General features: G+C 67.1%; 46 protein-coding genes (1 of these 46 cut by a window edge). 25 read left to right on the forward strand and 21 right to left on the reverse strand.

The features are described from left to right. The 7 genes from ACIP1U_RS21145 to ACIP1U_RS21175 form a co-directional block, all read left to right on the forward strand. Positions 1-1,406 (forward strand): biotin/lipoyl-containing protein (locus ACIP1U_RS21145; protein ID WP_400318882.1); only part of this gene is annotated, 1,406 nt, incomplete at its 5' end. A 20-nt stretch (positions 1,407-1,426) separates the two neighbouring features. Further along, the gene (locus ACIP1U_RS21150) at positions 1,427-2,296 is read left to right on the forward strand and encodes a hydroxymethylglutaryl-CoA lyase (RefSeq protein ID WP_400318885.1); all 870 of its coding nucleotides are present in this window, start codon (positions 1,427-1,429) and stop codon (positions 2,294-2,296) included. Positions 2,297-2,564: 268 nt separating this feature from the next. Next, on the forward strand, positions 2,565-4,451 hold the full coding sequence (locus tag ACIP1U_RS21155) for a sigma-54-dependent Fis family transcriptional regulator (RefSeq protein WP_400318887.1): 1,887 nt from the start codon (positions 2,565-2,567) through the stop codon (positions 4,449-4,451). 264 nt (positions 4,452-4,715) lie between these two features. Next, entirely contained in the window at positions 4,716-6,134 is a 1,419-nt protein-coding gene (locus ACIP1U_RS21160) for an aldehyde dehydrogenase family protein (RefSeq protein WP_400318890.1), read from the forward strand. Positions 6,135-6,189: 55 nt separating this feature from the next. Continuing rightward, positions 6,190-7,110, forward strand: coding sequence for a transporter (locus ACIP1U_RS21165; RefSeq protein WP_400318892.1), 921 nt, complete (start codon positions 6,190-6,192; stop codon positions 7,108-7,110). 36 nt (positions 7,111-7,146) lie between these two features. Continuing rightward, positions 7,147-9,294 (forward strand): PQQ-dependent dehydrogenase, methanol/ethanol family, encoded by a 2,148-nt coding sequence (locus ACIP1U_RS21170; RefSeq protein WP_400318895.1) that lies wholly within the window; start codon positions 7,147-7,149, stop codon positions 9,292-9,294. 135 nt (positions 9,295-9,429) lie between these two features. Further along, positions 9,430-9,870, forward strand: a complete 441-nt coding sequence (locus tag ACIP1U_RS21175; protein WP_400318898.1) for a PaaI family thioesterase — start codon at positions 9,430-9,432, stop codon at positions 9,868-9,870. Positions 9,871-10,100: 230 nt separating this feature from the next. Here the strand turns inward: ACIP1U_RS21175 and ACIP1U_RS21180 are convergent, their stop codons facing one another. Continuing rightward, the gene (locus tag ACIP1U_RS21180; protein WP_209808200.1) at positions 10,101-10,289 is read right to left on the reverse strand and encodes a hypothetical protein; all 189 of its coding nucleotides are present in this window, start codon (positions 10,287-10,289) and stop codon (positions 10,101-10,103) included. A gap of 394 nt (positions 10,290-10,683) precedes the next feature. Here ACIP1U_RS21180 and ACIP1U_RS21185 point away from each other — a divergent pair, with 394 nt between their 5' ends. From ACIP1U_RS21185 to ACIP1U_RS21200, 4 genes are all read left to right on the forward strand, one after another. Beyond that, on the forward strand, positions 10,684-12,282 hold the full coding sequence (locus ACIP1U_RS21185; RefSeq protein WP_400318901.1) for a SagB/ThcOx family dehydrogenase: 1,599 nt from the start codon (positions 10,684-10,686) through the stop codon (positions 12,280-12,282). A 359-nt stretch (positions 12,283-12,641) separates the two neighbouring features. Continuing rightward, a complete protein-coding gene (imuA, locus tag ACIP1U_RS21190) occupies positions 12,642-13,556 on the forward strand; it encodes a translesion DNA synthesis-associated protein ImuA (RefSeq protein WP_400318904.1) in 915 nt (304 codons plus the stop codon). Further along, a complete protein-coding gene (locus ACIP1U_RS21195; protein WP_400318907.1) occupies positions 13,489-15,057 on the forward strand; it encodes a Y-family DNA polymerase in 1,569 nt (522 codons plus the stop codon). The genes imuA and ACIP1U_RS21195 overlap by 68 nt, the downstream gene beginning before the upstream one ends. Continuing rightward, positions 15,054-18,428 (forward strand): error-prone DNA polymerase, encoded by a 3,375-nt coding sequence (locus tag ACIP1U_RS21200; protein ID WP_400318910.1) that lies wholly within the window; start codon positions 15,054-15,056, stop codon positions 18,426-18,428. Before ACIP1U_RS21195 ends, ACIP1U_RS21200 begins: the two co-directional genes overlap by 4 nt. A 451-nt stretch (positions 18,429-18,879) precedes the next feature. Here the strand turns inward: ACIP1U_RS21200 and ACIP1U_RS21205 are convergent, their stop codons facing one another. From ACIP1U_RS21205 to hppD, 7 genes are all read right to left on the reverse strand, one after another. After that, a complete protein-coding gene (locus ACIP1U_RS21205) occupies positions 18,880-19,209 on the reverse strand; it encodes a DUF1484 family protein (protein WP_400318913.1) in 330 nt (109 codons plus the stop codon). A 928-nt stretch (positions 19,210-20,137) separates the two neighbouring features. After that, complete coding sequence (locus tag ACIP1U_RS21210; protein WP_400318916.1) at positions 20,138-22,351, reverse strand: xanthine dehydrogenase family protein molybdopterin-binding subunit; 2,214 nt, start codon at positions 22,349-22,351, stop codon at positions 20,138-20,140. A 12-nt stretch (positions 22,352-22,363) separates the two neighbouring features. Then, positions 22,364-23,356 carry an FAD binding domain-containing protein gene (locus ACIP1U_RS21215; RefSeq protein WP_400318919.1) on the reverse strand — a complete coding sequence of 331 codons (993 nt, stop codon included), beginning with the start codon at positions 23,354-23,356 and terminating at the stop codon, positions 22,364-22,366. A gap of 9 nt (positions 23,357-23,365) precedes the next feature. Continuing rightward, on the reverse strand, positions 23,366-23,938 hold the full coding sequence (locus ACIP1U_RS21220; RefSeq protein ID WP_400318922.1) for a (2Fe-2S)-binding protein: 573 nt from the start codon (positions 23,936-23,938) through the stop codon (positions 23,366-23,368). Positions 23,939-24,193: 255 nt separating this feature from the next. Beyond that, positions 24,194-25,390 (reverse strand): amino acid aminotransferase, encoded by a 1,197-nt coding sequence (locus tag ACIP1U_RS21225; RefSeq protein ID WP_400318925.1) that lies wholly within the window; start codon positions 25,388-25,390, stop codon positions 24,194-24,196. A gap of 118 nt (positions 25,391-25,508) precedes the next feature. Continuing rightward, positions 25,509-26,903 carry an amino acid permease gene (locus tag ACIP1U_RS21230; protein WP_400318928.1) on the reverse strand — a complete coding sequence of 465 codons (1,395 nt, stop codon included), beginning with the start codon at positions 26,901-26,903 and terminating at the stop codon, positions 25,509-25,511. A gap of 181 nt (positions 26,904-27,084) precedes the next feature. Then, positions 27,085-28,164, reverse strand: a complete 1,080-nt coding sequence (gene hppD / locus ACIP1U_RS21235; protein WP_316154029.1) for a 4-hydroxyphenylpyruvate dioxygenase — start codon at positions 28,162-28,164, stop codon at positions 27,085-27,087. A 400-nt stretch (positions 28,165-28,564) separates the two neighbouring features. On the opposite strand from hppD, the gene ACIP1U_RS21240 reads away from it, so the two are divergent. After that, positions 28,565-29,038, forward strand: a complete 474-nt coding sequence (locus tag ACIP1U_RS21240) for an Lrp/AsnC family transcriptional regulator (protein WP_063240375.1) — start codon at positions 28,565-28,567, stop codon at positions 29,036-29,038. A gap of 21 nt (positions 29,039-29,059) precedes the next feature. On the opposite strand, the gene ACIP1U_RS21245 is transcribed toward ACIP1U_RS21240, so the two are convergent. Then, a complete protein-coding gene (locus ACIP1U_RS21245; protein ID WP_400318932.1) occupies positions 29,060-30,937 on the reverse strand; it encodes an ATP-binding protein in 1,878 nt (625 codons plus the stop codon). 589 nt (positions 30,938-31,526) lie between these two features. Here ACIP1U_RS21245 and ACIP1U_RS21250 point away from each other — a divergent pair. From ACIP1U_RS21250 to ACIP1U_RS21260, 3 genes are all read left to right on the forward strand, one after another. After that, on the forward strand, positions 31,527-32,150 hold the full coding sequence (locus ACIP1U_RS21250) for a response regulator (protein ID WP_400318935.1): 624 nt from the start codon (positions 31,527-31,529) through the stop codon (positions 32,148-32,150). A 45-nt stretch (positions 32,151-32,195) separates the two neighbouring features. Continuing rightward, the gene (locus tag ACIP1U_RS21255) at positions 32,196-32,879 is read left to right on the forward strand and encodes an Hpt domain-containing protein (RefSeq protein WP_400318937.1); all 684 of its coding nucleotides are present in this window, start codon (positions 32,196-32,198) and stop codon (positions 32,877-32,879) included. A gap of 214 nt (positions 32,880-33,093) precedes the next feature. Further along, on the forward strand, positions 33,094-33,636 hold the full coding sequence (locus ACIP1U_RS21260) for a hypothetical protein (RefSeq protein ID WP_400318940.1): 543 nt from the start codon (positions 33,094-33,096) through the stop codon (positions 33,634-33,636). A gap of 87 nt (positions 33,637-33,723) precedes the next feature. Here ACIP1U_RS21260 and ACIP1U_RS21265 read toward each other — a convergent pair whose 3' ends face one another. Further along, the gene (locus tag ACIP1U_RS21265; protein WP_400318942.1) at positions 33,724-34,626 is read right to left on the reverse strand and encodes a patatin-like phospholipase family protein; all 903 of its coding nucleotides are present in this window, start codon (positions 34,624-34,626) and stop codon (positions 33,724-33,726) included. 298 nt (positions 34,627-34,924) lie between these two features. Continuing rightward, positions 34,925-35,668, reverse strand: a complete 744-nt coding sequence (locus ACIP1U_RS21270; RefSeq protein WP_400318945.1) for a YceH family protein — start codon at positions 35,666-35,668, stop codon at positions 34,925-34,927. Positions 35,669-35,879: 211 nt separating this feature from the next. On the opposite strand from ACIP1U_RS21270, the gene ACIP1U_RS21275 reads away from it, so the two are divergent. Further along, a complete protein-coding gene (locus ACIP1U_RS21275; protein WP_400318948.1) occupies positions 35,880-37,637 on the forward strand; it encodes an FAD-dependent oxidoreductase in 1,758 nt (585 codons plus the stop codon). A gap of 8 nt (positions 37,638-37,645) precedes the next feature. Here ACIP1U_RS21275 and ada read toward each other — a convergent pair whose 3' ends face one another. Beyond that, the gene (gene ada / locus ACIP1U_RS21280; protein ID WP_400318951.1) at positions 37,646-38,740 is read right to left on the reverse strand and encodes a bifunctional DNA-binding transcriptional regulator/O6-methylguanine-DNA methyltransferase Ada; all 1,095 of its coding nucleotides are present in this window, start codon (positions 38,738-38,740) and stop codon (positions 37,646-37,648) included. 10 nt (positions 38,741-38,750) lie between these two features. Then, on the reverse strand, positions 38,751-39,566 hold the full coding sequence (locus tag ACIP1U_RS21285) for a 2OG-Fe(II) oxygenase (protein ID WP_400318953.1): 816 nt from the start codon (positions 39,564-39,566) through the stop codon (positions 38,751-38,753). Between the two features lie 216 nt (positions 39,567-39,782). On the opposite strand from ACIP1U_RS21285, the gene ACIP1U_RS21290 reads away from it, so the two are divergent. Further along, positions 39,783-40,262 carry a DUF1348 family protein gene (locus tag ACIP1U_RS21290; protein ID WP_400318956.1) on the forward strand — a complete coding sequence of 160 codons (480 nt, stop codon included), beginning with the start codon at positions 39,783-39,785 and terminating at the stop codon, positions 40,260-40,262. 88 nt (positions 40,263-40,350) lie between these two features. Here the strand turns inward: ACIP1U_RS21290 and ACIP1U_RS21295 are convergent, their stop codons facing one another. Further along, positions 40,351-42,123: a dipeptidase gene (locus tag ACIP1U_RS21295; protein ID WP_400318959.1), complete on the reverse strand. Its 1,773-nt coding sequence runs from the start codon at positions 42,121-42,123 to the stop codon at positions 40,351-40,353. A gap of 255 nt (positions 42,124-42,378) precedes the next feature. Between ACIP1U_RS21295 and ACIP1U_RS21300 the strand changes: the two genes are divergently transcribed. From ACIP1U_RS21300 to ACIP1U_RS21310, 3 genes are all read left to right on the forward strand, one after another. Next, a complete protein-coding gene (locus ACIP1U_RS21300; RefSeq protein ID WP_400318961.1) occupies positions 42,379-43,110 on the forward strand; it encodes a glutathione peroxidase in 732 nt (243 codons plus the stop codon). Positions 43,111-43,303: 193 nt separating this feature from the next. Next, the gene (locus tag ACIP1U_RS21305) at positions 43,304-44,695 is read left to right on the forward strand and encodes a dihydrolipoyl dehydrogenase (RefSeq protein WP_400319267.1); all 1,392 of its coding nucleotides are present in this window, start codon (positions 43,304-43,306) and stop codon (positions 44,693-44,695) included. A 125-nt stretch (positions 44,696-44,820) separates the two neighbouring features. Continuing rightward, complete coding sequence (locus ACIP1U_RS21310; RefSeq protein ID WP_400318963.1) at positions 44,821-45,381, forward strand: TetR/AcrR family transcriptional regulator; 561 nt, start codon at positions 44,821-44,823, stop codon at positions 45,379-45,381. Here the strand turns inward: ACIP1U_RS21310 and ACIP1U_RS21315 are convergent. Beyond that, positions 45,378-45,728, reverse strand: a complete 351-nt coding sequence (locus ACIP1U_RS21315) for a BrnA antitoxin family protein (RefSeq protein ID WP_400318965.1) — start codon at positions 45,726-45,728, stop codon at positions 45,378-45,380. The two genes, ACIP1U_RS21310 and ACIP1U_RS21315, sit on opposite strands and share 4 nt — an antisense overlap. After that, positions 45,712-45,981, reverse strand: a complete 270-nt coding sequence (locus ACIP1U_RS21320; protein WP_400318968.1) for a BrnT family toxin — start codon at positions 45,979-45,981, stop codon at positions 45,712-45,714. Before ACIP1U_RS21320 ends, ACIP1U_RS21315 begins: the two co-directional genes overlap by 17 nt. 251 nt (positions 45,982-46,232) lie before the next feature. Here ACIP1U_RS21320 and ACIP1U_RS21325 point away from each other — a divergent pair, with 251 nt between their 5' ends. Beyond that, entirely contained in the window at positions 46,233-48,443 is a 2,211-nt protein-coding gene (locus tag ACIP1U_RS21325) for a TonB-dependent siderophore receptor (RefSeq protein WP_400318971.1), read from the forward strand. A gap of 15 nt (positions 48,444-48,458) precedes the next feature. Here the strand turns inward: ACIP1U_RS21325 and ACIP1U_RS21330 are convergent, their stop codons facing one another. From ACIP1U_RS21330 to ACIP1U_RS21345, 4 genes are all read right to left on the reverse strand, one after another. Continuing rightward, positions 48,459-48,980, reverse strand: a complete 522-nt coding sequence (locus ACIP1U_RS21330; protein WP_400318973.1) for a DsbA family protein — start codon at positions 48,978-48,980, stop codon at positions 48,459-48,461. 135 nt (positions 48,981-49,115) lie between these two features. Beyond that, on the reverse strand, positions 49,116-50,201 hold the full coding sequence (locus ACIP1U_RS21335) for a calcium:proton antiporter (protein WP_400318976.1): 1,086 nt from the start codon (positions 50,199-50,201) through the stop codon (positions 49,116-49,118). A 224-nt stretch (positions 50,202-50,425) separates the two neighbouring features. Then, a complete protein-coding gene (locus ACIP1U_RS21340) occupies positions 50,426-50,584 on the reverse strand; it encodes a hypothetical protein (protein ID WP_400318979.1) in 159 nt (52 codons plus the stop codon). Positions 50,585-50,720: 136 nt separating this feature from the next. Beyond that, positions 50,721-51,395, reverse strand: coding sequence for an SOS response-associated peptidase (locus tag ACIP1U_RS21345; RefSeq protein ID WP_400318982.1), 675 nt, complete (start codon positions 51,393-51,395; stop codon positions 50,721-50,723). A gap of 280 nt (positions 51,396-51,675) precedes the next feature. Here ACIP1U_RS21345 and ACIP1U_RS21350 point away from each other — a divergent pair, with 280 nt between their 5' ends. Further along, the gene (locus tag ACIP1U_RS21350) at positions 51,676-53,337 is read left to right on the forward strand and encodes an AMP-binding protein (RefSeq protein ID WP_400318984.1); all 1,662 of its coding nucleotides are present in this window, start codon (positions 51,676-51,678) and stop codon (positions 53,335-53,337) included. Positions 53,338-53,485: 148 nt separating this feature from the next. Next, positions 53,486-54,217, forward strand: a complete 732-nt coding sequence (locus ACIP1U_RS21355; RefSeq protein WP_400318987.1) for a BON domain-containing protein — start codon at positions 53,486-53,488, stop codon at positions 54,215-54,217. An 18-nt stretch (positions 54,218-54,235) separates the two neighbouring features. Here ACIP1U_RS21355 and ACIP1U_RS21360 read toward each other — a convergent pair whose 3' ends face one another. Beyond that, entirely contained in the window at positions 54,236-55,339 is a 1,104-nt protein-coding gene (locus tag ACIP1U_RS21360; RefSeq protein WP_400318990.1) for a GlxA family transcriptional regulator, read from the reverse strand. Between the two features lie 176 nt (positions 55,340-55,515). Between ACIP1U_RS21360 and ACIP1U_RS21365 the strand changes: the two genes are divergently transcribed. Together ACIP1U_RS21365 and ACIP1U_RS21370 are read left to right on the forward strand one after the other, a co-directional pair. Next, the gene (locus ACIP1U_RS21365; protein WP_400318993.1) at positions 55,516-56,775 is read left to right on the forward strand and encodes a M20/M25/M40 family metallo-hydrolase; all 1,260 of its coding nucleotides are present in this window, start codon (positions 55,516-55,518) and stop codon (positions 56,773-56,775) included. A 190-nt stretch (positions 56,776-56,965) separates the two neighbouring features. Then, positions 56,966-57,103: the 5' portion of a hypothetical protein gene (locus ACIP1U_RS21370; protein WP_400318996.1), read on the forward strand. It continues 126 nt past the right edge of the window; only the first 138 of its 264 coding nucleotides appear in the window; it begins with the start codon at positions 56,966-56,968; the stop codon falls past the right edge of the window.

The following is a 57,103-nucleotide window of genomic DNA, read 5'->3' on the forward strand; positions in this document are numbered from 1 at the left end:
GCCATATCGAGATCCAGGTGTTCGCCGACACGCACGGCAACTGCGTCTACCTGTTCGAGCGCGACTGCTCGGTGCAGCGCCGGCACCAGAAGGTGCTGGAAGAGGCGCCCGCGCCGGGCATGACCGAAGCGCGCCGCCGCGCCATGGGCGAGGCCGCCGTGGCAGCAGCCAAGGCGGTGGGCTATGTCGGCGCCGGCACCGTCGAGTTCATCGCCAACCAGGACGGCTCCTTCTATTTCATGGAGATGAACACGCGCCTGCAGGTCGAACACCCGGTCACCGAGATGATCACCGGGCAGGACCTGGTCGAATGGCAGCTGCGCGTCGCCGCCGGCGAGCCGCTGCCGCTGACGCAGGACCAGTTGCGCATCGACGGCCACGCGCTGGAAGCGCGCATCTACGCCGAGAATCCCGACAAGCAGTTCCTGCCGTCCACCGGCACGCTGCGCTTCCTGCGCACGCCGCCGGCGGTGCAGTTCATGCGCGGCGATGGCGGCGATAGCGCCCATGGCCCGGCCGGCATCCGCATCGATGCCGGCGTGCGCGAGGGCGACACCATCAGCCCGTACTACGACCCGATGATCGCCAAGCTGATCGTCTGGGGCAAGGACCGCGACGAGGCGCTGGCGCGGATGCGGCAGGCGCTGGCGGCTTATCACGTGGTCGGCCTGTCGACCAATGTGGCCTTCCTGCAGCGGCTGGTGAAGTCGCAGGCGTTCCGCACTGCCGACCTCGACACCGGACTGATCGAGCGCAACGAGAAGACCCTGTTCCCGCAGGCTGAGCCGGTTGGCATCGACACCGTCGCGCTTGCCGTGGCCGCGCTGCTCGACCGCGAAACGCGCGAGCGCCGTATCGACGCCGCCGACCAGCATTCGCCGTGGACCCACGGCGGCGCCTGGCGGCTGAACAGCGGCGCATCGCGGCAGTTGCGCTTCGGCTATGGCGACCACGTGCTAGACGTGACGCTGCAGGTCAATGCGCGCGGCAGCACGCTGGCCTACGGTGGCCAGTCCGTGCCGTTCTCCGCGGAATGCAAGGCCGACGACATCCGCATCGACCTCGGCACGCGCCGCGTGCACGGGCACGTGCATGCGGAGGCGGACGACTTCCACATCTTCTCCGCGGGCCGCCAGGTGCTGCTGGGCTGGATCGATCCGCTGTCCCACGCCAGCGAAGCCGAAGGCGAGGGCGGCAAGCTGACCGCCCCGATGCCGGGCAAGGTCATCGCGGTGATGGTCGAGGCGGGCAGCACGGTCACGCGCGGCACGCCGCTGCTGGTGATGGAGGCGATGAAGATGGAGCACACCATCAGCGCGCCCGCCGACGGCGTGGTCAGTGAAGTGCTCTATGGGGTGGGCGAGCAGGTGACCGAAGGCGCGCAGCTGCTCGCGTTCGGTACCTGAAATACTGGCGGAGACGACACATGCATGCGGACAAGGTCAAGGTCGTTGAAGTCGGCCCGCGCGACGGACTCCAGAACGAAAAGAGTTTGATCCCCACCGAGACCAAGGTGGCGTTGATCGACCAGCTCACCGACGCGGGCTTTCCCAATATCGAAGTGGCATCGTTCGTCTCACCGAAGTGGGTGCCGCAGATGGCCGACGGTGCGCAGGTCATGGCTGCGATCAGGCGGCGGCCCGGCATCATCTACTCTGCGCTGACGCCGAACATCAAGGGCCTGGAAGGCGCGCTTGCAGCGGGCGCCGATGAGGTCGTGATCTTCGGCGCGGCCAGCGAGGCGTTCTCGCAGAAGAACATCAACTGCTCGATTGCCGAGTCAATGATGCGCTTCGAGCCCGTTGCCGCTGCCGCCAAAGCCAAGGGGGTACGGCTGCGCGCCAGCGTGTCCTGCGCCCTGGGTTGTCCTTACCAGGGCGAAGTGCCCATCGACGCCGTGGTCGACGTGGTGCGGCGCATGCGGGAACTGGGCTGCGACGAGATCGATATTGCGGACACCATCGGCGTAGGCACGCCGGACAAGGTAAAGGCCGTGATGCGTGCCGCGGCCACGGAATTCCCGCTGGCGCAGCTGTCCGGGCACTTCCACGACACGTATGGCCATGCCCTGGCCAACGTCGAGGCGAGCCTGGAAGCCGGGATCCGCATCTTCCATGCTTCCGTCGCCGGGCTTGGCGGTTGCCCGTATGCGAAAGGCGCGACCGGCAACGTGGCGACGGAGGCATTGCTGCAGCGGCTGGCGAGCCTGGGGATGGAGACGGGGGTTGATCTGGACAAGGTCATTGCCGCGGCCGGACTGATCTCCAGGGCCATCGGCAAACCTGTATTGCAGTAACGCAAGCGCCCTTCGATGCGGGGCGCTTGTCTCATATTGAGACACCGCCCGCATCATCCTGAGACAGCCTCGCCAAACCTGCCACACAACGCTTGATTTCGCCCCGGGGGCTCTCTTAAAGTACCTTTCCAGTTCGCGCCGCGACAACCGCAGCACAGGGCGGCGCGCATAGATGACCCGGCCGCAATGACGGCCGGGCGTGCCACCGGCATCGGCGCAAACCGCCCCCTCGCGGCACCGCGCGACGCCGACCACTGGAGACAAGACAATGCCCCCTGCACCGACAAGCCTGCTGTGCGATGCCAACGTCGCACGGCGGGAGTTCCTCGATGGCAAGGACGTGCCCGCCGGCGTCGTGTCCGATCTGATCGTGCGGTCGTGGCAGCGTGCCGCGCGCGCGGGCGTGCGCCCCGAGCAGCGCATGCTGTTTTCTGAGGTCATCACGCACAGCGAAGTCCGGCGCAGCGAAGCAGAGAACCGCACGCTGATCGAGCTGGCCGGCGCCGACATGGAGGTGCTGGCCGGCGCCTTTCCGTCGCAGCAGTGGATCGTGCTGTGCACCAATGCCGAAGGCGTGATCGTGTCCTCCCACGGGCGCCTGGGCGCGGGGCCGGGCGGGCCGTCGCCGCTGCAGCATGGCCGCCGCATCTGCGAGACCGGCATCGGCACCAATGCGCCCGGCTGCCTGCTGGCGGAGGGCGGCAGTGCCGTCGAAATCCGCCGCGGCGAGCATTTCCTGCACGAACTGGTCGACGTGGTCTGCGCGGCCGCGCCGATCTATGACTGCCATGACCGCCTGATCGGCGTGCTCGATCTCACCGGCTTCGGCGTCGACTTGCCGGCCTATGCGGTCAGCCATGTGCGCGCGGCGGCCACGTCGATCGGCAACCGCACCTTTGAGCGGCTGCCCGGCTGCTGCATCGTGCGCCTGCACCACGACCGCCGCATGCTGCATACGCCGGCGGAAGGCATCGTCGCGGTGTCCGCCGACGGCGTGATCGTGGCGGCAAACCATATCGCCCGCGACATGTTGCGGCTCGGCAGCGCCGAGATCGGCGCGATCGATATCGGCAGCGTCTTTGCCGAAGGCATGCATGGCCCCGGTGGTGCGGTGCAAAGCGTCGTGCGCACGGTCGCCGGCGGGCGCCTGCATGTCTCGGCGAGTGAAACCCAACGTCCGCGTTCCCGCGGCGCAGCGCCACGCACCGACACCGGTCCGCTGGCCGGGCACCTTATCGCCGATGCCACGCTGGCGCGCGCCTTCGACAAGGCCAGCATGGCGGTCGGCGCGCAGGTGCCGGTAATCCTGCTGGGCGAGACCGGCACCGGCAAGACCATGCTGGCCCGCGCGCTGCACGAGGCCAGCCGGCCGGACGGAAACTTTGTCTCGATCAACTGCTCGGCCATTCCCGAAGCACTCGCCGAAGCGGAATTGTTCGGCTATGCCGACGGCGCCTTCACCGGCAGCCGCCGCGGCGGCAGCGCGGGCAAGATCGAGCAGGCCAACCACGGCACGCTGTTCCTGGACGAGATCGGCGACATGCCGCTGGCACTGCAGACGCGGCTGCTGAGCGTGCTGCAGGAACGCTGCGTGACACGTGTCGGCGCGGCCAAGCCCATCCCGGTCGACCTGTCGGTGATCTGCGCCACGCACCGCAGCCTGCCGGAACTGGTGCGGCAGGGCGCCTTCCGCGAAGACCTGTATTTCCGCATCAACGGCATGTCGATCCGCGTTCCGGCGCTGCGCGACCGCACCGACCTGCCTGAGCTGATCACGGCAATGCTGCAGACGCTGGCGCGCGGCCGGCGCAAGGCGCTCGACGCCGACGTGATGGCGCTGCTGATGTCGCATCCCTGGCCGGGCAATGTGCGCGAGCTGCACCAGGTGCTGCGCACGGCGGTGGCGCTGTCGGGCCTCGGCGAGGAAATCCGGCGCGAGCATCTCGACGAAAGCTGGCTGGAGGCGGCAACGCGCGTGACCGTGGCGGACCTCCTGCCCGCTGCAGGCCAGCCGATGCTGCTGGCGCAGGCGCAGAACGAGCTGATCCAGCGCACCCTCGACGAGCTCGGCGGCAATCGCTCCGAAGCCGCGCGCGCACTCGGCATCTCGCGCGCGACGTTGTACCGAAAGATGGCTCGCGCCAAGATCCGTTAGAACGGTCCTTCCATCCCCCCAAATCGAACCCCCGCTGGCCCACGCCGTGGCAGCGGGGGTTTTTCATTGGCGGCTGTCTTAGCTGTATCGAGACATTGGATCAGATTGCGACACACAGCGCTGCGTCGCGACGACGTTGCCATGTGCAACTGGCGAAAAGACAAGCGCCGGTGCGCAATTTGTGCGGCAGGCACGCCGCTTGCGTTGCAGGGCCTCGCATACCAACCAGGGTTCGACCCAAGGATCAACATGAGGAGACAAGCGATGCACGGCAATGCAGGACTGCTGATCAACGGAAAAATCGTGCAGGGCAGCGCCACGCTCGACGTGATCAACCCCGCCACCGGCAAGGTGTTCACCACGGTATCGCGCGCCACCGAGCGCGAGGCTGCTGCCGCAGTCGCCGCCGCCAAGGCCGCGCAACCCGGCTGGGCCGCGCTGGAACTGCCGCAGCGTCGCGCGCTGCTGCTGCGCTTCGCCGACGAGCTGCACGGCAACGCCGAGGACCTGGCCGCCACGCTGGTGCTGGAGCAGGGCAAGCCGCTGGCCGAGGCGCGCCAGGAGCTGCAGTTCGCCGAAGCCTTCGTGCGCCATATAGCCGGGCTGGAGCTGCCGGTGGCGCTGGTGCAGGACGACGCCACCCACCGCATCGAGCTGCACCACAAGCCGCTGGGTGTGGTGGCCGCCATCGCGGCGTGGAATTTCCCGGTGCTGATCGCCGCCTACAAGCTTGCGCCGGCGCTGCTGATGGGCAATACCGTGGTGCTCAAGCCAGCGCCGACCACGCCGGTGGCAACGCTGCAGCTCGGCGCGATCCTGGCTGACCTGGTGCCGCCGGGCGTGGTCAACGTCATCACCGATGCCAATGACCTGGGCAGCTACCTGACCGCGCACCCCGACGTGGCCAAGGTCTCGTTCACGGGCTCGACTGCGACCGGCAAGAAGGTGATGGCAAGCGCCGGCCCGGGGCTGAAGCGCATCACGCTGGAACTGGGCGGCAACGACGCGGCTATCGTGCTCGACGATGCCGACGTGGCCGAGATCGCGCCGAAGATTTTCGGCAGCGCCTTCTACAACTGCGGGCAGGTATGCCTGGCGCTGAAGCGGCTGTACGTGCATGCCTCGGTCCATGACGCGCTGTGCGACGCGCTGGCCGATCTGGCCGGGCGCGCGGTGGTGGGCAATGGCGCGGAAGCCGGCGTCACGATGGGGCCGCTGCAGAACGCCATGCAGTACGACAAGGCCGGCCGCTTCCTGGCCAGCGCGCGGCGCGACGGCAAGATCCTGGCGGGCGGCGCCTTGCTCAAGGGCGATGGCTACTTCGTCGCCCCGACCATCGTGCGCGACCTGACCGACCAGAGCGAACTGGTGGCCGAGGAGCAGTTCGCGCCGATCCTGCCGGTGCTGAAGTTCGACAGCATCGACGAAGCCGTGGCGCGCGCCAACGGTACGCCGTACGGACTCGGTGGCTCGGTGTGGTCCAGCGACGAAGCGCGCGCCTATGAGGTGGCGTGGCGTCTCGACGTGGGCACGGCGTGGGTCAACCACCACCTGCATTTCGGCCCGCACATCCCGCTGGTGGGCGCCAAGGAGTCCGGCGTCGGCGTGGAATTCGGGCCGGAAGGGCTGGCCGAGTATGCGCAACTGAGCGTGATCAATATCGCGCGTGCGCAGGCCAGCTGACACAGAACGCCCGCCGCACGGCGGGCTACACAAGCAAGAAAGAACCGGAGGAGACATGCATCAAACCAGAACGGCCGGCGGCCGGGGACGGCGCTCGCCCGTACGCAGCGCTGCCGCGCAGGCGGCCGGCGTGGCATTGGCCCTGCTGCTCGGCGCATCGCCGACGCATGCCATTGACGTGGACGCGGGCGACTACACCGCATTGCCCGCGGGCACCAATCTCGGCCTGCTGTATTACCAGCATGCGCAGCGCGACCGCGTCTATGCCGGCGGCAACCGCGTGGCTGGCGGCGACCTGGATTCGGACGTAGGCATCGTGCGCTACGTGCGCTTCATGGAAGTCGGCGGCATCACCATCGACCCGCAGTTCCTGCTGCCGTTCGGCAAGCTGCGCGCCACCGACAACCTCAGCGCGCTGGGCAGTGCCAGCGGCATGGGCGACCTGATCCTGGCGTCGACGGTGTGGCTGGTGAACCAGCCCGACAGGAAGCGCTATTTCGGCATCACGCCGTTCCTGTTCGTGCCGACCGGGAGCTACGACCAGAACCGGCCGCTGAACCTGGGCGAACACCGCTGGAAATTTGCGTTGCAGGCGGGCTATATCACGCCGCTGGCCGACAAGGTCACGCTCGACCTGGTGGCCGACGTCACCGTGTTCGGCAACAACAGCAAGTTCGGCCCGAACTCCGCCACGCTCAGGCAAGACGCGCTGGTGCAGGGGCAGGGCTGGCTGCGCTACCACTTCACCGAACGCTTCGATGTGCGCGGGGGGCTGTCGTATGCCTTCGGCGGCGAGACCTCGGTCAACGGCGAATCGCGCGACGACCGCACCAATACGTCAAAGTTCTCGGTCGGCTTCGCCTGGTTCCCGGCCGCCACGTTCCAGGTCCTCGGCACCTTCGGCCGCGATATCTCGGTACGCAACGGGCCGATGGAAAACCTGCGCGTCAACCTGCGCCTGTTGAAGGTGTTCTGACACCCCACACCGAAAACGAAGACAGAGGAGACCAAGATGCATAGCAACAAGCTACGCCTGTTAGTGAGCGTGATGGCCGCCGCCAGCGTGGCGCTGCCGGCGCCAATGGCATTCGGCGCCGACGCCAACGCCAACGCCGCCGCCCGCCCGGCAAAGGCGCACAAGCCGGCCAACGCCGCCGCGCGCGTCGACGGCGCCGCCATCCGCGCCAACGAGGCGGGCACGCCCAACTGGCCCAGCTACGGCCTGGATTACGCCGAGACCCGCTTCAGCAAGCTCGAGCAGGTCAACGCGGGCAATGTCAAGGACCTGGGGCTGGCGTGGTCCTACGACCTGGAGTCGACGCGCGGCGTGGAAGCGACGCCGCTGGTGGTCGACGGCGTGATGTACGTCTCCGCGCCGTGGAGCGTGGTGCATGCCATCGACGCGCGCACCGGCAAGCGCCTGTGGACCTATGACCCGCAGGTGCCGCGCGACCAGGCCTACAAGGGCTGCTGCGACGTGGTCAACCGCGGCGTGGCGCTGCACAAGGGCAAGGTCTTCGTCGGTGCGTTCGACGGCCGGCTGGTGGCGATCGACGCCGCCACCGGCAAGAAAGTCTGGGAGCAGGACACCATCGTCGACCGCAGCAAGTCCTACACCATCACCGGCGCGCCGCGCGTCTACAAGGGCAAGGTGATCATCGGCAACGGCGGCGCGGAGTACGGCGTGCGCGGCTATATCACCGCCTACGATGCCGAGACCGGCAAGCAGCAATGGCGCTGGTACACGGTGCCGGGCGACCCCGCCAGGCCCTTCGAGAACGAAGCCATGGCAAAGGCCGCGGCCACCTGGGATCCCAGCGGCAAGTACTGGGTCAACGGCGGCGGCGGCACGGTGTGGAACACCATGGCGTTCGACCCCGACCTGAACCTGATGTACATCGGCACCGGCAACGCCGGCCCGTGGAGCCGCAAGCTGCGCAGCCCGAAGGGCGGCGACAACCTCTACGTGGCCTCCGTGGTGGCGCTGAACCCCGACACCGGCGAATACGTCTGGCACTACCAGGAAACCCCGGGCGACAACTGGGACTACACCTCGACGCAGGACATCATCCTGGCCGACCTGAAGATCGACGGCCAGCCGCGCAAGGTGATCCTGCACGCGCCCAAGAACGGCTTCTTCTTCGTGATCGACCGCACCAACGGCAAGTTCATCTCGGCGAAGAATTTTGTCGACGTCAACTGGGCCTCGGGCTATGACAAGGACGGCCGGCCGATCGAGACGCCGCAGTCGGACACCTCGGGCAAGCCGGCGGATATCGTGCCGGGGCCGTTCGGCGCGCACAACTGGCATTCGATGTCGTTCCACCCGAAGCTGGGGCTGGCCTATATCCCGGCGCAGCACGTGCCGCTGACGCTGGCCGACAACAAGGAGTGGGTCCACAACCAGAAGGACTCGCCCGAGGCGCATCGGGGCGTGGGCTGGAACCTGGGCATGCTGGTCAATGCCGAGCCGCCCAAGAGCAAGCCGATGGGGCGGCTGATCGCCTGGGACCCGCTGGCGCAGAAGGCGGTATGGCAACAGGACCATGCCGGACCGTGGAACGGCGGCACGCTCGCGACCGCCGGCAACCTGGTGTTCCAGGGCACGGCGGACGGGCGGCTGGTGGCGTATCACGCCGGCACCGGCGAGAAGCTGTGGCAGGCGCCGACCGGCTCAGGCGTGGTGGCGGCGCCGGTGACCTACCTGCTCGACGGCAAGCAGTATGTCTCGGTGGCGGTGGGCTGGGGCGGCGTGTATGGCCTGAGCCAGCGCGGCAGCGACAGGCAGGCGCCGGGGCGGGTCTACACCTTTGTCCTCGGCGGCAAGAAGCCGATGCCCGAGTCGGCGCCTTACGCGATGGCGCCGCTGCTGAGCGGGGTGAAGTACGACCCGGCCAAGGTCGCCGACGGGCAGAAGCTCTATGTCAACAACTGCGTTTTCTGCCATGGCGTGCCCGGCGTCGACAAGGGCGGCAATATCCCCAACCTGGCTTATGTCGGCGCGCCGATGATCGAGCACCTCGACAAGATCCTGTTCAACGGGCCGTTCGTGCAGAAGGGCATGCCGGACTTTACCGGCAAGCTGACGGCCGAGGACGTGGTCAAGATCCAGGCGTTCATCCAGGGCACCGCCGACGCGGTGCGGCCTAAGAAGCCCTGATGGGAGCGCGCGCGGGCGGTCTGGCCCGCGCGCTTCATGCACGCAAAAGTGGCTGTTCGCCAAATCGGAATTGTTTGGTACCGCGAATCGCGAGGAAATACCGTTTGGACAATTTGAGCCGTGGTGAGCAGTGCAATGAAAATCCAATCAACGGAGACCGTGACGGAGGGTGGCGCTGGCGGCGCCCTCGACAACCTCGCCCTCGACAACCCCGCCCTCGAAAGCATCGGTGTCCGCATCACGCAGTGGCGCCCCGATTACGTGGAGCTGGAACTGCCGGTCACGTCCAGCATGCTGAACCGCAGCCGCGTGGTCCATGGCGGCACGATCTGCACGCTGCTGGACGCGGCCACCGGCTATGCCGGCCTGTTCTCGGCGCCGGGCGAGGCGGCGCGGCATGCGGTGACGCTGTCGCTGACTTCCAACTTCCTGAGCAACGGCACGGGCAGCGTGCTGACGGCCAGGGGCACTGTTGACCGGCGCGGGCGCTCGATCTTCTTCTCGCGTGCGGAGGTCTGGCTTGACCAAGAGCTGCTGGTGGCGACGGGCGTTGCCACGATGAAGTACCTGAAGTAAGCGAAGGGGCATTCGTCCCCTTTTCCCTTCGGAAGCGCACGCTCGTCCACGCGATCCCTGCCTCCGGTGCCCCGCGCACCACTGTGAGAAACCGAAATTCGCTAGATTGCGTTTCTTGAAAAATCAATGACTTAACAGCTAATTCCGTCGCCGCTCGGCCGTCTCGTCTAGTCTGCTGCGGCCGTGATAGAACGGCCGTTTTCGCGCCGTGGTGATCGGCGCTTCACGGCCTACTTGCCGCTGCGCTTGCCGCCGATGCCGACCTTGCCGCGCCCGACCTTGCGATGCGGCACACACGGGCGCAGCCTCTTCCTGGAGCTAGCCGTCAACGTGACGTGCTCCGCAGGGTAGCGGGTCGTCCTGTGCAGCGCGGCCTGATAGGCGGGATGGCCCGGATCTATGCGCTTGATAGCTGACATGACTGGCACCTCCTCAGAGGATTCTAGTCCGAAACGGCACGGCGATTCCCGACCCCGCTGAGACGTTCGTTGCGTCCTCCGTCGAACGGCAGGTCCGGGGGTGCAACGACCGTTGCTTGCAGCCGGTCAATCCCGTGCTCAATTTCGGCGGTGAGACAGTTCGCAAGGATCAGAGTAGCGATTTCGATTTCTGCGCCGATTGTCAACGAATTTGGCGCTGATATTCTTACATTTGCTTGCGAAGAAATGCTGCATCGCGATAGGCACCAAAACCTTCAAAACCACCTAAAGTGCGAACTGAGGCCCCGTCCTGTGACGTCGGTAACGACTGCATGACAAGGTGAGCTATTGGATGTGGCAGCGGGGGTGTCGGGCATTCTCGGGCAGAAGGAACATGAGCCGATCTGCGCAAGCGTTGCTTGAGTATCACGAACGCAGCAAGCACCGCGTCAACCGCTACGCTCCAGGCCCCGGATGGCTCGACTGGGCAACCCAGCCAGATCCGTTCCGCGCGTTCCAGGGCTCACCGCGGATTGCCCTGCCACTGGCCGCAGACACCTTGCCCACACGCTACAACGCGTTGCGCTGCGGCGCCCTGCCGCTCGCGCAGGGCTTCAGCCTTCATACCCTCGCAATCCTGTTTGAGCTTTCGCTCGGCTTGTCAGCATGGAAAGCCTTTGGTGCTCAGCGGTGGGCACTGCGCTGCAATCCCTCGAGCGGCAATCTGCATCCGACCGAGGGCTATCTTCTTTGTCCTGCCCTGCCTGATCTGCCGGGCGGGGTCTACCATTACCTGAGCCGCGACCACGTCCTTGAACAGCGGGCTGCATTGGATGATCCGCGATGGACTGAGGCGTTCCCGGGCGGCGGTATCCTGGTTGGCATCAGCTCGATCCATTGGCGCGAGGCATGGAAATACGGAATGCGCGCCTGGCGCTACTGCCAGCATGACTGCGGCCATGCCATTGCCGCAGTCAGTTACGCGGCAGCGGCTCTCGGATGGCAGACGCGGCTGCTCGAGACTGCAGCGGATGATGCCTTGGCCGCATTGCTTGGATTGGATCGCAGCGACGATTTCGGAGCGGCCGAGCGGGAGGTGCCGGATGTCGTGCTATGGATCGGCAATGCGGAAAAACGGCCTGACCTGGAGCGCCTGTGGTCCGCTCTCGATAAGGCGCACTGGTACGGCTACGCAAACCCGCTAAGCGCGGGACACGTAAGTTGGCCGGATATCGATTCGGTCGATCGTGCCACGCGCAAGTCTCTGACTGGCACACCGACCCCGCTGAATCCGGAGCCGCCACTGCGGCCTGCGGCGCCCGCCTTCGACCTGAGCTTTGCCCGGATCGCCCGGCAGCGCCGCAGCGCCACAAGCTTCGATGGCACGGCGCACATTACCGCTACCGCCTTCTTTACAATGCTGGCAAGCCTGCTGGCGCGTCGCGACACGCCACCGTGGAACGTGCTGATGTCTCCTGCTGCGGTGCATCTGGCGCTATTGGTTCACCGCGTGGACGGACTGGAGCCGGGCCTGTACGTGCTGGTGAGAAACTCCGGGGCGCTGCATGGACTCAAGCAGGCTATGCGCCCGGAATGGCTGTGGCAGAGAATCGGACCGGACCATCTGCCACTCTATCTTCTGCTGCCGTACGATTTACGCGCAGTGGCAAAACTGATCTGTTGCCACCAGGATATCGCCGCCGATTCCTACTTCGCGTTGGGCATGCTCGCAAACTTCGAAATCGCCCTGAAGCAGCCATGGCGTTATCGGCATCTTCTCTGGGAATGTGGCATTCTCGGCCAGGCACTTTATCTTGAAGCCGAAGCCACCGGAGAGCGCGCCACGGGGATCGGCTGCTTTTTCGACGATGAAATGCATGCCATGCTCGGCATCAAGGATCACACATGGCAGAGCCTGTATCACTTTACCGTTGGCTGCGCCATGGTCGATCAACGCTTGTCGACGCTTGCACCGTATGAGGTTCAGGCTTGACCCGGAAGTGCTGTTCCGGGAAGACTCCGCCAATCCATCAGCTTTCGGACTCCGCTGGGCAAGGACACCGCAATCCAGGCTTCGGAACTCGCAGTCTCGGTCGCGGCTGCTCAACCAAAGGGCGCCGGTGAACCGGAACCGTCAGGTCCTGGCAAGCGTCACGGGATTGCACGCCAGTCCGGCTAATTCCGGATTTCCAGTCCAGCAAAAGCGCACGTAGTCCGGCCAATTCCGTTTTCCTACACCATCCCTGGCGTCCTTCGCACGCCTACCTCTTGCGTTCGCCTCGATACTGTATAAATATACAGTTATCGTAAATATTCTATGTCCTCGCTTCCCGCGAGCGACCCCGACTTCACATGCCTGCGCAATCGTACGCAGCCCCGCCCATGGCGGCGGTGGGCCTTCCTTTCCCTGCGCCGACGCCGGCCAGGCCCGCAGCCCCGGCAGCCCACGCCACGCGGCAGCAGGCGCTGTCGGCGCTCGAGCAGCGCTATCCAGGCCTGTGGCGCGCCGGCCAGCTGGGCCGCGCCGGCAGCGCCGCAGTGTGCCCGACCGGGTACGACGCGCTCTCGGCCGAACTGCCCGGCGGCGGCTGGCCGGCGGGCGGACTGACTGAACTGCTGACCACGCAGGGCGGCGCGGGCGAACTGCGCCTGCTGCTGCCGGCGCTGCGCGTGCTGGCCGGGGCGGGGCGCCGCATCGCGCTGGTGGCGCCGCCTTGCCTGCCCAATGCGATGGGCCTGGCCGCGGCCGGCCTGCCGGCGCGCCAGCTGTACTGGCTGCGCCCGTCTGCCGGCGCGGCCAAAGGCGCACAGCAGGCCGACATGCTGTGGGCGGCCGAACAGGTGCTGCGCAGCCAGGCCTTCGGCGGCGTGCTGGTGTGGCTGCCCACGGCCCGGCCCGAGGCGCTGCGCCGGCTGCAGGTGCTGGCGCAGGCCGGCGACGCGGTGGTGTGGGCGCTGCGCCCGGCCGCGGCGCTGCGCGAATCGTCGCCGGCGGTGCTGCGCCTGCTGCTGGCGCCGCAACCCGGCAATGCGCTGTCGATCACCTTCCACAAGCGGCGCGGGCCGGTGCGCGATACGCCGTTGCTGCTGCGCCTGGGCGAAATGGAGGCAGCCACGCGCACGGCCGCCTGGCCCGTGCCCGCCGGCGCCCCGGCTGGCGCGCCTTCCGTTGTGTCTTCGTCTTCTCAGTCTTCTCCCGATGCCGTACTGGATCGCGGTGCACCTGCCGCGCCTGCCCCTGGACGCACTGCAGCCCAACTGGCCTGAGCCGGTTGCCTCCAGCCCATCCTCCGCCACCGGCACGCTGCACCATGCGCTGCCGGTGGCGGTGATGGCGCAGGAGCAGGTGGTGCTGGCCAATGGTCCCGCGATGCAGCTGGGCGTGCGCTACGGCATGCGCCGCGGCGGCGTGCAGGCGCTGTCGGCGGACATTGTGCAGCTGGAACGCGACCCGGTTGCGGAAGCGGCGCTGATGGAAACGGTGGCGCTGGCGCTGCTGCGCTTCACGCCGGCCGTGACGTTCGACGAGGAGCTGGAATCGGCCACGTTGATGCTCGACGTCACCGCCAGCCTGCGTCTCTTTGGCGGCCACCGCGCGCTGTGCCGCGCCGTGCGCGCCTGCGTGCGCCAGCTCGGCACCATTGCGCAGGTGGGCAGCGGGCCGACCGCGCACGGCGCCGCCTGGCTGGCGCGCCAGCCGCTGCGGCGCAGCCGCCGCGGCGTGGTGCGGCCCGCGCGCCGGGCGGTGGGCATGGCGCGGCTGCACCGGCTGCTCGACCGCCTGCCGGTCGAGGCGCTGCACACGCTGGCCGACCCGGCCTGGCTCGACGGCATCGGCTGCCGCACGCTGGGCGAGGTGCGGCGCCTGCCGCGCGCCGGCCTGACCCGGCGGCTGGGCCCCGCGCTGCTGGCGCGGCTGGACCAGGCCTATGGCGAGGCCCCGGCGCGCTTTGCCTGGTACGCGGCGCCGCCCACGTTCGCGCAGCGCATGGACCTGCCCGGGCGCATCGAATCCGCCGAAGGCGTGCTGGCCGGCGCGCAGCGCCTGCTGCTGGCGCTGGCCGGCTGGCTGGCGCTGCTGCAGGCCGGCGTCACGCGCTGCGTGCTGGTGCTGGAGCATGAGCGCTACCGGCGCGGCGTCGATACCGAAGGAACTCCGGTCGCGCTCGGCCTGGCCCAGCCCAGCCGCGATCCCGCGCACCTGTCGCGGCTGCTGCGCGAGAAGCTCGACAAGCTCAACTTCCACGCCCCGGTCACCGGCCTGGCGCTGCGCGTGGAAGCGATGCAGGCCTGCGTGCCGCAAAGCGATGCGCTGTTCCCCGAACCCGGCGGCACGCCGGAAGACCTGGGCCGCCTGCTCGATACGCTGATGGCGCGGCTGGGCCGCGACAACGTGCTGCAGCCGCGGCCGCTGGCCGACCACCGGCCCGAGCGCGCCAACCGCTGGGTGCCAGTTGACGAGCCGCAGCCCGGCGGCAAGGCCGCCGCCATGGCAGGCCCGCTGCCGGAGCGCCCGCTGTGGCTATTGCCGCAACCGTTGCCGCTGCCGGTGCAGCAGCACCGCCCCAGCCACGGCGGCCCGCTGGCGCTGCTGAGCAGGCCCGAGCGCATCGAGGCCGGCTGGTGGGACGGCGCGCTGGCCACGCGCGATTACTTCATCGCCGAGCGCGCCGACGGCCTGCGCTGCTGGATCTATCGCGAACGCCCCGGCCACGGCGCGGACGAGGGCAGCGAGTACCGCTGGTTTCTGCACGGGTTGTTCGCATGACGCCGGCGATCCCTTCGCTGCCGGGCCTGCTGCCTGCGCTGCCCGACTACGTGGAGCTGCACTGCATCTCCAACTTCACCTTCCTCACCGGCGCCTCGCACCCGGGCGAACTGATCGAACGCGCCTTCGGCCTGGGCTACCGCGGGCTGGCGCTGACCGATGAGTGCTCGGTGGCCGGCACCGCGCGCGCCCATGATGCGATCCAGACGCTGCGCAAGCGCCTGCACGACGCGGTGGCACGCAGCGCGGCGCGGGGCGCGGAGGCAGACATCGACGAGCCGCTGCTTGATCCCGAAGGCGACACCGATGCCGACGAGGACGACCCCGCCGCGCACGCCAGCCGCCACCAGCGGCTGCAGGCGCTGGCCGCTGCTGCCGACAGCTTCGCGCTGCTGATCGGCAGCCGCTTCAGCCTGCCTCCAGCCGATGGCGCCGATCGCCCGCCGCTGCGGCTGGTGCTGGTCGCCCAGCACCGCGACGGTTTCGGCAACCTGTCCGAACTGATCACGCTGGGCCGCCGCCGCGCGCAGAAGGGCAGCTACCGGCTGCATCCCGAAGATATCGCCACGCCCACCGGCGACGAAGCCCACCTGCGCGGCATGCCGGGCTGCCTGGCGCTGCTGCTGCCGGACTATTGCGCCGATCCCGGGCTGTTGCGCGAACAGGCGCAGTGGTGCCGCGGCGTCTTCGGCGAGCGCGCGTGGATCGCACTGGAACTGCTGCAAGGCCATGCCGACGGCTTGCACCGCGCGCGCCTGGAAGCCGTGTCGGCGCAGACCGGTGTGCCGCTGGCCGCCGCCGGCGCGGTCACCATGCACGTGCGCTCGCGCAAGCCGCTGTCCGACGTGATGACCGCGATCAGGCTCGGTCAGCCGCTGGCCGAATGCGGCATGGCGCTGGCACCCAATGCCGAGCAGCACCTGCGCATGCGGCAGGTGCTGTCGCGCCTGTACCCGCGCGAGGCGCTGGCGCAGACGCTGAAGATTGCCGCGCAGTGCGATTTCTCGCTGGGCATGCTGCGTTATGAATATCCGGAGGAACTGGTGCCGACGGGCTTCACGCCGATCTCTTACCTGCGCGCCGAAGTGGAGCGTGGCAAGGCCGAACGTTTTCCGAATGGCCTGAAGCCGGAATGGGAAAAGCAGCTGGAGGAAGAGCTGCAGCTGATCGAGGAAAAGCAGTACGAACCGTTCTTCCTCACCGTGCACGACATCGTGCGCTTTGCGCGCGCCAACGGCATCCTGTGCCAGGGCCGCGGCTCGGCCGCCAACTCGCTGGTGTGCTTCTGCCTGTATGTGACCGAGGTCAGCCCCGAGCAGGCCAACCTGCTGTTCGGCCGCTTCCTGTCGCGCGAACGCGATGAGCCGCCCGACATCGATGTCGACTTCGAGCACCAGCGGCGCGAAGAGGTGATCCAGTACATCTACCAGAAGTACGGCCGCCACCGTGCCGCGCTGGCGGCGTCGCTGATCACCTACCGTTCGCGCAGCGCGTTGCGCGACGTGGGCCGCGCGCTGGGCATCGACGCGAGCGTGGTCGAGCAGGTAGTCAAGGGCCAGGCCTGGTGGGACGGCCCGGGCTTCGTGGAGAAGATCGCGCGCTACGGGCTCGATCCCGACTCGCCGGCGGTGCAGCAGTGGGCCAGCCTGACCGCGCAGCTGCGCGGCTTTCCGCGCCACTTGTCGCAGCACGTGGGCGGCTTCGTGATCGCGCGCCACAAGCTGTCGCGGCTGGTGCCGATCGAGAACGCGGCCATGGCGGACCGCAGCGTGATCCAGTGGGACAAGGATGACCTGGAATCGCTTGGCCTGCTCAAGGTCGATGTACTGGCGCTGGGCATGCTGTCGGCGATCCGGCGTGCGCTGGAGATGATTCCCAACCCTGACAAGGCGCGTGTGGGATTGCCTGCGCGCATGGAAGACATCCCCAAGGAAGATCCGGACACCTACGACATGATCTGCAAGGCCGACACCATCGGCGTGTTCCAGATCGAATCTCGCGCGCAGCAGTCGATGCTGCCGCGGCTGCAGCCGCGCGCGTATTACGACCTGGTGGTGGAAGTTGCAATCGTCCGCCCCGGCCCAATCCAGGGCGGCATGGTCCACCCTTACCTGAAGCGGCGCGAGGCGTTCCGCCTGACGAAGAAGCCGCCGGTTTACTTCAACGCCGTGATCGAGAAGGTGCTGGGCCGCACGCTGGGCGTGCCGATCTTCCAGGAGCAGGTGATGCAGCTGGCCATCGACGCGGCCGGTTTTTCGCCGGGGCAGGCCGACCAGTTGCGGCGCTCGATGGCCGCGTGGCGGCGGCGCGGCGACTTGCGCCAGCACCAGGACGCGCTGGTGCGCGCGCTGACCGGCAACGGCTATCCGGAATCGTTCGCGCTGGCGATCTGCAAGCAGATCGAGGGGTTTGGCGAATACGGTTTTCCGGAGAGCCATGCGGCCAGTTTTGCCAAGCTGGTGTATGTCAGCTCCTGGCTCAAATGCCACCATCCGTCGGCCTTCTTGTGCGCGCTGCTGAACAGCCAGCCGATGGGGTTCTATTCGCCGTCGCAACTGGTGCAGGATGCGCAGCGGCATGATGTGGTGGTATTGCCGGTGGACGTCACGCTGAGCCGGTTGGAAAGCACGCTGGAGCAGGTGGAGGCCGATGCGCCTCCGCGTGTGCGTCTCGGCCTGAGCCGCGTCAAGGGCATGCGCGAGGAGGCCGCGCTGCGCATCGAGGAGGCGCGTGCGCAGCGTGCGTTCGACAGCGTGGAAGACCTGGCGCTGCGTGCCGCGCTGGATCGGCATGATATCGACGTGCTGGCCGCTGCAGACGCGTTGGCGCCGCTTGCGGGCCATCGTCGGCAGGCGCGCTGGCAGGCACGCGCGGCGGCCGAGCACGCGGCGCACCGCGATCTTTTGTACGAGGCGCCGCCGGCAGAAGATGCGCTCGTACTGCCTGCGCCGCGGCTGGGAGAGGATGTGACGGCGGACTACGCCAGCCTCGGGCTCTCGCTCAAGTCGCATCCGCTGGCGTTGTTGCGGGACAGGTTGAAGGCGATGCGGTTTGCTACCGCCAGTCAGCTGCAGCGCTGTGGCAATGGGCGGCGGGTGAGGGCTTGCGGGATTGTCACGGTGCGACAGCGGCCTTCTACGGCAAGCGGGACGATTTTTGCGACGATTGAGGATGAGACTGGTACGGTCAATCTGATCTTATGGCCGGATCTGGTGGAGAGGCAGAGGAAGGAGGTGTTGGGGGCTACGTTGCTGGGGGTGGTGGGGACCTGGCAGCGGCAGGGGGAGGTGCGGCACCTTGTGGCCAAGGAACTCGTGGATCTTAGTCCGTTGCTGGGGAGGTTGATGGTGGGGAGTCGGGATTTTCATTGAGTTTTTTTGTGTGGGGTGCTGCAGCTGGGCATCTGGTGGGTATTTGATATGCCCGGGTTTCGCCCCTGAAGGGGCGAGTCACTTTTGCCCGAGCGGCAAAAGTAACCAAAAGCGCGTTTTTTTGTCCTGGGCGGACGGCCACTTTTATCGTAGTGTGCTGGGGCTTTCGTACGGGGCTTCGCTTCCTCACAAGGCCGCGCTGCCTGCCGCCGTGGTGCGCCACGATGGCTGGGATTGACGCGGTTCTTGAACGAGCCCGGAGCTGTGGGTGGCCCCTGCTGCTGGCGGTGTGGTATGAACGCCTTCGGCTGCGCTGCGCGCAGGCAGTATCTCAGCTTGTTTGCTCCCCTCTCCCGCATGCGGGAGAGGGGCCGGGGGAGAGGGCCAGAGTCTCCACGAAGTAGGATCCTCCCATCGCACACCCCGGCTGAATCAACGTCGCAAGCTCTCGCTAGACGAGCGCTTGCAGCCGATCAGCGCTCTTGTCGATCTGTTGCTTGAGCGGCAATAGCAACGCATGCAGGCCGATACTCCCGGCACAGGTATCGCTCTGCAAATCGAGCAAAGTCAGGACGGATTCAAATCCAGCGCTGACCCGCAGCAGGTCATCGCTAGCCTGGAGAATGTGCTCCTCAATCGTGACAGATTTAACGGATGGCGGCGGTACGGTACCGGCGAGCCGGCGGGCGAGAGCGCGGTCGGCCTTCGATCGGCTACTCGCAAGCTCTGCTTGGTCTTGGGTGAGGGTTGGCTCTTGTGGAGCCCGGTTGGTGCTTTGCATGGCAACCTCCGAGTTAGGAATGGAGGCTCGCCGTCCGCTGCTAATCGGGTGGGCGAGCACAGGGCAGGGTTAGCAGACCGGAACACTCGGAAGCCGGCGAGCCCGAAGGCTCCCCCACCAGGGCTCGCCCATTGCGCAAAGGGCGTGCGAAGGCATACCAAAGAAGGCCGCATACGCAACCGTCTTTGATGAGTGTTCGGCAGGCTGCTAAACCTGGTCGCCGTTGTCTGGGCGACGAACCATTCTCAAACACCCGCACTTAACCGGTCAACGAGGCTGACCGATCGGAAACGAATTTTGACACACGTAGGCCATTTGGGCATTTCTACGGCTGCAGTTCGCACGCGGGCTGGGTGGAAGCCCAGCGTCTAATGGTTCTTGGTGGTCTAACGTTGAGCGACGTACGGTGTGAAGGTTCTCACTTCGTGGAGGCTCCGGCCCTCACCCCCGCCCCTCCCGCACGCGGGAGAGGGAGCAAAAACAAGCGGTCGGAACAGGCTGTTGGGTTCGCGGCCGATAGCGCCAAGCGAGCGTAGCGACGCGTTCCGGGCCAGGGCCAGCGACCTGAGATGCTGCCGGCGCGCAGCGCAGCCGAAGGCGTTCCTACATTGCCGCCAGCAGCAGGGGCCAATCACAGCTCCGGACTCGTTCAATCACCGCGTCAATCCCTGCCACCGTGGCGCACCACGGCGGCAGGCAGCCCGGCTTTGTGAGGAAGCAAAGCCCCGTACGAAACCCCAGGCACGCTACGATAAAAGTGGCCGTCCGCCCAGGACCGTAAACGCGCTTTTGGTTACTTATGCCGCTCGGGCAAAAGTGACTCGCCCCTTCAGGGGCGAAACCCGGGCATATCAATACCTGCCAGATGCCAAGCCGCAGGAACAGCAATCAAAAAACCAAATCCATCCAACCATCGTGCCGGCCGGATTCAGTCCAGCAATTTGTCGGGTGTCAGCGGCAGTTCGCGCACACGCCGTCCGGTCGCGTGGTACACCGCATTGGCAATGGCGGCGGCGACACCCACAATGCCGATTTCACCAATGCCCTTGGTGCCCAGCGCATTGATGTGCGGATCGTGCCCGTCCAGCATGTCGACCTCGATCTCGCCCACGTCGGCGCTGACCGGCACATGGTATTCGGCAAGGTTGGCATTGGCCACGCGGCCGGTGGCGAGGTCCAGGTCGCTTTTCTCATGCAGCGCCATGCCGATGCCCCAGACGATGCCGCCCACCAGCTGGCTATGCGCGGTCTTGCGGTTCAGCACGCGGCCCACGTCGTAGCAGCCGACCACGCGATGCACGCGGACCTCACCCAGTTCAGGATCGACCTGCACCTCGGCAAAGACCGCGCCGAAGGCATGCATCGAGTATTGCTTGCGCTCGTCGCCCGGCCTGGCGCTGGCGTGGGCCTCGACAGGCCGGCCGCCGGCGCGCGAGATGGCGGCCCTGACCGGCTCGCGGCGCGGCGGGTCGCTGCGCAGCTGCAGCCAGCCGTCCACGACCTCCACCTCATCCGGGCGCGCGCCGGACAGTGGCGAGGCCGTGTCGGCCACGGCCAGTGCCACCAGCTTGTCGCGTGCGGCAGAAGCGGCCTGCTGCACCGCCGGCGCGACGCTGGCTGCCGATTGCGATCCGCCCGAGACCGGCGCCTCCGGGAAATCCGTATCGCCCAGTTCAAAGCGCACGCGCTCCGGCGGCAGGCCGAGCGCGTCGGCAGCCACCTGTGTCATCACGGTATAGGTGCCGGTGCCCAGGTCTTGCGTGCCGCTGCGCACCAGCGCGGTCCCGTCCGGCAGGATGCGCGCCATGGCGCTCGCGCCCGAACGGTTGGCAGGGTAGGTGGCGGAGGCCATCCCCAGGCCCACCAGCTTGCCGCCGGCCTGCATCGAACGCGGCTTCGGATCGCGGCGGGACCAGTCAAAGCGCTCGGCCGCCACGCGATAGCATTCGCGCAGCGATTTGCTGGAGAAGGGCTTCTGCTTGTGCGGATCGGCATCGGCGTGGTTGCGCAGGCGCAACTCGATCGGATCGATGCCGAGCCGATCAGCCAGCTCATCAAGCGCGCACTCCAGCGCAAAGCTCCCCGGCGCCTCGCCTGGCGCGCGCATGAAGGTCATGGTGCCGATCTGCAGCCGTGCCACCCGGTGGCTGGTTTGCAGGTTGGGGCATGCGTAGAGCGAGCGCGTCAGCACAGCGCAAGTCTCGAGCCATTCCTCGAGTTGCGCGCTGCCGATGACGACGTCATGCCGCATCGCCTGCAGGCGGCCATCGCCGCCGGCAGCGGCGAGCACGCGCTGTTCGGTGACGGGCCGCGCGCCCACCGGCCCGAACATCTGCACGCGCTCGACCACCAGCTTGACCGGCCTGCCTGCCGCGCGCGCCGCCATGGCCGCCAGCACCACGTGCGACCACATTGAACCCTTGCAGCCAAAGCCGCCGCCGACGAAGGGGCAGCGCACGCGTACCTTGCCGGCCGCGATGCCGAGCGTGGCCGCTACCGCCTTGCGCACGCCGGTGACGTACTGGGTCGAGTCGTACAGCGTCAAGTTGTCGCCGTCCCAGGCGGCGATGGTGGCGTGCGGCTCCATCGGGTTGTGGTGTTCCATCGGCGTGGTGTAAACCTCGTCGACCGTCGTGCCCGCTGAATGCAGCGCGGTGTCGACATCGCCGCGATGGCTGTCGGCCTCGCCGGCGTCTTCGCCCTGCGGCTTGCCGGCGTGCACGCGCGCCTGCGCGAAGTCCAGCACGGCCGGCTGCTCGCGGTAGCGGACCACCAGCCGCGCCGCCGCATCGCGTGCCTGTTCCAGCGTATCGGCCACGACCACGGCGATGGGCTGGTTGTTGTAGTGCACCGCGGTGTCCTGCAGCAGCGTCATCACGTGGCCGGCGGTCGGCGTATCGGCCCCGGCCTTGCCACCCTTGGGCAGGAGCGGTGCGTTGAAAGGTGTCATGACCAGCCGCACGCCGGGCAACTGCTCGCTCGCGGCGCTGTGGATCGATTCCACCTTGCCATGCGGGATGGTGCTGGTGACCATCACCGCATGGACCAGTCCCGGCAGCACATGGTCGGCAGTGTAGCGTGCACGGCCGGTGACCTTGAGCACGCCGTCGGTGCGGTCGATGGGGGCCCCGGTAACGCTCATTGCCATGCTCCTTCAAGCGCCTTGCGCGCGGGCCGCCACCTGCAGCGCGCGCACCACGGCGCGTTGCGCCAGCACGATCTTGAAGGCGTTGTGCTCATAAGGCCGGGCGCCATCGAGCAGCAGGCGGGCGGCTTCTGCCGCGCTGTGCGCGCTCAGCGGCCGGCCGGTCAGCGCCTGCTCGGCGGCGGGCACGCGCCAGGGCTTGTGCGCCACGCCGCCCAGCGCCAGCCGCGCGCTGCGCACGGTAGGGCCGGAAAATTCTAGCGCCGCGGCCACCGAGACCAGCGCGAAGGCGAAACTGGCCCGGTCGCGCACCTTCAGGTAGTGCGCATGGGCGGCGTAGGGCGAGGGCGGCAGCTCCAGCGCCACCACCAGTTCGCCCGGCGCCAGCGTTGTGTCGATCTCGGGCTTGTCTTCCGGCAAGCGATGGAAGTCGGCGATCCGGATGCGGCGCTCGCCGCCGGGCGCACGCACGACGATGACGGCCTCGAGCGCGGCCAGCGCCACGCACATGTCGGACGGATGCACGGCGATGCAATGCTCGCTGGCGCCAAGAATCGCATGCATGCGGTTGATGCCGTGGAGCGCACCGCAGCCCGAGCCGGGCTTGCGCTTGTTGCAGGCAGGAAAGCCCGTGTCGTAGAAGTAGTGGCAGCGCGTGCGTTGCAGCAGGTTGCCACCGACGGTCGCCATATTGCGCAGCTGCCCGGAGGCGCCGGACAGCAGCGCCTGCGTCAGCAGCGGATAACGTTCGCGCACCAGGCGCTGGTTGGCCGCGTCGGTGTTGCTAAGCATCGCGCCGATGCGCAGGCCGCCGTCTGGCAGCGCCTCGACCTGCGCCAGCGGCAGGCGGCTCACGTCGACCAGCTGCTGCGGCGCTTCGACGCCTGCCTTGACCAGGTCGATCAGGTTGGTGCCGCCGCCGACATAGCGCGCGCCCGGCTGGCTGCCCAACTGCAGCGCTTCATCGATGGTGTCGGGCCGCGCATAGGAAAAGGGCTGCATGCTGCCGCCTCAGCGCGTGCCTGGCTTGTCGCCGACCTCGCGGAGCGCGGCGACGATCTTGGGATAGGCGCCGCAGCGGCACAGGTTGCCGCTCATGCGCTCGCGGATTTCTTCATCGCCAAGCGGCAGCGTGGGCGCCGCCAGCGGCTGCACCACGCTGGCCTCGCCGGCGCGCGCCTCGGCCAGCATGCCGACGGCGGAGCAGATCTGCCCCGGCGTGCAGAAGCCGCACTGCAGTGCGTCATGCGCGATAAAGGCCGCCTGCACCGGGTGCAGCGCGTCGCCGTCTGACAGGCCTTCGATGGTGGTGAGATCACGGCCCTCCTGCATCATGGCCAGCGTCAGGCAGGACTGGATGCGCCGCCCGTCGCTGAGGACCGTGCAGGCGCCGCACTGGCCGCGGTCGCAGCCTTTCTTGGTGCCGGTCAGGTACATCACTTCGCGAAGCGCGTCGAGCAACGTGGTGCGTGGTTCGAGTTGCAGGGTGTGGGATTGGCCGTTGATCCGGAGCGTGACGGGTCGCGCGGCGCTGCCTGGGGGCGTGGTGGCATCGCGCCGGGAGGGCTCCTTGTGTTCGGACATTGTGCTGACCTTGTGTGGACGGGGCGGCACCATGGGGATGGCGTCGCGCCTGACAGTGCAGCAAGAACGACAGCAAAATCGGTGCCCGGCGGCGGCGGCACGCCAGTATCGGCAGCGGGAGGGAAGCGGTGCCGCCAGGTGCGTCAGAACTCCACGGGGGGCTTGTAGAAATTACGCTCGCGCCAGTCGGCCCGCAAAAAGAAAAGCGGCGCACGATGGCGCCGCCCTTGGCATTGTCAGCGAGGCTGAAACGCCTTAGCCCTTCAGCACGCTGCCGATAGCCTTCGCCACGATCCCCACGTTGCGCTCATTCAGGCCGGCCACGCACATGCGGCCCGAGCGCAGCAGATAAACACCGTGCTGCTCGCGCAGGCGCTCGGCCTGGTCGGCGCTCAGGCCGGTGTAGGTGAACATGCCGCGCTGCGTCAGGTACCGCGACAGCGCTTCGCCGCTGACATGGTCGCGCAGGTTGTGGTGGATCGCTTCACGCATGCGCGCGATGCGGCCGCACATCTGCGCCAGTTCTTCTTCCCACAACTGGCGCAGCTCGGGGGTAGTCAGCACCTTGGCCACCACGCGCGCGCCGTGCGTCGGCGGGTTGCTGTAGTTGGCACGCACTGCGCCGGTCAGCTGGCCGAGCACGTTGGCGGCTTCGCCGGCGGTGTTGCAGAACACGCTCAGGCCGCCGCAGCGCTCGCCATACAGCGAGAAGTTCTTCGAGAACGAGTTCGCCACCAGGCAGGGCACGTCTTGCGCCACCAGTTCGCGGATCGCAAAGGCATCGTCCTCCAGGCCGGCGCCGAAGCCCTGGTAGGCCATGTCGACGAAGGGCAGCAGGTTGTTGGCCTTGATCAGCGCGATCAACTGGCGCCACTGGTCCTGGTTCAGGTCCACGCCGGTCGGGTTGTGGCAGCAGGCGTGCAGCAGCACGATGCTTTGCGCGGGGATGGTGCGCAGCGCGTCCATCATCGCGTCGAACTTCAGGCCGCCGGTGGCGTCGTCATAGTATGGATAGGTGTTGACCGTGAAGCCCGCGCGCTCGAACACCACGCGGTGGTTTTCCCAGCTCGGGTCGCTGATCCACACCTGCGACTGCGGGTAGTAGCGCTTGAGGAAATCCGCGCCCACGCGAAGCGCGCCGGAGCCGCCCAGCGTCTGCAGCGTGGCGATGCGGCCGGCGGCGCGCGCCGGGGAGTCTTCGCCGAATACCAGCGCCTGCACCGCGCTGCGGTAGCCCACCAGGCCCGACATCGGCAGGTAGGGACGCGGGCCCATGTCTGCCAGCAGCGCGGCCTCGGCCTTGGCGACGGCCTGCATCACCGGCAGGCGGCCGTCATCGTCAAAATAGATGCCGATGCTCAGATTGACCTTGTCGGTGCGGGGATCTTTCTGGAAGTCCTCGTTGAGAGAGAGGATCGGGTCGCCGGGGAAGGCTTCGATGTGTGCGAACATGGGATGCGATGGAATCAGGTCGGAGGGGGCTGCTGCGTGGCGTAGGCAGGCGCCGGGCACCGCGCAGCAAGGATTCTAACCGGCGGCGCCCGCAGGCTGCAGGCGCCGCACTGGCCGGTCAGCGCAGTTGCTGGGCGGCGACGCCGTCCTGCACCGTGGCGGCCGCGTTCTTCTGGCGCAGCAGGTAGCTGACGCCGAGGACCACCAGCCACACCGGGATCAGGTAGACCGAGAGGCGCAGGCCTTCAGTCAGGAACATGACCACCAGGATGCCGGCCAGGAACACCAGGCACAGGTAGTTGGTCAGCGGATAGCCCCAGCTCTGGAACTTCGTGGCCTGGCCTGCGCGGCGCTTGTCGGCGCGGAACTTCAGGTGGATCAGGCTGATCATCGCCCAGTTGATGATCAGGGCCGACACCACCAGACCCATCAGCAGCTCGAAGGCCTTGCCCGGCATGAAGTAGTTGATCACCACGCACACCGCGGTGGCCAGCGCCGAGAAGCCCAGCGCCGTCAGCGGGATGCCGCGCTTGTTGACCTTCATCAGCGCCTTGGGCGCATTGCCTTGCTGGGCCAGGCCGTACAGCATGCGGCTGTTGCAGTACACGCCGCTGTTGTAGACCGACAGCGCCGCGGTCAGCACCACCACGTTCAGCACGTTGGCAACCCAGTTGCTGTTCAGCGCATGGAAGATCAGCACGAACGGGCTGCCGCCGGTGACCACGTTCTCCCACGGGTACAGCGACAGCAGGACCGCCAGCGCGCCCACGTAGAAGATCAGGATGCGGTAGATCACCTGGTTGGTGGCCTTGGGGATGGTCTTCTCGGGCGAATCCGCTTCCGCCGCGGTAATGCCCACCAGCTCCAGCCCGCCGAACGAGAACATGATCACCGCCATGGCCATCACCAGGCCGCCCATGCCGTTGGGGAAGAAGCCGCCGTGCTGCCACAGGTTGGCCACGCTGGCCTGCGGGCCGGCATTGCCGGACATCAGCAGGTAGCCGCCGAAGCCGATCATGCCGATGATGGCCGCGACCTTGATGATCGAGAACCAGAATTCCATCTCGCCGAAGGACTTCACGCTCGACAGGTTGATCGCATTGATCACCAGGAAGAACACCAGCGCCGAGACCCAGGTCGGGATTTCCGGCCACCAGTACTGTACGTAGATGCCGACGGCCGACAGTTCGGCCATGCTCACCAGGATGTACAGCACCCAGTAGTTCCAGCCGGAAATAAAGCCGGCGAAGTGGCCGCAGTACTTGTCGGCGAAGTAGCTGAAGGAACCGGCGACGGGCTCGTCCACCACCATCTCGCCGAGCTGGCGCATGATGAAGAACGCCACGATGCCGGCGATCGCGTAGCCCAGCAGGACCGACGGTCCCGCCATCTTGATGGTCTGGGCGATACCCAGGAAAAGGCCGGTGCCGATGGCGCCGCCCAGCGCGATCAGCTGGATATGCCGGTTCTTCAGGCCACGCTTGAGCGTGCCGTCATTGCTGCTTGCATGCATTCAGTTGTTTCCTCTACCCATTCTCATGGAATGTGGCCCGCGTCTCTGGCTGTTTGGAGTCGGACGCTTGGGCCGGGGGACGCCACCAACCGCGCGGCAGGGTGACTGCCGCGTGGGAGGTTCGCTTACCGGAACCGGCTGGTGCCTGACAGAGGCGGCCGGTCAGTGAAGGCGATGCCGGTCAGGCCTCGACCTTGAGCGTGCCGCGTGCGATCTGGTCGCGTTCCAGCGACTCGAACAGGGCTTTGAAGTTGCCTTCGCCGAAGCCTTCGTCGCCGCGGCGCTGGATGAACTCGAAGAACACCGGGCCGAGCGCGGTCTTGGAGAAGATCTGCAGCAGCAGGCGGGGCTTGCCGCCTTCCGTGGTGCCATCCAGCAGGATGCCGCGCGACTTCAGTTGCTCCACGGGCTGGCCATGGCCGGGCAGGCGCGTGTCCAGTGCGTCGTAGTAGTAGTCGTTCGGCGCGGTCATCAGCGGCACGCCTGCCAGTTGCAGGCGGTCGATGACCTCGATCAGGTTGTCGGTCAGGAAGGCGATGTGCTGGATGCCTTCGCCGTTGAAGGCCATCAGGAACTCTTCGATCTGGCCGGCGCCCTTGGACGATTCCTCGTTCAGCGGAATGCGGATTTTACCATCGGGGGCGGTCATGGCCTTGGAGGTCAGGCCGGTGTACTCGCCTTGGATGTCGAAATAGCGGATTTCGCGGAAGTTGAACAGCTTTTCGTAGAAGTTGGCCCAATAAGCCATGCGACCACGGTAGACATTGTGCGTCAGGTGGTCGATCAGCTTGAGGCCGTGGCCGACCGGGTGGCGGTCGACGCCCTCGATGAACTCGAAGTCGATGTCATAGATCGACTTGCCTTCCTCGAAGCGGTCGATCAGGTATAGCGGCGCGCCGCCGATCCCTTTGATCGCGGGCAGGCGCAGTTCCATCGGGCCGGTCGGGATTTCCACCGGTTGCGCGCCCAGTTCCAGCGCGCGGGCGTAGGCCTTGTGCGAATCCTTGACGCGGAACGCCATGCCGCAGGCGCTGGGGCCGTGCTCGGCGGCAAAGTAGGCGGCGTGGCTGTGCGGCTCGCGGTTGACGATGAAGTTAACTTCGCCCTGGCGGTACAGCACCACGTCCTTGGAACGGTGCTTCGCCACAAGCGTGAAGCCCATCTGCTCGAACAGCGGCTCGAGCACATTCGGGGTGGGCGAAGCGAACTCCACAAATTCGAAGCCCATCAGTTGCATCGGGTTGTCAAACAGGTCGGCCATGGCTTTCTCACTAAGGGGAAGTTAGGTGATTGGATTGGTGCGACGCCGGCAAAGTGCCGTCGGGCAGGGCGGGCGCGCACCGGAGATCGGGATTCCGGTTCAGCGTTCCGCGCCATCGGCGCTGGTGCCTGGCGTGCCAGGCAGGGAAGGCGGGTTCGTGGTCATGGGGGGGCGTCAGAACCGGTCAATCGGGAAATATTATTGCAGTGGCGACATTGCCCGGATCGGGTGGCGCCGGTGCCAGTCAATGCTGGCCAACCAAGTAATGGCAGTGGCTTTATGTCGCTGGCTTGGGATGCAGTGTATATTCTGCCCAGCAAAATTGGATTTCGTTAGCCACGCAGGGAAACCCTAGCTTATGAAATCAAATTGCTTGAATCCATGAGGTGAGGAAATCAAAGTGCAAACGATCGAGCTGGACCGTACCGATCGCCGCCTGCTGGCGGTCTTGCAGGAGCGCGCGCGCGCCTCCAACCTTGAGCTGGCTGAGGCAATTGCGCTGTCTCCGGCACAAACGCTGCGACGCCATCGCCGCCTGGAAGAGGCGGGGCTGGTCAAACGCTACGAAGCACGACTGGATGCCGCCGCGCTCGGCCTGGGCGTGGTTGCCTTTATCCACGTAACGATGGAACGCGGGCATATCCGCGAGCTGTCCAACTTCAAGCGGCTGGTGGCGGAGCTGGCGCAGATCCAGGAGTGTTTTTCCGTGACCGGTGATATCGACTACGTGCTGAAGGTGGTCGCGAAGGATCTGAAGGCTTTGTCTGACTTCCTGCTCGATACGCTGATGCGCATCCCGGGTGTCAGCGCGGTCAAGTCCAGCGTCTGCCTGGACGAGATCAAATGCACCAGCGCGGTGCCGGTGGAAGCCTGAAACCCCGCGCCGGGGTTTCCGCTACTCCGGGACGGTGTCGATCCGGTCGCACGCCACGTTCATCTCGTGGCAAACGGCGCACCAGGCGGGACATGAGCCGGGCTTGCTGGCGTTTGGCGCCCTGTCCGGCGCATCTTTGGCGGGCGGGGCGGGTGGCGGCGCATGAACCATCATCGCCGGCTGCGGCGGCGGATGGCCACCGCTGCACGCGCGTGCCACCGCTTCGTCCAGGGCCTGCAGGCCCACCGGCTTGACGATCACCGCATTCATGCCGGCAGCCAGCGCAGCAGCGTGATCTTCCGCCACGGCGCTGGCGGTGCAGCCGACGATCGGCACATCGCGGACTGCGTCATCGCGGGCCCGCACCGCACGTGCGAATGCCAGGCCGTCCATCACCGGCATCGCGCAGTCGCAGACGATGACATCGAACACCGCGCCATCCAGCCTGGCCAGCCCGTCACGGCCGTCCTTCGCGGTAACCACATGATGGCCCAGGTACTCCAGTTGGCGCTGCAGCAGCAGGCGGTTGGGCGCGTGGTCGTCGATCACCAGGATGCGGGCATGGCAGCGCGCGCAGCCCGGCATTGGCACCGGCTGCGCCGGCGCGGCAGCTACGGCGTCGGCCAGCGCCAGCGGCAGCGACACCGTTACACGCGTGCCCTGGCCAGGCTGACTGGACAACGCAATCTGCCCGCCCATCGCGCTGGCCAGTCGCTGGCAGATCGCCAGGCCGAGCCCGGTGCCGCCTGCGTGCGAGCGCGACTGGTCATGTACCTGAGCGAACGGCTCAAACAGCTGCGCTTGCGCTTTGGGTTGTATGCCGATCCCCGTATCGGCAACGGTCAGCGTGACGGCCTGCTTGCCGTCGGCGGCCGGTTCGGCTTCCACTCGGACCCGGATCGCACCACGATCGGTGAAGCGCACGGCGTTCGACACCAGGTTGCCCAGGATTTGCCGGAAGCGCAGGCCGTCGACCTGGTGCAGCGGCGCGATGCCGGCGCCCGTTTCGCTGGTCAGCGTTAGCCCTTTCTGCTCGGCTACGGGACCAAAGATCAGCAAAGTGTCGTTGACCAGCGCCGGCAGCGATGCCGGCGCCGGGTGAATGCTGAACTTGCCTGCCTCCATCTTAGACAAGTCCAGGATGTCGTCGATCAGTGCCAGCAGCCCGACCGCCGCCTGATGCGCGGTGACCAGCTGCAGGCGTTCGTGGTCAGGTAGCTGGCATTGCGCCAGTGTCAGCTCCAGCATGCCGGTGATGGCGTTCATCGGCGTGCGGATCTCATGGCTGACCGAAGCCAGGAAAGTGGATTTGGCGCGGTTGGCGGCTTCCGCCTCGGCCTTGGCGTGCGCCAGTTCTGCCAGCATGTCGTGGCGTTCGGTCAGGTCGACCCAGCCGCCCGCGAGGCCCTTGACCTTGCCGTCGGCGCCGCGCAGCGGGGTCATCCAGTTGAGCACGTGATGGCTGCGCCCCCGGAGCCGCAGGCAACGGTCCTTGCGCAGCGGCTCACCCTTGTCGAGGACCTTGCGGTAGTCGCGCGCCAGCTCGGCCATGTCGGTGACGACGGGATGCACATGGCCCGGCGCATCGATCGGCTGACCCCGCAGCCGATCGCGCGTGGCGCCGACGAGTTCCTCGTAGCTGCGGTTGCAGGTGATGAGCCGCAGCGAGGCATCGCGCAGGTAGACCGGCTGCGGGATGCCGTCAAGCAGCGCCGACTGGATCGCCACGTGGTCCTTCCACGCGCTCTCGGCGGCGCGGCGCCGGCGTACTTCGCGCTGGAGCACTGCGATCCATGCCAGCAGGCCTGTACTGAGGCCGCAGAGCAGCATCGCGCCCCAGCCGTACAGGCGTTCATGGGCAAGCGGTGCGGCGCGCAAGGGGGCCATCGTCTGGCTCATGGCGCCGGTTGAAAAGGCGAACAGGAGCATCGCAGCCCAATGATGCAACACAGTATTTGCTTGGTGGCGGTGCGATGGGGCGAGGGATGCCGCGCGGGCGGATTTCGAACCGAACGGCAGACAGGAAAGGCAGGGCAGGCGGGGCAAGGCGAATCAGGAAAATGCGGCTTGCATTTACTCTATGAGCCAAGCTGCACCGCCTCATTCAGACACATCCGAAAATGCCTGTGGAAATTTCCGATTCGAAAGGCGACATTGCCTACGTGCTGCCATTGGCGGGCCTGCAGCGCTAGGTTAGCCCGCGCCCCCACCGACGGAATGCATGTCGGGCGAGCTTCTGCACAATTGCAAGTGCGAACGCGGCGCTATGATTCTCCTCGCCGACAGTGATGCATACGCGCTCTCGCGGACGAATGTGCCGGCATGGGACAAATAGGACACCTACTGAACTTTTCACTAAGATGGGAAGATTCGTCGCAAGCCTCGGAACATTCAGGTGTATTCGTGAGCAAATGCTGAGCACAATGCTGCAACGCCTGACTGCGTGCCCTTCACGCGGCACAGAAAAGTTTGCTATGGAGTGAATGCAGTGGCCACTATCCTGATCGTCGACGATCATCCGCCCGTGCGAGTCGTCCTCAAGACCCACTTGTCCCAGGTGCTGGGCGTCACGCATGTACTGGAAGCGGACAACGGCCAGGCTGCCGTGGAAATCGTGCGGCAGTATGCGCCCGACGTGGTGATCCTCGACCTGGACATACCGAAGATTAATGGCCTTGACGTGATCCCCCGCCTCAAATCCGTGCATCCGGGCGTGCGCATCCTGGTGATCTCGGGCCAGGACCAGAATACCTTTGCCCCGCGGGCGCGCCAGGCGGGCGCGCATGGCTACGTGAGCAAGACCCAGGAACTGTCGGAGATCGTGCGCTGCGTCGAATCGGTGCTGGCGGGCTACACGGTGATGCCCGAACTCGAACACTGCAAATCCGATTTCAGCGATGAGGCATTGCGCCTGGTCAGCCTGTCGGACAAGGAGCTGATTATCATGCAAATGCTGGCCAAAGGCATGAGCAACAAGGAGATCGGTGAAGTCCTGTTTATTTCCAATAAGACCGTCAGTACCCACAAGACGCGGATCATGGAAAAGCTCGGGGCGCGCTCGCTTGTGGATGTCATCGATTTTGCGCGGCGCCACCATATTGCGGTCGGCTAGCATGGCGAACCTGGTTTCCTTAGCATTGCCGGGGGGCGCGCTGCCATGACCGGCGCGCTTCTGATTGCAGCCCTGCGCGACGGACAGTGGGCCGCCAGCCTGGCGGCGCTGCTGCAGCGGCTGGGGTTTGCACCGCACCTGGCCGCGCCGGCTTCGGCAATTGCGCCGGCATCGGCCGGCAAGGTCGGGCTGGTCATCGCCGGGCCGGGCACGCCCGTGCCGCCAACGCTGCTGGAAGGCTGGCATGCCGCCGGCGCGCTGTGCGCGGTCGCGGTATCGCCCGGGAAACACGCGGACCATGGTGCCTTCGTGGCCCGATTGCCGGCGCCGACAGCCGAGGCGGCGATTCTTGCCATGCTTGCCGAGCGCCATTACGTTGCGCTGCCAGCGCACGAGGCCGCCGCGATCCCTGCTGCGATTGCTGCGCAGACCCTTGGTGACGCGGCCTTCGCGGCCGAATTGCTGCAGGCGCTGGTGATGTCGGCGCAGGCCGATCTGGCGCAACTGCGCGCCGCCGGCACCGAACTGGAAGCGTGCGGCAGCATCGCGCATCGGATGAAATCGTCTGCGCACTACATCGGTTGCGACGCGCTGCGCGTGCTGGCTCAACGCATGGAAGACGCCGCCCGCGGCGGCGATGCCGGCACGGTGACGCTACTGCGCGCGGTCTTCGAGCCGACCTGCGCGCGGCTGATAGAACTGCTGACGGCACTGTCGGCCAGGACATAACTCCCCGCCACGGGGCGATTATCAGGCACGGTGATTTACCGGATTGGCGTAAGCGCGCCACTTGATTATTCTGGATTAACGGTGGCTGGTTATTCTGAATATCCGGTAATGAATGCTGCCGATTCATTCGGCGCGGGCATGGATGGATTTTGGCGCGGCAATTCCAGCCAGATTATTTTCCAGGCCCGGTGCCGGCATTTTCCGGGATCGGGTCATGAACCATGCGTTGGCGGCATTGCCGGAATCGGCCTTCTATTTCCACCTGGCTGCGGTGGCGCTGCTGCTGCTGTCGTTTTTTACCGGCCGCGCCATCTTGCAGGTGATGGCCACGCGCGAGGGGCGTCGCGAACGGGCGCAGCGCCTGGTGCGCGTTGCAATTGGCCGGGTGGCCGCGCTCGGCGCCATCTGGACGGCGATCGTCTATGGGCACGGCGCTTGGGAGCGCGCCGGTGCCCACAACTGCCGGCACCTGCCGACGGTCGATGCGGCTGTGCGCTACGCCGCAGAATACTGCTACCTGCGCCATGACCGGCTGCTGCTGCGCGTGTATGGCGAAGGGCGTGGCGAAGGGCGTGGTGAAGGGCGCGGGGTGGGGCGCGAGCATTTGCTGGCCCATCGCACCATCACCAGCGTCGGTCCGGTCCACGTGAGCTGGGACGGCCAGGCGCTGGTTTACGCGTCCCCGGCTGGGGGCGCGCAGGGACGGTTGGCGTTGCCCCCTTCATGGCGCGACCGCTTGCTGGCGCGGCTGCCCTGAAGCCCCGGCTGGTTATCGGTTCAGATCCCGCGCCCGCCGGGCTCGATGCGGTGCTGGCGCGGAGGAACCTGGCGCAACGCGCTGCGCTCAGTGCGGGGCGGCCGCCGGGATATCGGTGCTGCAGCTGGGCGCCGCATCGTCGTGCGAGTGCACGTGCAGCGCGCCCGGCACGTGGCGGCTCTCAAGGCCCTTGCCCTGCAGCCACTGGGCGGTGGAGGCAGCGGCGCGGTCGATCAGTTCGCCGCAGCGCGTGTAGTCGTAGGGCGAGATATCGAGCGGGCACAGCGGCGGCACCACACTGATATGCGCGCGGTCGGCAAAGTGCTGCAGGTCGTGCACCAACTGGCGCGCCACCAGTAGCGACAGCGCATTGAAGGCATGCTCCAGCGCGCCACGCGGCGCCCGGCGCTCGGCGCAAGTGAAGCCCGCGGGCAGCACGATCACGCGGTTGGCGCCGAGGGCGATCGCGGTGGATACCGGGGTGTTGTTGGCCACGCCGCCGTCGATCAGCGTGCGGCCCTCGAACTGCACCGGCGGGAACACGCCGGGGATGGCGGCGCTGGCCAGCACCGCATCGACGATGTTGCCGTGCGAGAGCAGCACCTCGTCGCCGCTGCTCATGTCGGTCGCGACCACATGGAGGGGCAGGTCAGCTGCTTCCAGCTGGCGCGGCCCGAAATGCCGCGCCAGCAGCGCGCGCAGTCCCGCCGACTCGACCAGGTGTCCGCGGCTGCGTCCGACCATGCCGAGCACGCTGCGCCAGCCCCACGGCATGATGTCGGCACGGCGGATGTTGCGCCACAGCTGGTCCAGGCGGCCAGCGCCGGCAACGCCGGGGTTGCAGGCGAAAAAAGCCCCGTTGATTGCGCCCGCCGAGGCGCCAATGACGATGTCGGGCGTCACGCCCCATGCCACCAGCTCGCGCAGCATGCCGACCTGGATTGCGCCGAGGCTGCCGCCGCCGGCAAATACGAAGGCTGTCTTGTCCATGGCTGTCGTGATGGCGCGGTGCGTCCGCGCCGTCTCCCCCTTGGATGTTGGCTCGCGTGTCCCGACCCTAGCAAAGCATAGGCGACACCAGACCGGCTGGGCAGTCCCCGAAGCGCCGGTCCGGTCACGCCGGTGCTTCGGGACCAAATAATGCAATTAACCGCCAGAAATTTTCCGCAACTTCAAACGCAGCTGGCAGCGGGAAGGAGCCCGCCTGGCCTCGCTGGCACCAGTTGGCACCCGCTGGCGATACCCGCGGCTGCGGCAGTGCATGCCGGGCCGGGGAGTATTCGGTGCGTTATTCCAGAAATTCGTCGGGGGCAATCCCAAGCTGGCTGGCCATATGCTCGACCAGCGCCTGCAGGCGGGCGACCTTCTCCGACAGCGCCTGATGTTCCGCGCGCAGTTGTGCAAGTTCGGCGACAGTCCCCGGACCCGCTTCGGCACTGCCCTGGCTGCCGCCGAAAGCCAGCTCCTGCGCGGCTTCGAGCCCCGCATCGCCACTCAGCAGGTGCATCCAGCGGTTCTCGCGCGCGCCCGGCGCGCGCGGCAGCCGCACCACGAAGGGCGGCTCGCGCTCCGCCAGTTCTTCCAGGAACCCCTCCACCGACGAAATATCGGCAAACGCGTGCAGGCGGGCCGTGTTCAGGCGCAGTTCCGCCGCAGTCTGCGGCCCGCGCAGCAACAGCATCGCCAGCAGCGCGACTGACTGGCTTGGCACAGCCAGCGCGCGCTGCATGTTGTGCTCGAAGCGTGGCACGCGGCTGCTGCTGCCCTCGAAGACCAGGCTCAGGTGCTTGAGACCGTCGATGGCGTCGAGGATCTCGGGCTCGCTCACGTTCATGACGGGGGCGCGGGCGGTCTTCTGGTTGCAGCCGGAGGCGAGGGCGTTGAGCGACAGCGGATAGGTGTCGGGGACGGTGTGCTGTTTTTCCACCAGCACGCCGAGCACGCGGCCTTCGACGGCGGACAGGGGCCGCGGCGCGGGGCGGGCGGGGCGTTCACCAGGCTGGCTGGCGTCGGAGACGGAATCGGGTTGCATCAAGACTCTGGGTTGGACTCGGGCCGCGCCTGCCGGCCTGGCAGCGCGCTCCCATTCAAGCGCAAGGCAGCGCCAGGCGCAACTATGCCATGACGAGATCGCCGCGCCGCTGCTTGCGACCAGTTCGCCCCTCGCATTCTGTGGCGTGCCGTCTACTATCGATAGGCCGCGCCGCAGCCGGCGGGCGCGTGCACAGACCACAGGGGGCGAAATGGCGATTTCACGGGGGGAGGCGATGGCAACGGGCGCCGCCGATGGTGAGTCTGGCAGCGCGGGCGCAGCGTCTGAAGGCGGCGGCCTGGAAGCGCCGTACTCCACGCTGGAGTCGCGCTGGCACCAGATGTTCCCGCAGCTCGGTGCCGAAGACATGGCACGGGTGCAGCGCTTCGGCACGCCGCAGCGCTGGCGCGCCGGCGAGAAGCTGTTCTCGGTCGGACAGACCGGGCGCGGCATGTACCTCGTCACCAGCGGTTGCGTCCGCATCGTGCGCCGCGACGGGCTGGGCCGCGAGCACACGATCACCGAACAGGGACCGGGCCACTTCCTGGCCGAGGTGGGCACGCTCAGCGGCCGGCCGGCATTAGTCGACGGCGTCGCCGTGACCGACACCGACGGCTACGCGATCACGCCCGAACGCCTGCGTGCGCTACTGGTGGCCGAGGCCGAACTGGGCGAGCGCATCATGCGCGCGCTGATCCTGCGCCGCGTCGGCCTGATCGAGTTCGGCAGCGGTCCGGTCCTGGTCGGCCACGGCACCGAGCCGCTGCTGCTGGCGCTGCAGGCGTTCCTGCGGCGCAACGGCTACCCGCATACCGTGATCGACATGGACGTGGACGGCGATTGCTCGCTGCTGCTCGAATACGCCCACGCGCCCGCGAGCGACTTCCCGCTGGTGATCTGCCCCGACGGCCGCGTGCTGCGCGCGCCGGACGAAGGCCAGCTGGCGTCATGCCTGGGGTTGTTGCCGGAGTTCGACCCGGACCATGTCTATGACGTGATCGTGGTGGGCGCAGGACCGGCCGGCCTGGCGACAGCGGTGTATGCGGCATCGGAAGGGCTGTCGGTCGCGGTGATCGACTGCCGCTCGCCTGGCGGCCAGGCTGGCGCCAGCGCGCGCATCGAGAACTATCTGGGCTTTCCCACGGGCATATCCGGGCAGGCGCTGGCCGGACGGGCCTTCGTGCAGGCGCTGAAGTTCGGCGCGCATATCGCCATCCCGTTGGAAGTCAAGGCCCTGCATTGCGGCACCGACCCGATCCGGCTGGAGCTTGTCGACGGACGCATGATCCCGACCCATACCGTGGTGATCGCCACCGGCGCGCAATACCGCCGGCCCGGCATTGAGGCGCTGGAGCGCTTCGAGGGGCGTGGCGTGTACTACTGGGCCTCGCCGGTGGAGGCCAAGCTGTGCCGCAATGAGCCCGCGATGCTGGTCGGCGGTGGCAACTCGGCCGGGCAGGCGGCGGTCTACCTGGCGTCGAACGCCGCGCATGTGCATATGCTGGTGCGCGGACCCGGGCTGGCCGCGACCATGTCGCGCTACCTGATCGACCGCATCGGTTCGCTGCCTAATGTCACGCTGCATACCCATGCACAGATCGCCGCGCTGACGGGAAACGGTTGGCTGTCGCGGGTGCGCTACGACGCGCCGGGCGAAAGCCCGAGGCCGGTGGAAATGGACGTGCGCCACCTGTTCCTGTTCATCGGCGCGGACCCCAACGCGACCTGGCTGCGCACCTGCCATGTCGAGGTCGACGACAAGGGCTTTGTGCGCACCGGAGGCGGCGAACTTGGCTGCGCGGCGGCGGTGCCCTATCCGCTGCAGACCAGCGTGCCGGGTGTCTTCGCCATCGGCGATGTACGCTCGGGCTCGACCAAGCGCGTTGCGGCCGCGGTGGGCGAGGGCGCCGCGGTCGTGGCGCAGATCCACGACTACCTGGCGAAAGTCCAACTGGCGGCAGCCAGATAGCGCAGGCTTCAATCTTTTGCTTCGCGCTCAAGCAGATCACGCTTGCGCGCCACGCCCCAGCGGTAGCCTGACAGGCCGCCGTCGCTGCGCACCACGCGATGGCAAGGAATCGCCACCGCCAGGTGGTTGGCCGCGCAGGCCTGCGCCACCGCGCGAACCGCCCGCGGTGCGCCGATGCGGGCCGCGATCTCGGCATAGCTGGCGGTGCTGCCCGGCGGGATCTCTTGCAGTGCCTGCCAGACGCGCTGCTGGAAGGCGGTGCCGCGCACGTCCAGCGGCAGCGCCAGACCGGTCGACGGCGCTTCGACAAAGCCAACCACCTGCGCCACCAGTTGCTCGAACTGCGCGTCGCCGCCGATCAGGTTGGCGCGCGGGAACTGGTCCTGCAGATCCTGCAGCAGCACCTGCGGATCGTCGCCCAGCAGGATCGCGCAAACGCCTCGGTCGCTCTGCGCGACCAGAACCGCTCCCAGCGCGGATTGGCCGATGGCGAAGCGGATATCGGTGCCGGCGCCGCCGGCGCGGTAGCGCGACGGCGTCATGCCGAGTACCGCATCTGCGGTCTCGTAGAAGCGGCTGTTGGAGCCGAAGCCGGCGTCGTAGATGGCCTCCGTCACCGATTCGCTGCTGCCCAGCTGCGAGCGCAGCTTGCTGGCGCGGTGCGCGGCCGCGTAAGCGCGCGGGGTCAGGCCGGTCGCGGCCTTGAACAGCCGGTGGAAGTGGTAGGCGCTGACGCCGGCGGCGCGCGCCAGCTCGGGCAGCGCAGGCAAGGTGTCGGCGGCTTCGATGCGGCGGCAGGCGTCGGCCACCATGGCGGCATGCTGTGCGGCCAGCGCGGGCGGCGCGGCGCGCCGGCTTGGCCGGTAGCCTGCGGCTTCGGCCGCCGAGGCGCTGTCGAAGAACTCGACATTGGCCGGATGCGGCAGCCGCGACGGGCTGCTGGGCAGGCAATAGACACCGGTGGTCCTGACCGCATAGACGAAGCTGCCGTCGGCGGCGGGATCGCGCGCCAGCACGCGCGCCCAGCGCGGGTCTTTTTCGATGGCGGTGGCGCTGCCGGAGCTGCCGGCGTTACGGTGAGGCCTTGGCATGGATGCAGGCATGTTTTGTTCCTCAGCTAGCGTCGTGGAAGATGATGCCGAGCGTGTAGCGCTGGCCCGCGTGCAGCCGGCTGACGCCATGGCGCAGGTTGACGCGGTAGCTGCCGCGGCCGCCCTGCACAGGCCGCTGGCTGACGGCGAACACCACCGCATCGCCCTGGCGCAGCGACACCACTTCGGCGCGCGACTGCATGCGCGGGCGCTGCTCGGTCATCACGAACTCGCCGCCGGTGAAGTCGCGTCCGGGCTCGGACAGCAGCACTGCCACCTGCAGCGGAAACACATGCTCGCCGTACAGGTCCTGGTGCAGGCAGTTGTAGTCGCCGGGGCCGTAACGCAACAGCAGCGGCGTGGGACGCGATTGGCCGGCCTGGTGGCAACGCGCCAGGTAGTCCGCGTGCACGGCGGGATAGCGCGTGTCGATGCCCATCGCGGCGTTCCAGCGATTGGCGATGGGCACGAGGCGTGGGTACAGCGCCGTGCGCAAGACGCCGACGATGTCGGGCAAGGGATAGGCGAAGTACTTGTACTCGCCCTGGCCGAAGCCGTGCCGCGCCATCACGATGCGCGAGCGGTACAGCTCATCCTGCTCGTAGCGCGCGGCGAGCGCCCCGCATTCCGACACGGCCAGCAGGCCACGGATGGCGGCGCAGCCGCACGCATCGAGTTCACGCTCCAGGGCGGCCCAGTCGATGCCATCGACGCGCGCGCCGATGGGCCCTTGCGGCAGCGGCTGGCGCCGGCCCTCGAGCGGCGCCGGCACGGGGCGACGCGGTCCGCCTACCGCCATCGCGTGTGCCTGAGGGCGCTGTGCCTGCTTGATCGTCACTGCCGTTCTCCGGTGTTGGCTTGCATGGTGCCCACTTTAGGCCGGGCGGGAGGCCGTGGCACTCCGGGTCTTGCTTTTGAATTCTGCACGAGAAATCGCCTTGACAAGACAGGTCTGTCTACAAATAATGAGACAGGTCTGTATCATTCTTGGGCGCATTGTCAGCGACGAGCCAGGCCGCCAACCCGACCATCTTTGCTTTGCAGGAGAAACCTGATGTCTGCCCAACCCGAATTCCGCCCGCCAGTGCCGCCATTCACCCGCGATTCCGCGATCGCCAAGGTCCGCGCCGCCGAAGACGGCTGGAACAGCCGCGACCCGGAGCGCGTGGCGCTGGCCTATACCGTCGACAGTGCCTGGCGCAACCGTGCCGAGTTTGCCAACGGCCGCGCCGACATCGTCGCATTCCTGCAGCGCAAGTGGCAGAAGGAACTGGATTACCGCCTGATCAAGGAGCTATGGGCGCACGACGGCAACCGCATCGCGGTGCGCTTTGCCTATGAATGGCACGACGATTCCGGCAACTGGTACCGGTCGTATGGCAACGAGAACTGGGAATTCGATGAGGCGGGGCTGATGCGGCGCCGCTTCGCCTGCATCAACGATGCGCCGATCCGGGAGGCGGACCGCAAGTTCCACTGGCCGCTGGGGCGGCGCCCGGACGGGCATCCGGGCTTGAGCGAGCTGGGCTTGTAAGCGAGCGCTCAAGGTGGTGGTGGTGTTTTCTCCCCTCGCCCGTCGGACCCCGTAGGGGAGGGGAGAAACGCAACCGTTTTGCGCTCGCTTATTGCATCTTGTCCAGGTTGCCGATCCGCACCAGCATTTCCGTGAACATCTGCATGTCGAGGCTCAGGTCGGCCACTTCCTTGTACTCGCGCGCATTGTGCGCGGTGTACTTCTTGCCTGGCATCGCCGGCCCGAAGTTGATCGCGTTGGGCATCAGCTTGGCGGTGGTGCTGCCTGCGGTCGCCACCGGCTTGGCTTCCAGCCCGGTAGTGTCGCCGAAGATATTGAGCAGCGTGGACAGCCACGCCCCCTTGGGGTCGCGCGCCATCCAGTTGCCCTGGTCGTACTTGATCTCCACCGGCCCATGCGTCGCGGCCCAGCCGAAGATGCGCTTGGTGATGCGGGCGCCCAGCTCGTCGGGCGTGCGCCCGCGCGGCATGCGCACGTTGGTGACCACGTCGACATACTCGCCGCGCTCGCGCACCAGCGTGGGTGACATCGTCAGTGGCCCCATGAAGGCGTCGCGATAGGCCACCTCCATCTTGTTGCCGAGGTAGTCGAGCCCGTACAGGTCGTTCAGGTAGCGCACCGCGTTCAGGTAGTGGTTGTCGGCAAAGCGCACGCCGCTGGCCTGCAGGAACAGCGCCAGCCGCGGCAGCGGGTTGACGCCTTCTTCCGGGCGCGAGCCGTGCGCGGAGGCGCCGGTGACCTTGACCTCGACTTCATTGCCCTCGCGCTTCACATCGATCGAGAACTTGCCGCGCGGCGCGTGGCGACGCACGAAGTCGGCCTTCGCCTGTTCAAGTGCCGCGGCCACGGCGGCGGCATCGCCGCCGGCAATGCGCGCGGTGGCGGTCTCGGGAATGGCATTGGCCGAGGCGGCGCCGCGCATGGCCACGATGGCGGGGCCCTTGCTGTCTGTCTTGCCGCGTTCGGCCTTGCCGTCGGCAGACTTGATGCCGAACGAGACTGTCAGGGAGCCGGCGCCTTTCTCCGCGACCACGGCCGGGTACTTGCTGTCGAGCACGATGTTGTACTCCGGCAGCGTCGTGTGCTGGCGGTAGTACTTCATGCCGTCGCCGCCAGTCTCCTCGGTGGTCTCGATCATCAGGCGGATGGTGCGCTCCAGCGGCACGCCGCTTTCCTTGACAGTCTTCATCGCATACAGCACGGCGGCGATCGAGCCCTTGTCGTCGATGGTGCCGCGCCCGTAGAGCGTGTCGCCAACTCGCGTGAGCCGGAACGGATCGAGGCGCGTGCCATCGTCCAGCACCCATTCCTCGGCAACGGCCGGAACCACGTCGGCGTGGGTCAGGATGCCGAAAGTGTCCTTGCCACCGCCAGGCAGCGTGACTTCGAACACGCGGTTGTCCACGTTGCGATAGGCCAGCCCGAAATCGCGCGCCATGCCTTCCACCAGCTTGCCGAATTCCACGATGGCGGGGTTGTCGTGCTGGGCGATCTTTTCATCGCGCACGGTGCGCAGCGCCACCATCTTGCCGATGGTGTCGATCACCGCCGCCTCATTGCGGACGCGGTTGTAAACGCCCAGCAGGCGGCCGATATTGACCAGGTTGTCACCAGCCAGCGGCGCCTTGGCCTGCCAGGCGCCAACGGCCGGCGCGACCGCCGGCTCGGCCTTGGCGGCAGCCGCCATGAAGGCCTGGAGGTCGGCCGGCGCGGCGGCGCGGGTGCTGCTGACCAGCGCGTCGAGTGCCGGCTTCTTCAGGGTTTGCGCCTGCCCCGGGTGCGCGATCAGTAGCGACAGCGCAAGCAAGGCAGCCCACCGGCGTGGCGTCGGCCGGTGGTGCGGGCGGCAAGTTGGGGTCATTGCGAAACAGGGTGTCAGGTTGGATGCCGCATGATAGGGCACTCATCGGGCTTTGCCGAAGAAATATGCCGTGAAATGCGCGCGCGCAGTGTCCTGGGCTGCAATAGCGGCGTCCTACCCTCGAGGATAGCGAAAGACAATCATATCGTTTGAAACGATGAATTGTACAAATCACATCCCGGTCGACAGAATGAGGCCTTCGCTGCAACACGCAGCCGAAACAACCGAATGAACCCAGACCAAGGAGTGATTCCGATGCTGCAATCCCGTGAAGGCCAACGCGTTCCCCAAGTTTCTTTCCGCGTCCGTCAAGACAACGACTGGAAGACGATCACCACCAGCGAACTGTTCAGCGGCAAGACCGTGGTCGTGTTTTCGCTGCCGGGCGCCTTCACGCCGACGTGTTCGTCCACCCACCTGCCGCGCTACAACGAACTGACGCCGGTGTTCGCCAAGCACGGCGTTGACGACATCCTGTGCGTGTCGGTCAACGACACCTTCGTGATGAACGAGTGGGCCAAGGACCAGGAGTCCGAAAACATCACCATGATCCCCGATGGCAACGGTGAATTCACCGAAGGCATGGGCATGCTGGTGGACAAGGCCGACCTGGGCTTCGGCAAGCGCAGCTGGCGCTATTCGATGCTGGTGCGCGACGGCGTGGTCGAGAAGATGTTCATCGAGCCGGAAGAGCCGGGCGACCCGTTCAAGGTTTCCGACGCCGACACCATGCTGAACCACATCGCCCCCGGCGCGCGCAAGCCTGACCAGGTGGTGGTGTTCTCGAAGGTGGGCTGCTCGTTCTGCGCCAAGGCCAAGCAGCTGCTCGACGACAACGGCTTCGACTACATCGACGTGCCGCTGGATAACAAGGTGCGCGGCAAGGTGCTGGGGGCCGTGTCGGGCGAGATGACCGCGCCGCAGGTCTTCATCAACGGCAAGCTGGTCGGCGGCGCCGAGGCGCTGCAGAAGTACCTGGCCAGCTAAGGGACCAGCTCAGTGATCAGCTCAGTGGCCAGCTAAGCCGCTCAGATCCTTTCTCTTCCGCTTGCGCGGACCGGCAGTCGCCGGACCCGATGGCACCGCTTTGCCCGCAACTGCTGGCAAAGGGCAGGGCGGTGCCATCCAGCCCGTTGATTGACCCCTGATTCACGCCATGACCACCAAGGAACCGTACGCCATGACTACCATCCAGACCGATGTCGCCGTGATCGGCGCAGGCACCGCCGGCCTTGCCGCCTACCGCGCGGCCGTGGCCGCCGGCAAGCGCGCCGTGATCATCGAGGGCGGCCCGTACGGCACCACTTGCGCCCGCGTCGGCTGCATGCCATCAAAGCTGCTGATCGCCGCCGCCGAGGCCGCGCACGAACTGCGCCACACCGCGCCGTTCGGCGTGCACGTGGATGGTCAGGTCCGCATCGACGGGCGCGAGGTCATGGCCCGCGTGCGCAGCGAGCGCGACCGCTTTGTCGGCTTTGTCGTGCGCGGCGTGGAGAATATCCCGGAGGCCGACCGCATCCGCGGCTACGCCCGCTTTATCGACAACACCACGCTGGAAGTGGACGGCCACACGACCGTGCGCGCCAGCCGCGTTGTCATCGCCACCGGCTCCAAACCTTCGCTGCCGGCACCGTTCCAGGCCTTTGGCAACCGACTGATCGTCAATGACGATGTGTTTGCGTGGGACGACCTGCCGGGCAGCGTGGTGGTGTTCGGCCCCGGCGTGATCGGGCTGGAGCTTGGCCAGGCGCTGTCGCGCCTTGGCGTGCGGGTGCGCGTATTCGGCGTCAGCGGTTCACTCGGGCCGCTGACCGATCCGGTGATCCGCGCTTATGCTGCAAAGTCATTCAACGATGACTTCTACCTCGACCCCGACGCCAAGGTGACCGAAATGGGCCGCGACGGCGACCAGGTGGTGGTGACCTATGTCGATCGCGAAGGCCGCAGCGTGACCGAGCGTTTCGACTACGCGCTGGCCGCCACCGGCCGCGAGCCGAACGTGCGCGGTCTGGGCCTGGAGAACACCGGCCTGCACCTGGACCGGCGCGGCGTGCCTGTGTTCGACCCGGAAACGCTCCAGTGCGGCAACGCTCCAGTGTTTATCGCCGGCGATGCCAACAACATCCTGCCGCTGCTGCACGAAGCCGCGGACGAAGGCAAGGCCGCCGGCGAGAACGCCGCGAGCTATCCGCAGGTGAAGCGGCTGGCGCGCCGGGCGCCGCTGGCGGTGGTGTTCTCCGACCCGCAGATCGCGATGGTCGGGAAGCGCTACGCCGACCTGGCCCAGGGCAGCTTCGTCACCGGCGAGGTCAGCTTCGAAGACCAGGGCCGCAGCCGCGTGATGCTGAAGAACCGCGGGCTGATGCATGTCTACGCGGACAAGGCGAGCGGCCGCTTCCTGGGCGCCGAATGGATCGGCCCGCGTGCGGAGAATATTGCGCACTTGCTGGCGTGGTCGTACCAGCAGGGCCTGACCATCGAGCAGATGCTGGGCATGCCGTTCTACCACCCGGTGGTGGAAGAGGGGCTGCGCACGGCGCTGCGAGACGCGGCGGCCAGGCTTGCGGCGTGACCGTTACCTTGATTGCTAGACAGGTCTGTCTGTCATAGTATTGCCACATGCAGCAGGCCGGCTGGCACTACCTTGCCGCCGGCCATGCTGCCGATCCCTTTCTTTCGCCTTTTTGCCGCGCCATCATGGCCAACCCCTCCGCCCGCGACCGCATCCTCGACACCGCCGCCCGCCTGTTCTACCAGGAGGGGTATCGCGCCACCGGCATCGACCGGATCATTGCCGAGTCGGGCGTGGCCAAGATGTCTCTGTACCGGCATTTCGCCTCCAAGAACGACCTGATCTCGGCCTTCCTGGACCGGCGCCATGACGAATGGATGGCCTGGTTCCGCGGTGACGTCGAGGCCCGCCTGGCCGCGCGCCCGCATCTGGACGTGGTTGCCGACGCGCTGGCCGACTGGTTCGCCGCGGACTTCCGCGGTTGCGCCTTCATCAACGTGGTGGCCGAGGCCAGCGGCGACGCCCGCGCGCCCGAACAGGCTGCCGCGCACAAGGCAGAACTGGCGGCGTTCATCGCCGATATCGCCACGCGGCTCGGACTGCGCCAGCCAGCACAGGTGGCGGAGGAAGCCATGCTGTGCATCGAAGGCATGATCGTGCGCTATCAGATGCACCGCGATCCGGCAGTGGTTGAGGCCGGGCGGCGATTGCTGGGGCGATTGCAGGGCGACTCGGAACAAGCCTAGCGCCGAGGCAGCATGCGATTCGCCGTCGCATAGTCGCGCAACGCGTCATTCATCAGCGTTTGCCAGCCGGTGCCGGTTGCCTTGTAGGCCTCGAGCACTTCCGGATCGATTCTGAGCGTCTGGTTGACCTTGCGCTCGCCTGCCGGTTTGGCCGGACGGCCCCGGCGTCTTACCAGTGCCTCGGCCTTTTCCTTCCCTATCGCTCGCTCGAGCACCTCGATGGCCGGGCGCATCTGCCTGATCTCATCGGTAGGCAGCGAGACCGCATCCGGATCGGCGCCGATGCCGCGGGCAATCGCGGCGTCTTCGGCGGGTGTCGGGGTAATCAGTTTAGGTTCTCTGTTCATAGTCACGCACCTCGCGGGAATTGGCTTTTCGGAGGCTGATTGCACGCAATGTGCCGCCGCGTATGGTGAAGACCAGGCAATACAAGCGAGGTCCAATTGGCCCATATGCGATGTAGCGCATCTCGCCATATAGCTTGCGGGTATCCGCCTTGAGCAGCGCGCTTCCAAAGTCGAACAGCCCGGCAGCGGCCAGTGACACCCCATGTTGCTGTTGGTTGACGGCGTCCTTTGTCAAGTCGAACTCGATGTTCATTTACTGTAGCAGCAAAAAATAGCCAAGGCAAATTTAATGCTGCAGCGTAAATGATGATGCAGACCTCGTAACGAGGCGAAAAAATCACTTCCAGGCGACCCCGCGCATTCCTCGAGGATGTATCGCTCATGACACATTCAGGTTACAATTCGAATGTAATTACGAATCGTTCCTATTCGTAATCAGAAATTTCCACTGGCAGGCCGTCGCCGTTCGTGGCGCGCGGCGGGCTACATTCCCGTTCCTGAGTGATGTCCTTTTACCCGATCTTCCGGGCCAAGCCGCGCCTTGCCCGTACCCGCCTGACGCCTCCCCGCGGCCTTTCGCTGACCACCCTGGCCCTGGGCCTGCATGCCGGCGGCGTGTTTGCCCAATCGGTCGCCACGTCCGGGTCGGCGACAGCCACAACGGCTGCCGCCGAGTTGCCGGCCGTGACGGTGCGCGCCAGCGGCGCCGATGAGACCGCAACCGGTCCGGTCCACGGCTTCGTTGCCAAGCGCAGCGCCACCGCGACCAAGACCGATACGCCGGTGATGGAGACGCCGCAGTCGATCACGGTGATCACGCGCGACCGGATGGAAGCGCAGGGGGCGCAGTCGGTGCAGCAGGCTATCGGCTATACCGCCGGTGTCTATGCCGGGCCGTACGGCAATGACGCGCGCGGAGACTGGGGCAAGTTCCGCGGCACGGACTTCACGCAGTACCGCGACGGCCTGCTCAACCAGGTCGGCTTCTACAACAACGTGCGCGCTGACGTTTACGCCCTGGAGCGCATCGACGTGCTGCGCGGGCCGTCGTCGATGCTGTTCGGGCAGGGCGCGGTTGGCGGCATCCTGAACCTGGTCAGCAAGCGTCCGCAGGCCGATGCCGCGCGCGAGGTCGGCGTGCAGTTCGGCAACTACAACCGCAAGCAGGTGCAGGCCGACCTGACCGGCCCGCTCGATGCCGAGGGCAAGTGGATGTACCGGCTGGTGGCGCTGGCGCGCGACAGCGACACGCAAGTGGACTACGTGCCCGACAACCGTTACCTGATTGCGCCGTCGCTGACGTACCGTCCCAATGCCGATACCTCGTTCACGCTGCTGACCAATTTCCAGCGCGACGAAAGCGGGACCTCGGTCGGCTTCTTTCCGTGGCGCGGCACGCTCTATCCGAACCCGGGTGGGCAGATTCCCGATCACCTGTTCATCAGCGAGCCGGGCTACGACCGCTACAACGCCGAACAGACTTCGGTTGGTTACGAGTTCCAGCACAAGGTCAACGATGCGCTGACGGTCCGCCAGAACCTGCGTTACTCGCACAGCACCGTGGACTACCGCAGCATCTACGCCGCCGGCTTCACCGGCGCGACCCACGGCTGGGTGCCCGGCAGCAGCACGCTGATGCGCCGCACGGTCTACCTGAGCCAGCCGACGCTGAACTCTTTCGTGGTCGACACGCAGGCGCAAAGCAACTTCCGCACGGGTCCGGTGGACCATACTCTGCTGGCCGGCGTCGACTACCAGCATGCCGAGATCACCGGCCGCTCGGGCGTTGGCGGCACCGCTGCGCCGCTCAATGTATTCAACCCGGTCTACGGCAATTTCACCCTGCCGGGCACACGCGACCTGAATCCCAGCAAGCAGATCCAGACCGGCGTGTACCTGCAGGACCAGCTGTCATGGAACAAGTGGCTGCTGATGCTGGGCCTGCGCTATGACTGGTCGCGCGCGGCGCAGGACAACACCCCCGGGGCCAGCCGCGAAGACAACGAACTGACCAAGCGTGCCGGCCTGATGTACCGCTCGGATATCGGCCTGAACCCGTACGTCAGCTACACCGAGTCGTTCCAGGGCCTGCCCGGCTTCAACCGCTCCAACCAGGCCTTCAAGCCGCTACGCGGTTCGCAGTGGGAAGCGGGCATCAAGTACCAGCCACCGGGCAAGAATGCTTCGCTGACCGTGGCGGCGTTCGACATGCGCGAGAAGAACCGGAAGACCACTGGCGTGGTCAACGGCATCCCTGACCAGGTGCAGGTGGGCGAGGCCCGCACGCGCGGCATCGAGGTCGAGGCACTGGCCTCGCTGACCAGCCGCCTGGACCTGATTGCGACCTACACCTACCTGGATGCGCGCGTGATCGAAGGCAGCGCCGCCGAGGTCGGCAAGCGCCTGGCCAGCACGCCGTCGAACATGGCGTCGCTGTGGGCCAACTACCGCTTCAAGCTGTTCGGGCTGCCGGGCTTCGTGGCCGGCGGTGGCATGCGCTATATCGGCCCGAGCTACGACGGCACCGACCAGAACCGCGTCGGCGGGGTGACGCTGTATGACGCCATGATCGCCTACGACCACGGTCCGCTGCGCGTTGCGCTGAACGCCAACAACCTGTTCGACAAGCAGTTCCTGACTACCTGTCTGGCACGCGGCGATTGCTACTTCGGCGCGCGCCGTACCGTGGTCGGCAGCGTGACGTACCGCTTCTGACGCGGCCGGCCAGGGTTAGGCTGCCAGCGCACTATCGATGGCGCGCTGCAGCCGCTCCATGCCGAAGGTCACGTCCTGAACCGTGCCGTTGACGAAGAACGACGGCGTGCCCCGCACCCGGCAGCGCGTGCCACCGTGCTGGTCGGCGCGGATGTGCGGCAGGTGGCGGTGCGTGGACATGTCGCTGTCGTAGCGGTCGAGATCCAGCCCCATCATGCCGGCGTAATGGCGCAGGGCGTCGGGCTTCAGCCCCTGCGGGTGCTCGTAGAGCATGCGATACATCTGCCAGAATCGATCCTGCGCCGCCGCGGCCTCGGCGCACTCGGCCGCCGGTTCGGCGGACGGGTGCCAGTTGGCCATCGGGTAGTGCCGATAGACAAAGCGCACCTGCGGGCCATAGTGCTCCAGCAGGATCTTCATGGCGCCGTAGGCGATGCGGCAGTACGAGCATTCGAAGTCGCCGTATTCGACGACGGTGACCCGGGCGGTAGCGGGGCCGACAGCATGGTCGGCGGCGGTGACGGCGACTTCCAGCATTGGCGTTCTCCGGTGCGTGCGCGGCAAGGCATGCGCGGATTCGCGGTGGGGAGGTTCCAGTGTAGTCGCCGCAGACGCCAGGCCAAGGGCCCGGCAGCCACCCGGAACATGCTGCGGTTCCGGGCGGCGGATCGGCTATGGCACGATCGACAAGAACAGGTAGGCCGCCAGGATCACCAGGTGCACGACGCCTTGCAGGATGGTGGTGCGGCCCATGCCCAGCGTCAGCGACGACACTACCAGTGTCAGCAACAGCAGCACCATGTCCTTCGGTCCCAGCCCCAGCTCCAGCGGCTGGCCGATCCAGATGAACACTGCCGCCACGGTCGGAATGGTCAGCCCGATGCTGGCCAGCGCCGAACCGAGTGCCAGGTTCAGGCTGGTCTGGATGCGGTCCGCGCGCGCAGCGCGCAGTGCCGCCAGCCCCTCGGGCAATAGCACCATGGCGGCAATCACGATCCCCACCACCGCGGCTGGCGCACCCGCCTTCAGCACTGCCGCCTCGACCGACGGCGACAGCAGCTTGGCCAGCCCCACCACCAGCACCAGGCAAGCCACCAGCAGCAAGCCACTGATGAGCGCCACGCGCGCGGGCGGCGGCGGTGCGTGCACGTTCTCGTCCGAGCTGCCTTCGGCCAGGAAGTAATCGCGGTGCCGGATGGTTTGCACGAACACGAACGAGCCGTACAGCACCAGCGACATCACGCCCGCGAACGCCAGCTGCGCCGGCGTCAGCACCGGCCCCGGAGACGAGCTGGTGTAGTTGGGCAGGACCATCGTCAGCACCAGCAGCGCTGCCAGCACCGCCATGGCGGCATTGGCGCCGGGCGCCTGGAATGCCTGCTCGCGGTGGTGCAGGCCGCCGACGAACAGGCATAGCCCCACGATGCCGTTACAGATCAGCATGACCGCGGCAAACACCGTATCGCGCGCCAGGCCGGCTTTCTCCGGCCCGGACGACAACATCACGGAGACGATCAGCGCCACTTCAATCACGGTCACTGCAATTGCCAGCACCAGCGTGCCGAACGGTTCGCCCACCTTGTGCGCGACCACCTCGGCATGGTGCACAGCGGCAAATACTGCGCCGGCCAGCGCAACGGCCATCAGCGCGATCAGCCAGCCCTGGCTGGGCATCAGCCAGGCGAGCGCCAGCGTGGCCGCGGCAGCGGCCGGCGCGCCAACGGTCCAGGCCGGCAGCTTGTTGGAAGTCAGAGCCATCCCTGTGTGTCCTTTCTTGTCGTTATGCCGTGCCGGGCGGCACGGGCGTGCCATGCAGGCACGCATGATAGCTTGGGGGTATGCTGTCGGCGCCACTTTTATGGCCACGGCAACAGGGATATGGCAAACGAGAAGGCTATGAGTTCCCGTTGGTTGATAGAAATTCGCAGAATTTGACAGGGATTCAGAGGCGTTGGTAGCCGCATTCCCGCGCCAGGAGGTGGTCAGCCAAGCTCCGGCGGATCGTCCTTGGCAGCGTGAGGTGGCCGGGTGGGTGGGCGCTCGCGCAGCGCCGGATGGTTACGCAGGATCCAGCGTGCGGCAAACAGGAGTGCGAAAAGGCACCCGAAAAAATACGCGCACAGGGCGACGATGTTTTGCATGATGGATTGACCCGGGGATGTCGGCTCTTGTGGCCGGTGTGGGGGGCAGTATGCGCAGCATTCGTAACGCCTGACACCCTCTTGAGGGAGGGCGCGCAGCGTTTGATGCCGGCCTTGCGCCGGCCCTGCGGTCGGGTCAGTCGGCGTCCGGGATCGGCGCGCCGGCAATCTTGGGCGCCGGTTCTGCCTGCATGGCCTCGGCGGGAAGCAGCTTCAGGAAGGTGCGGGCGACCTCGGGGTCGCGGCAGGCAAGCCAGTCATCCCACTGCTCGCGCGGGACGACGACCACTGAACGTTTCTCATCGCCAGGCTTGTGGAAGCGCTCCATCAAAGCATGCTTTGCGGAGGTCACCGTCAGCATGGTGAAGGACAGGGCCGCATCGGGCCAGCCGCGCCACAGGCCGGCGATGCCGAAGGCAGGCTCGCCTGGCAGCCAAACACGCCAGCGCACCGGCTTGCCGGGCGGGCCGCCCGACACCGCGTCTTCGGGGTAGGCGTACTCGTAGAACGCCGTAGCTGGCACCAGGCACAGCTGCCCCTGCCGCCAGTAGCGGGCGAACGCCGGGCGCTCGCCGACGGTTTCGCTGCGCGCGTTGGTGGTGTCGTAGCGGGGCGTGCCGGGCGGGATGCGCTGCCGCGGCACCATGCCGAACGACGCCAGCTCGGCATGCCGAACGCCGTCGTCCGTGGCGCGCACGATCGGCGACAGGTAGTCGGGATAGGTTTCGGCCTTGAAGACGCCCGGCGGCGGCTCCACGCGGAAGATGTCGCGCAGGATCTGGCGCTGGACCGGAGCATAGTTGGTGCACATGCGCTGACCTCCCTGGCGTGATGCCCGCCGCGAATTCAGTATCGACGAATCGACGAATCGTCGGCCTCGGGCCGCATGGCGTCAAGCGCACCGCGCGTTGCGTCCGGGGCATGGCAAAAACCGTCAGGCGCGCTGGCGGAATCGGTTATTGCCCGCCGCCCCGGCACGGGCGCACACTTTTGCGGCAGCCGCGCCACGCGGCACCGACGATCACTGACGATAACAGGCACCATGTCCCGGGCGACGTCCGCGGCAGGCAGCCGGACATACAGGAGACACCATGCGCGACTATGCCCAGGCCTACGACGGCTTTTCCTACGACGAGGCGGTGGCCCGGCAACTGCACGGCAGCCTAGATGCGATCAACGCCTGCGTGGAATGCTGCGACCGCCATGCCAAGGAGGCTGGCCGCATCGCGTTGTATTGGGAAGGCCGCGACGGCAATGCGCGCAACTGGACGTTTGCCGAACTGCAGGCGATGTCCGCGCAGTTTGCCGGCTTCCTGAAGGCGCAGGGCGTGCAGCCGGGCGATCGCGTTGCGGGGCTGCTGCCGCGCACGGCCGAGCTGCTCGTGACCATCCTTGGCACCTGGCGCGCCGGTGCGGTGTACCAGCCGCTGTTCACTGCGTTCGGTCCCAAGGCCATCGAGCACCGGCTCAACAGCTCGGGCGCAAAAGTGGTGGTCACGGACACCGTCAACCGTCCCAAGCTCGATGAAGTGGAGGGCGCGCCGCCGGTCGTCACCGTGGCCGGCACCGGTGAGGCGCCTGGGGACGCAAGCTCCGGCGATTTCAGCTTCTGGGCCGAGCTGGCGCGCCAGCCCGCCAGCTTCGAGCCGGTCATGCGCAGCGGCGACGATCCCTTCCTGATGATGTTCACCTCAGGCACCACCGGGCCCGCCAAGCCGCTGCTGGTGCCGCTGAAGGCCATTGCCGCGTTTGCCGGCTACATGCGCGACGCCGTCGACCTGCGCGACGAAGACGCGTTCTGGAACCTGGCCGATCCGGGCTGGGCCTACGGCCTCTACTACGCGGTGACGGGGCCGCTGTCGCTGGGGCATGCCACCACCTTCTACGATGGCCCGTTCACCGTGGAAAGCACCTGCCACGTGATCCGCAAGTACGGCATCACCAACCTGGCGGGATCGCCCACCGCCTACCGGCTGCTGATCGCCGCCGGGCAGGCCGTGTCGGAGCAGTTGCGTGGGCAGTTGCGCGCGGTCAGCAGCGCCGGCGAGCCGCTCAACCCCGAAGTGATCCGCTGGTTCGCCAGCGAGCTGGATGCGGTCATCCACGACCACTATGGCCAGACCGAACTCGGCATGGTGCTGTGCAACCATCATGCGCTGTCGCACCCGGTGCGCATGGGCGCCGCGGGCTTTGCCAGCCCGGGCCACCGCGTGGTCGTGGTCGACGACGAGCAGCGCGAACTGCCCGCCGGACAGCCCGGCACGCTGGCGCTGGACCTGGATCGCTCGCCAATGTGCTGGTTTGGCGGCTACCACGGCACGCCCACCAGCGCGTTTGCCGGCCACTATTACCTGACCGGCGACTCCGCCGAACTCAACGACGACGGCAGCATCAGCTTTATCGGCCGCGCCGACGATGTCATCACCACGTCGGGGTACCGCGTCGGCCCGTTCGACGTGGAAAGCGCGCTGATCGAGCATCCGGCCGTGGTCGAGGCCGCGGTGATCGGCAAGCCGGACCCGGAGCGCACCGAGCTGATCAAGGCCTTCGTCGTGCTCGACCGGCAGCACGCGGCCACGCCGGAACTGGCCGAGGCGCTGCGCCAGCATGTGCGCAAGCGCCTGGCCGCCCACGCCTATCCGCGCGAGATCGAATTCGTCGCCGAACTGCCCAAGACCCCCAGCGGCAAGGTCCAGCGTTTCATCCTGCGCAACCAGGAGGTGGCGCGTGCCCGCGAGGCGGCATCAGCCTGAGCCCGGACGCCTCTGGCCCGCTTCCTATAATGAGGAAGCGGTTGCCAGGTCCCCGGCGGTGATGGAGGCCGCGGCGCCGCGCCAGGCGCGCCCGCAGGCCGGGCGCACGTCGTTTCATCTCCAGACCATTCGGGCGAGGCGATCAAAAATGCAGACTAGCGAAGCGGTGCTGACGCAGGCGCGCGCAGCCTTGGCGCATGTGCCTTATCAGGGGCATGTCCTCCATCCCACCATCCAGTTGCGGCTGTCAGACGGCGCGCTGATCCTGGAAGGCGAGGTAGCCGATATCGTCGACAAGACCCGCGCGGCCACCGCGCTGCGGCGCGTGGACGGCGTGACCAGCGTGATCGACCACCTGCGCGTGACGGACGGCGCGGTCACGGCCGGCGACGGCGAACTGCGCGACGCGGTATGCGAGCGCCTGCTCAATGCCATCGATTTCCGTAACTGCCGGATCTGCGCACGCGTCAAAGGGCAGCACGAGACCATGCGCGAAGCCGTGGGCGAGCGCAGCGGCTGGATCGAGGTCGAGGCGCACGACGGCGTGGTGACGCTGTGGGGCCAGGTGATCAGCCTGTCGCACATGCGCCTGGCCGGCGTGCTGGCGTGGTGGTCGCGCGGTTGCCGCTGCGTGGTCAACGAACTGGTGGTGGCGCCCGCCGAAGCCGACCGCGACGATGAGATCACCGAGGCGCTGATGCTGGTGCTGGAGACCGATCCCTTCGTCGACGCGGGCCAGGTCAGCGTGCATACCGAAAACCGTGTCGTCACGCTGGAAGGCTGCGTCGCCAGCGAGAACACGCGCCGGCAGGTCGAGCGCGACGCGTGGTACGTGCAAGGTGTCGAGGACGTGGTCAACCACATCTCGCTGCGCGCCTGACCTTGCAGCGGCATGGTGTCATGAGCCCGGCATGCCGCGCCGGGCCGCCGCATCCTCCATGCGCCAGTAGCGCCGCCGTGCCCGTAGCGTGAAGCGGGCGCGGTAGTCCGACATCGACATCCCCGCGATGCGCTGGAACAGCCGCCGGAACGCGGCCGCGTCGCTATAGCCGCAGGCTTCGGCGATCGCCTGCGTGCCGTGCAGCGTCACCTCCAGCAGCATGCGGGCGCGCTCCACGCGCAGCGTGTGCAGATAGTCCAGCGGCGTCATGCCGGTAACCTGCCGGAAATGCCGCAGCAGGGTCCGCTCGCTGACCGCCGCGGCCTGCGCCACGGCGGCCAGCTGGTAGGGCTCGGCCACATGTTGCTGCAGCCACTGGACGGCACGGTACACGGGGCTATCCGCGGTGCGGCTCAGCCAGCGCTGCGAGACCAGCGCCGGTACGCTGCGCTGGCGTTCGGGCTGGTACAGCATCAGCTGCGCGGCGGCCTGCGCCAGGTCGGGGTCGTGCAGGTGGCCCAGCACACGGAGCACGAATTCCACCTGCAGCGCGGGGGCCACGCAAGAGAACACTTGCCCGTGCACGCTCATGGCCTGGTCCCCGCCGAGGTCCGCGCGCGGGAACTGGTGCGTCATCCAGCTCTGGTACATCCAGGGCGCGCCGGTGCGGGCGCCGTCCAGCAGGCCGAGCTGCAACGGCAACAGCAGCCCGGACGAGCAGGCAGCAAGCCACCCGCCCGCTGCCACATGGCGCTCGACCATGCGCAGCGCGGCGGTGTCGCTGCGGACGATGTCGCCGAGCTGGTGCGCATTGCTGGCCAGCAGAGCTGGAATCACCAGCAGCGAGCGCCCGCCCGTCGCGCGGATGCGGCGCGTGGAGGCTTCCAGGCCCGGCAGGCTGGCCGGCAGCGTGCGACCGTTGGCGCCGCACAGCTGCCAGCTCAGCGTTGGCGCCGCATCGGGCTGCTGCAGGCTCGCCACGCCGGCGACGGTGCGCAGCACGTCGAGCGTGGTGAAGAGGGTGCCGGGCATGGCATGGGGCAGCCATAGCAGGCGAACATGCAAGGGCCGCGCGGACGCAGTGGCGGTCTCGGTGACCAGTGAATCAGTGGGGACGCGCATATCAGGGGCGATTGGTGCAGGGTCCGGTCGCGGCCAGGCGTGGCGGGATCGGCATTGTGATTGGCGATATTGACCCTCCCCATGCCCGCTGGCAAGGGCTAGCATCGTGCCGTTGTGCCGTGACCCCGCCGCGGGGTCACGGCATGGCCCCAACAAGACCAATCCGAGGAGATTCCATGCCGTTTTCCGTTCGCCACGTTGCCGCCGCCGCCGCCCTGGCACTTGCCGGCGCTGGTCACCTGGCCGTTGCCGCCCAGCCCGATGCCGCGCTGCTGGCCGCTGCCCGCACCGCCCAGCCGGCGGTGGTGCAGTCGCTCAAGGAGATGGTGTCGATCGAATCCGGCAGCGCCAACGCGCAGGGCCTGGCCCGGATGGCCAGCTACACCGAGAAGCGGCTGCAGGCCTTGGGCGCCAAGGTGGAACGCGTGCCGGTCACCAAGGGCCCGGGCACCATGGTCAAGGGCACGTTCGTGGGCAACGGCAAGCGCCGCATCATGCTGATCGCCCACATGGACACGGTCTATCCGGAAAACACGCTGGCGACGCAGCCGATCCGCGAGGAGGGCAACCGGCTCTACGGCCCCGGCATCGCCGACGACAAGGGCGGCATCGCGGTCATCCTGCATTCGCTGGAGATCCTGAAGAACAAGGGCTGGCGCGACTACGCGCAGATCACCGTGCTGTTCAACCCGGACGAGGAAGTCGGTTCGGTCGGCTCCGGCGAAACCATAGCGACGCTGGCCGCGCAGCATGACGTGGTGCTGTCGTGCGAGCCCACCGCAGCCAAGGATGTGGTCAAGGCCGAGTCGCTGCTGCTGGGCGCGTCCGGTACCGCCACTGCCACCATGCAGGTCAAGGGCCGCGCCTCGCATGCCGGCGCCGCGCCCGAGCGCGGCCGCAATGCGCTGGTCGAGCTGGCCTACCAGCTGCAGCAGACCCGCGACGTCGCCACGCAGGTACCCGGCTCGCAGCTGAACTGGACGCAGGCGCAGGCCGGCACCGTGCGCAACCAGATTCCGGAAAGCGCGGTGGCCTACGGCGACGTGCGCACCACCGCCAATGGCGCCGCCGAGAAGCTGAAGGTCGCGTTGCAGGACAAGGTCAAGTCGGGCCAGCTGGTGCCCGACACCCAGACCACGGTAACGATGGAAGAAGGGCGCCCGCCGTTCGTCGCCGACGCCCGCGGCCGCGCATTGGCCAAGCGCGCACAGGAAATCTACGCCGAGCTGGACGGCCGCACGCTGGCGCTGGCCGAGGGCACTGGCGGTGCCACTGACGCCAGCTATGCCGCGCGCTCGGGCAAGCCGGCGGTGGTCGAGAGCTTCGGCCTGGCGGGTTTCGGCTACCACGCGCGCGACGAGTACATCGAACTGGATTCGATCGTGCCGCGGCTGTACCTGATGACGCGGATCCTGGAGGATATTGGACGCAACTGAGCGGCCGCAGCTGAGGCCCGGGCCGGTGTGCGCAGCATGACACCCGCGGGCGCCGATGTGGCGCTTCGCGCGTGTTCCGGACACCGTGCGCCATGCGCGGCCGGCGGCCATGGGGCCCCGGCATCCTGCTACAGTGTCAACGCCGCCCACACGTGGCGGCCATGACTAGACATAGTGGGGAGACCGCAGCATGAACCGCAAAGGCCTGGTCGATGCCGCCTCGGCATTGGAAGACCTGGCGGCCGGCAATGTGCCGGCTGCCGCGCAAGTGGCGGCAGGGGCCGCCGCGCTGGAAAAGATCCATTCCGACTACCCGGGCTGGCGCGAC

The sequence above is a fragment of the Cupriavidus sp. NPDC089707 genome (genome assembly GCF_044748965.1).
GTDB lineage: Bacteria > Pseudomonadota > Gammaproteobacteria > Burkholderiales > Burkholderiaceae > Cupriavidus.

Bases quoted from the DNA above. Each gene is read 5' to 3' on its own strand.
- ACIP1U_RS21245 (WP_400318932.1), bottom strand. From the start codon at position 30,937: ATGAGCCAGACGATGGCCCCCTTGCGCGCCGCACCGCTTGCCCATGAA.
- ACIP1U_RS21170 (WP_400318895.1), top strand. From the start codon at position 7,147: ATGCATAGCAACAAGCTACGCCTGTTAGTGAGCGTGATGGCCGCCGCC.
- ACIP1U_RS21290 (WP_400318956.1), top strand. From the start codon at position 39,783: ATGTCTGCCCAACCCGAATTCCGCCCGCCAGTGCCGCCATTCACCCGC.
- ACIP1U_RS21195 (WP_400318907.1), top strand. From the start codon at position 13,489: ATGCCGTACTGGATCGCGGTGCACCTGCCGCGCCTGCCCCTGGACGCA.
- ACIP1U_RS21270 (WP_400318945.1), bottom strand. From the start codon at position 35,668: ATGCAACCCGATTCCGTCTCCGACGCCAGCCAGCCTGGTGAACGCCCC.
- ACIP1U_RS21305 (WP_400319267.1), top strand. From the start codon at position 43,304: ATGACTACCATCCAGACCGATGTCGCCGTGATCGGCGCAGGCACCGCC.
- ACIP1U_RS21260 (WP_400318940.1), top strand. From the start codon at position 33,094: ATGAACCATGCGTTGGCGGCATTGCCGGAATCGGCCTTCTATTTCCAC.
- ACIP1U_RS21315 (WP_400318965.1), bottom strand. From the start codon at position 45,728: ATGAACAGAGAACCTAAACTGATTACCCCGACACCCGCCGAAGACGCC.
- ACIP1U_RS21205 (WP_400318913.1), bottom strand. From the start codon at position 19,209: ATGCAAAGCACCAACCGGGCTCCACAAGAGCCAACCCTCACCCAAGAC.
- ACIP1U_RS21275 (WP_400318948.1), top strand. From the start codon at position 35,880: ATGGCGATTTCACGGGGGGAGGCGATGGCAACGGGCGCCGCCGATGGT.
- ACIP1U_RS21330 (WP_400318973.1), bottom strand. From the start codon at position 48,980: ATGCTGGAAGTCGCCGTCACCGCCGCCGACCATGCTGTCGGCCCCGCT.
- ACIP1U_RS21345 (WP_400318982.1), bottom strand. From the start codon at position 51,395: ATGTGCACCAACTATGCTCCGGTCCAGCGCCAGATCCTGCGCGACATC.
- ACIP1U_RS21310 (WP_400318963.1), top strand. From the start codon at position 44,821: ATGGCCAACCCCTCCGCCCGCGACCGCATCCTCGACACCGCCGCCCGC.
- ada (WP_400318951.1), bottom strand. From the start codon at position 38,740: ATGCCTGCATCCATGCCAAGGCCTCACCGTAACGCCGGCAGCTCCGGC.
- ACIP1U_RS21160 (WP_400318890.1), top strand. From the start codon at position 4,716: ATGCACGGCAATGCAGGACTGCTGATCAACGGAAAAATCGTGCAGGGC.
- ACIP1U_RS21215 (WP_400318919.1), bottom strand. From the start codon at position 23,356: ATGCAGCCCTTTTCCTATGCGCGGCCCGACACCATCGATGAAGCGCTG.
- ACIP1U_RS21355 (WP_400318987.1), top strand. From the start codon at position 53,486: ATGCAGACTAGCGAAGCGGTGCTGACGCAGGCGCGCGCAGCCTTGGCG.
- imuA (WP_400318904.1), top strand. From the start codon at position 12,642: ATGCCTGCGCAATCGTACGCAGCCCCGCCCATGGCGGCGGTGGGCCTT.
- ACIP1U_RS21325 (WP_400318971.1), top strand. From the start codon at position 46,233: ATGTCCTTTTACCCGATCTTCCGGGCCAAGCCGCGCCTTGCCCGTACC.
- ACIP1U_RS21335 (WP_400318976.1), bottom strand. From the start codon at position 50,201: ATGGCTCTGACTTCCAACAAGCTGCCGGCCTGGACCGTTGGCGCGCCG.
- ACIP1U_RS21165 (WP_400318892.1), top strand. From the start codon at position 6,190: ATGCATCAAACCAGAACGGCCGGCGGCCGGGGACGGCGCTCGCCCGTA.
- ACIP1U_RS21300 (WP_400318961.1), top strand. From the start codon at position 42,379: ATGCTGCAATCCCGTGAAGGCCAACGCGTTCCCCAAGTTTCTTTCCGC.
- ACIP1U_RS21295 (WP_400318959.1), bottom strand. From the start codon at position 42,123: ATGACCCCAACTTGCCGCCCGCACCACCGGCCGACGCCACGCCGGTGG.
- ACIP1U_RS21180 (WP_209808200.1), bottom strand. From the start codon at position 10,289: ATGTCAGCTATCAAGCGCATAGATCCGGGCCATCCCGCCTATCAGGCC.
- ACIP1U_RS21175 (WP_400318898.1), top strand. From the start codon at position 9,430: ATGAAAATCCAATCAACGGAGACCGTGACGGAGGGTGGCGCTGGCGGC.
- hppD (WP_316154029.1), bottom strand. From the start codon at position 28,164: ATGGCCGACCTGTTTGACAACCCGATGCAACTGATGGGCTTCGAATTT.
- ACIP1U_RS21155 (WP_400318887.1), top strand. From the start codon at position 2,565: ATGCCCCCTGCACCGACAAGCCTGCTGTGCGATGCCAACGTCGCACGG.
- ACIP1U_RS21365 (WP_400318993.1), top strand. From the start codon at position 55,516: ATGCCGTTTTCCGTTCGCCACGTTGCCGCCGCCGCCGCCCTGGCACTT.
- ACIP1U_RS21220 (WP_400318922.1), bottom strand. From the start codon at position 23,938: ATGTCCGAACACAAGGAGCCCTCCCGGCGCGATGCCACCACGCCCCCA.
- ACIP1U_RS21255 (WP_400318937.1), top strand. From the start codon at position 32,196: ATGACCGGCGCGCTTCTGATTGCAGCCCTGCGCGACGGACAGTGGGCC.
- ACIP1U_RS21210 (WP_400318916.1), bottom strand. From the start codon at position 22,351: ATGAGCGTTACCGGGGCCCCCATCGACCGCACCGACGGCGTGCTCAAG.
- ACIP1U_RS21340 (WP_400318979.1), bottom strand. From the start codon at position 50,584: ATGCAAAACATCGTCGCCCTGTGCGCGTATTTTTTCGGGTGCCTTTTC.
- ACIP1U_RS21360 (WP_400318990.1), bottom strand. From the start codon at position 55,339: ATGCGCGTCCCCACTGATTCACTGGTCACCGAGACCGCCACTGCGTCC.
- ACIP1U_RS21225 (WP_400318925.1), bottom strand. From the start codon at position 25,390: ATGTTCGCACACATCGAAGCCTTCCCCGGCGACCCGATCCTCTCTCTC.
- ACIP1U_RS21320 (WP_400318968.1), bottom strand. From the start codon at position 45,981: ATGAACATCGAGTTCGACTTGACAAAGGACGCCGTCAACCAACAGCAA.
- ACIP1U_RS21185 (WP_400318901.1), top strand. From the start codon at position 10,684: ATGAGCCGATCTGCGCAAGCGTTGCTTGAGTATCACGAACGCAGCAAG.
- ACIP1U_RS21350 (WP_400318984.1), top strand. From the start codon at position 51,676: ATGCGCGACTATGCCCAGGCCTACGACGGCTTTTCCTACGACGAGGCG.
- ACIP1U_RS21200 (WP_400318910.1), top strand. From the start codon at position 15,054: ATGACGCCGGCGATCCCTTCGCTGCCGGGCCTGCTGCCTGCGCTGCCC.
- ACIP1U_RS21230 (WP_400318928.1), bottom strand. From the start codon at position 26,903: ATGCATGCAAGCAGCAATGACGGCACGCTCAAGCGTGGCCTGAAGAAC.
- ACIP1U_RS21265 (WP_400318942.1), bottom strand. From the start codon at position 34,626: ATGGACAAGACAGCCTTCGTATTTGCCGGCGGCGGCAGCCTCGGCGCA.
- ACIP1U_RS21150 (WP_400318885.1), top strand. From the start codon at position 1,427: ATGCATGCGGACAAGGTCAAGGTCGTTGAAGTCGGCCCGCGCGACGGA.